General features: G+C 48.6%; 44 protein-coding genes, 1 pseudogene and 1 riboswitch (1 of these 46 running past the window's edge). Of the genes and pseudogenes, 29 read left to right on the top strand and 16 right to left on the bottom strand.

The window, feature by feature from the left end; all coding sequences use genetic code 11:
- From NST47_RS02785 to NST47_RS02820, 8 genes are all read left to right on the top strand, one after another.
- Nucleotides 1-1,136 carry the 3' portion of a galactokinase gene (locus NST47_RS02785; RefSeq protein WP_341153854.1) on the top strand. It extends 37 nt beyond the left edge of the window, so 1,136 of the gene's 1,173 nt are visible here — the last part of the coding sequence; its start codon lies beyond the left edge, outside the window; the stop codon is at nt 1,134-1,136.
- Between the two features lie 101 nt (nt 1,137-1,237).
- The gene (gene galE, locus NST47_RS02790; RefSeq protein WP_341153855.1) at nt 1,238-2,224 is read left to right on the top strand and encodes a UDP-glucose 4-epimerase GalE; all 987 of its coding nucleotides are present in this window, start codon (nt 1,238-1,240) and stop codon (nt 2,222-2,224) included.
- 32 nt (nt 2,225-2,256) lie between these two features.
- Nucleotides 2,257-3,855, top strand: a complete 1,599-nt coding sequence (locus NST47_RS02795; RefSeq protein ID WP_341153856.1) for a UDP-glucose--hexose-1-phosphate uridylyltransferase — start codon at nt 2,257-2,259, stop codon at nt 3,853-3,855.
- 236 nt (nt 3,856-4,091) lie between these two features.
- Nucleotides 4,092-6,302 (top strand): methyl-accepting chemotaxis protein, encoded by a 2,211-nt coding sequence (locus NST47_RS02800; protein ID WP_341153857.1) that lies wholly within the window; start codon nt 4,092-4,094, stop codon nt 6,300-6,302.
- A gap of 314 nt (nt 6,303-6,616) precedes the next feature.
- A complete protein-coding gene (locus NST47_RS02805; RefSeq protein WP_341153858.1) occupies nt 6,617-8,074 on the top strand; it encodes a circularly permuted type 2 ATP-grasp protein in 1,458 nt (485 codons plus the stop codon).
- 63 nt (nt 8,075-8,137) lie between these two features.
- Complete coding sequence (locus NST47_RS02810; protein ID WP_341153859.1) at nt 8,138-9,097, top strand: alpha-E domain-containing protein; 960 nt, start codon at nt 8,138-8,140, stop codon at nt 9,095-9,097.
- Nucleotides 9,094-9,957: a transglutaminase family protein gene (locus tag NST47_RS02815; RefSeq protein WP_341153860.1), complete on the top strand. Its 864-nt coding sequence runs from the start codon at nt 9,094-9,096 to the stop codon at nt 9,955-9,957. The genes NST47_RS02810 and NST47_RS02815 overlap by 4 nt, the downstream gene beginning before the upstream one ends.
- Before the next feature lie 232 nt (nt 9,958-10,189).
- On the top strand, nt 10,190-11,380 hold the full coding sequence (locus NST47_RS02820; protein ID WP_341153861.1) for an EAL domain-containing protein: 1,191 nt from the start codon (nt 10,190-10,192) through the stop codon (nt 11,378-11,380).
- 61 nt (nt 11,381-11,441) lie between these two features.
- Here the strand turns inward: NST47_RS02820 and NST47_RS02825 are convergent, their stop codons facing one another.
- Together NST47_RS02825 and NST47_RS02830 are read right to left on the bottom strand one after the other, a co-directional pair.
- Nucleotides 11,442-14,543: a DEAD/DEAH box helicase gene (locus NST47_RS02825; protein ID WP_341153862.1), complete on the bottom strand. Its 3,102-nt coding sequence runs from the start codon at nt 14,541-14,543 to the stop codon at nt 11,442-11,444.
- Nucleotides 14,540-16,165, bottom strand: coding sequence for an SWIM zinc finger family protein (locus tag NST47_RS02830; protein WP_341153863.1), 1,626 nt, complete (start codon nt 16,163-16,165; stop codon nt 14,540-14,542). Before NST47_RS02830 ends, NST47_RS02825 begins: the two co-directional genes overlap by 4 nt.
- 157 nt (nt 16,166-16,322) lie before the next feature.
- On the opposite strand from NST47_RS02830, the gene NST47_RS02835 reads away from it, so the two are divergent.
- Together NST47_RS02835 and NST47_RS02840 are read left to right on the top strand one after the other, a co-directional pair.
- Nucleotides 16,323-16,616, top strand: a complete 294-nt coding sequence (locus NST47_RS02835; RefSeq protein WP_262687993.1) for a hypothetical protein — start codon at nt 16,323-16,325, stop codon at nt 16,614-16,616.
- Between the two features lie 14 nt (nt 16,617-16,630).
- Nucleotides 16,631-16,942, top strand: a complete 312-nt coding sequence (locus tag NST47_RS02840; RefSeq protein WP_341153864.1) for a 4a-hydroxytetrahydrobiopterin dehydratase — start codon at nt 16,631-16,633, stop codon at nt 16,940-16,942.
- 46 nt (nt 16,943-16,988) lie between these two features.
- Here NST47_RS02840 and NST47_RS02845 read toward each other — a convergent pair whose 3' ends face one another.
- The gene (locus NST47_RS02845) at nt 16,989-17,486 is read right to left on the bottom strand and encodes a GNAT family N-acetyltransferase (RefSeq protein ID WP_341153865.1); all 498 of its coding nucleotides are present in this window, start codon (nt 17,484-17,486) and stop codon (nt 16,989-16,991) included.
- A 187-nt stretch (nt 17,487-17,673) separates the two neighbouring features.
- Between NST47_RS02845 and NST47_RS02850 the strand changes: the two genes are divergently transcribed.
- Entirely contained in the window at nt 17,674-18,510 is an 837-nt protein-coding gene (locus NST47_RS02850; RefSeq protein WP_341153866.1) for a sulfurtransferase, read from the top strand.
- A gap of 209 nt (nt 18,511-18,719) precedes the next feature.
- Nucleotides 18,720-21,821 (top strand): hybrid sensor histidine kinase/response regulator, encoded by a 3,102-nt coding sequence (locus NST47_RS02855; RefSeq protein ID WP_341153867.1) that lies wholly within the window; start codon nt 18,720-18,722, stop codon nt 21,819-21,821.
- A 10-nt stretch (nt 21,822-21,831) separates the two neighbouring features.
- Here NST47_RS02855 and NST47_RS02860 read toward each other — a convergent pair whose 3' ends face one another.
- The 5 genes from NST47_RS02860 to NST47_RS02880 form a co-directional block, all read right to left on the bottom strand.
- Nucleotides 21,832-22,974 carry a response regulator gene (locus NST47_RS02860; protein ID WP_341153868.1) on the bottom strand — a complete coding sequence of 381 codons (1,143 nt, stop codon included), beginning with the start codon at nt 22,972-22,974 and terminating at the stop codon, nt 21,832-21,834.
- Nucleotides 22,975-23,095: 121 nt separating this feature from the next.
- The gene (locus NST47_RS02865) at nt 23,096-24,475 is read right to left on the bottom strand and encodes a cryptochrome/photolyase family protein (RefSeq protein ID WP_341153869.1); all 1,380 of its coding nucleotides are present in this window, start codon (nt 24,473-24,475) and stop codon (nt 23,096-23,098) included.
- A 305-nt stretch (nt 24,476-24,780) separates the two neighbouring features.
- Nucleotides 24,781-25,251, bottom strand: a complete 471-nt coding sequence (locus tag NST47_RS02870) for a C40 family peptidase (RefSeq protein ID WP_076237190.1) — start codon at nt 25,249-25,251, stop codon at nt 24,781-24,783.
- 3 nt (nt 25,252-25,254) lie between these two features.
- Nucleotides 25,255-25,391, bottom strand: a riboswitch (cyclic di-AMP (ydaO/yuaA leader).
- Between the two features lie 386 nt (nt 25,392-25,777).
- Nucleotides 25,778-26,593, bottom strand: coding sequence for a hypothetical protein (locus NST47_RS02875; protein ID WP_341153870.1), 816 nt, complete (start codon nt 26,591-26,593; stop codon nt 25,778-25,780).
- Nucleotides 26,594-26,606: 13 nt separating this feature from the next.
- The gene (locus NST47_RS02880; protein ID WP_341153871.1) at nt 26,607-28,643 is read right to left on the bottom strand and encodes a M1 family metallopeptidase; all 2,037 of its coding nucleotides are present in this window, start codon (nt 28,641-28,643) and stop codon (nt 26,607-26,609) included.
- A 115-nt stretch (nt 28,644-28,758) separates the two neighbouring features.
- Between NST47_RS02880 and NST47_RS02885 the strand changes: the two genes are divergently transcribed.
- Nucleotides 28,759-29,295 carry a YwhD family protein gene (locus tag NST47_RS02885; RefSeq protein WP_341153872.1) on the top strand — a complete coding sequence of 179 codons (537 nt, stop codon included), beginning with the start codon at nt 28,759-28,761 and terminating at the stop codon, nt 29,293-29,295.
- 235 nt (nt 29,296-29,530) lie between these two features.
- On the opposite strand, the gene NST47_RS02890 is transcribed toward NST47_RS02885, so the two are convergent.
- Entirely contained in the window at nt 29,531-30,202 is a 672-nt protein-coding gene (locus tag NST47_RS02890) for a SanA/YdcF family protein (protein WP_341153873.1), read from the bottom strand.
- Between the two features lie 329 nt (nt 30,203-30,531).
- On the opposite strand from NST47_RS02890, the gene NST47_RS02895 reads away from it, so the two are divergent.
- Both NST47_RS02895 and odhB read left to right on the top strand, forming a co-directional pair.
- Complete coding sequence (locus NST47_RS02895; protein ID WP_341159592.1) at nt 30,532-33,438, top strand: 2-oxoglutarate dehydrogenase E1 component; 2,907 nt, start codon at nt 30,532-30,534, stop codon at nt 33,436-33,438.
- A 78-nt stretch (nt 33,439-33,516) separates the two neighbouring features.
- Nucleotides 33,517-34,836: a 2-oxoglutarate dehydrogenase complex dihydrolipoyllysine-residue succinyltransferase gene (gene odhB / locus NST47_RS02900; RefSeq protein WP_341153874.1), complete on the top strand. Its 1,320-nt coding sequence runs from the start codon at nt 33,517-33,519 to the stop codon at nt 34,834-34,836.
- 157 nt (nt 34,837-34,993) lie between these two features.
- Here odhB and NST47_RS02905 read toward each other — a convergent pair whose 3' ends face one another.
- Nucleotides 34,994-35,413: an organic hydroperoxide resistance protein gene (locus NST47_RS02905; protein WP_341153875.1), complete on the bottom strand. Its 420-nt coding sequence runs from the start codon at nt 35,411-35,413 to the stop codon at nt 34,994-34,996.
- 193 nt (nt 35,414-35,606) lie between these two features.
- Here NST47_RS02905 and NST47_RS02910 point away from each other — a divergent pair, with 193 nt between their 5' ends.
- From NST47_RS02910 to NST47_RS02920, 3 genes are all read left to right on the top strand, one after another.
- On the top strand, nt 35,607-36,434 hold the full coding sequence (locus NST47_RS02910; RefSeq protein ID WP_341153876.1) for a sugar phosphate isomerase/epimerase family protein: 828 nt from the start codon (nt 35,607-35,609) through the stop codon (nt 36,432-36,434).
- Between the two features lie 177 nt (nt 36,435-36,611).
- Complete coding sequence (locus NST47_RS02915; RefSeq protein WP_341153877.1) at nt 36,612-37,631, top strand: aldo/keto reductase; 1,020 nt, start codon at nt 36,612-36,614, stop codon at nt 37,629-37,631.
- 318 nt (nt 37,632-37,949) lie between these two features.
- Entirely contained in the window at nt 37,950-39,158 is a 1,209-nt protein-coding gene (locus NST47_RS02920; RefSeq protein WP_341153878.1) for an MFS transporter, read from the top strand.
- A gap of 3 nt (nt 39,159-39,161) precedes the next feature.
- On the opposite strand, the gene NST47_RS02925 is transcribed toward NST47_RS02920, so the two are convergent.
- A complete protein-coding gene (locus tag NST47_RS02925; RefSeq protein ID WP_341153879.1) occupies nt 39,162-39,677 on the bottom strand; it encodes a hypothetical protein in 516 nt (171 codons plus the stop codon).
- A gap of 137 nt (nt 39,678-39,814) precedes the next feature.
- Entirely contained in the window at nt 39,815-40,645 is an 831-nt protein-coding gene (locus tag NST47_RS02930; protein ID WP_341153880.1) for a dienelactone hydrolase family protein, read from the bottom strand.
- A gap of 213 nt (nt 40,646-40,858) precedes the next feature.
- Between NST47_RS02930 and NST47_RS02935 the strand changes: the two genes are divergently transcribed.
- Nucleotides 40,859-41,725: an alpha/beta fold hydrolase gene (locus NST47_RS02935; RefSeq protein ID WP_341153881.1), complete on the top strand. Its 867-nt coding sequence runs from the start codon at nt 40,859-40,861 to the stop codon at nt 41,723-41,725.
- Here NST47_RS02935 and NST47_RS02940 read toward each other — a convergent pair.
- Complete coding sequence (locus tag NST47_RS02940; protein ID WP_445667345.1) at nt 41,670-43,754, bottom strand: transglycosylase domain-containing protein; 2,085 nt, start codon at nt 43,752-43,754, stop codon at nt 41,670-41,672. The genes NST47_RS02935 and NST47_RS02940 overlap by 56 nt on opposite strands.
- 255 nt (nt 43,755-44,009) lie before the next feature.
- Here NST47_RS02940 and speE point away from each other — a divergent pair, with 255 nt between their 5' ends.
- Both speE and speB read left to right on the top strand, forming a co-directional pair.
- Nucleotides 44,010-44,837, top strand: coding sequence for a polyamine aminopropyltransferase (gene speE / locus NST47_RS02945; RefSeq protein ID WP_076237209.1), 828 nt, complete (start codon nt 44,010-44,012; stop codon nt 44,835-44,837).
- Nucleotides 44,838-44,982: 145 nt separating this feature from the next.
- On the top strand, nt 44,983-45,852 hold the full coding sequence (gene speB, locus NST47_RS02950; RefSeq protein WP_262688014.1) for an agmatinase: 870 nt from the start codon (nt 44,983-44,985) through the stop codon (nt 45,850-45,852).
- Between the two features lie 168 nt (nt 45,853-46,020).
- Here the strand turns inward: speB and NST47_RS02955 are convergent, their stop codons facing one another.
- On the bottom strand, nt 46,021-46,851 hold the full coding sequence (locus tag NST47_RS02955) for a metallophosphoesterase (RefSeq protein ID WP_341153882.1): 831 nt from the start codon (nt 46,849-46,851) through the stop codon (nt 46,021-46,023).
- 157 nt (nt 46,852-47,008) lie between these two features.
- On the bottom strand, nt 47,009-47,902 hold the full coding sequence (locus NST47_RS02960) for a helix-turn-helix transcriptional regulator (protein ID WP_341153883.1): 894 nt from the start codon (nt 47,900-47,902) through the stop codon (nt 47,009-47,011).
- Nucleotides 47,903-48,109: 207 nt separating this feature from the next.
- Between NST47_RS02960 and NST47_RS02965 the strand changes: the two genes are divergently transcribed.
- Together NST47_RS02965 and NST47_RS02970 are read left to right on the top strand one after the other, a co-directional pair.
- Nucleotides 48,110-48,253, top strand: coding sequence for a hypothetical protein (locus NST47_RS02965; protein ID WP_341153884.1), 144 nt, complete (start codon nt 48,110-48,112; stop codon nt 48,251-48,253).
- 249 nt (nt 48,254-48,502) lie between these two features.
- Complete coding sequence (locus NST47_RS02970) at nt 48,503-48,919, top strand: DUF1934 domain-containing protein (protein WP_341153885.1); 417 nt, start codon at nt 48,503-48,505, stop codon at nt 48,917-48,919.
- Nucleotides 48,920-48,923: 4 nt separating this feature from the next.
- Here NST47_RS02970 and NST47_RS02975 read toward each other — a convergent pair whose 3' ends face one another.
- On the bottom strand, nt 48,924-50,102 hold the full coding sequence (locus NST47_RS02975) for a S8 family peptidase (RefSeq protein WP_341153886.1): 1,179 nt from the start codon (nt 50,100-50,102) through the stop codon (nt 48,924-48,926).
- 366 nt (nt 50,103-50,468) lie between these two features.
- On the opposite strand from NST47_RS02975, the gene rpoE reads away from it, so the two are divergent.
- The 6 genes and pseudogenes from rpoE to rho form a co-directional block, all read left to right on the top strand.
- On the top strand, nt 50,469-51,056 hold the full coding sequence (rpoE, locus tag NST47_RS02980) for a DNA-directed RNA polymerase subunit delta (protein WP_076237217.1): 588 nt from the start codon (nt 50,469-50,471) through the stop codon (nt 51,054-51,056).
- A gap of 321 nt (nt 51,057-51,377) precedes the next feature.
- Nucleotides 51,378-52,982 carry a CTP synthase gene (locus NST47_RS02985; RefSeq protein WP_076237219.1) on the top strand — a complete coding sequence of 535 codons (1,605 nt, stop codon included), beginning with the start codon at nt 51,378-51,380 and terminating at the stop codon, nt 52,980-52,982.
- Nucleotides 52,983-53,234: 252 nt separating this feature from the next.
- A complete protein-coding gene (locus tag NST47_RS02990; RefSeq protein WP_076237221.1) occupies nt 53,235-53,624 on the top strand; it encodes a response regulator in 390 nt (129 codons plus the stop codon).
- Nucleotides 53,625-53,768: 144 nt separating this feature from the next.
- Nucleotides 53,769-54,623, top strand: coding sequence for a class II fructose-1,6-bisphosphate aldolase (gene fba / locus NST47_RS02995; RefSeq protein ID WP_076237223.1), 855 nt, complete (start codon nt 53,769-53,771; stop codon nt 54,621-54,623).
- A gap of 126 nt (nt 54,624-54,749) precedes the next feature.
- On the top strand, nt 54,750-56,003 hold the full coding sequence (locus NST47_RS03000) for a UDP-N-acetylglucosamine 1-carboxyvinyltransferase (protein ID WP_341153887.1): 1,254 nt from the start codon (nt 54,750-54,752) through the stop codon (nt 56,001-56,003).
- Nucleotides 56,004-56,085: 82 nt separating this feature from the next.
- Nucleotides 56,086-57,432: pseudogene (gene rho / locus NST47_RS03005) on the top strand (transcription termination factor Rho); the annotation flags it as partial.
- Between the last annotated feature and the right edge of the window lie 239 nt (nt 57,433-57,671).

Genomic DNA, 57,671 nt, shown 5'->3' on the forward strand with positions numbered 1-57,671 from the left:
AAAAATTCGGTGAAGACGATGAAGCTATCCGAGTATTTCATGCTCCTGGTAGAGTTAATCTCATAGGTGAGCATACGGATTATAACGGCGGTTACGTATTTCCCGCTGCACTTACTTTCGGCACGACGATGCTGGTTCGCAAAAGACAGGATGCACAGCTCGGGTTTGCGTCAACGAATTTCCCTGAACACAAACATATTTCCATTCAAGGTATCGTATTCGACAAGGCAGACGACTGGATCAACTATCCGAAGGGGATTATTGACCAATTGCAGCAGCAGGGAATTGAGCTTGGCGGCTATGATATTTTATATAGCGGTGCAATCCCGAATGGCTCTGGCCTATCCTCATCCGCCTCGATTGAGGTTGTTACAGCGTATGCATTGTTAACACTGGAAGGCCAACCGACGGATAAAGTGAAGATCGCGCTGCTGGCCCAGAGAGCTGAAAATCAATTTATGGGTGTGAACTGTGGTATTATGGATCAATTTGCCGTAGCTATGGGTAAACAGGATCACGCCATTCTGTTAATGTGCGATACGCTGGAGTACAAGCATGTACCGTTTGACAGTGGTGCCTATAAGCTGGTTATCGGAAACACGAACAAAAAACGTGGGCTTGTCGATTCAGCGTATAACGAAAGGCGCTCTCAATGCGAACAGGCGGTTGCGGATCTGCAAGGTCAGTTCCCACAGCTGACGCTGCTCGGTCAACTGACGCTGGAGCAATTCAATGAGTACCAGCACCTGATTACCGATGAAACCGTACGCAGACGTGCGCAGCATGTTGTTGAAGAAATTGATCGTGTTCTGGAATCGATGAAAGTGCTGGAGAAGGGTGATTTGGAAGCCTTTGGGCAGCTGATGATTGGCTCCCACAATTCGCTTCGCGATCTTTATGAAGTTACCGGTCTTGAACTGGATACGATGGTCGAGGAAGCTTTGAAGGTGCCAGGGGTGCTCGGTTCAAGAATGACCGGGGCGGGCTTCGGCGGTTGTACAGTTTCTCTTGTGCATGAGGATAGCGTGGATACCTTCATTGACCAGGTAGGCACGAATTATAAGGAAAAAACCGGATTGACCGCCGATTTCTACGTATGTACGATCGGCGATGGCGTTAAGGAAATTACGGAGTGATGAATCAACAGCGATCGTAGGAATACTTCGTCCGCACAGTGGATCGCATTCATCTGCCCTTAGAGGATAATTTTTTCACTTAATATTAAGGAGGAACTACAATGGCGATATTAGTAACAGGCGGAGCCGGATACATCGGGTCTCATGCCGTAGCCGAGCTGCTTGCCCGTAACGAAGACGTAGTCGTGGTCGACAATTTGCAGCAGGGACACCGGGAGGCGGTGCTGGGCGGCAAGCTGTATGAAGGAGATATTCGTGACGCAGCGTTTATGGATACTGTGTTCCAGGACAATCAGATCGAGGCCGTCATCCACTTCGCCGCTCATTCTTTAGTGGGTGAAAGCATGCAGAACCCGGCAAAATATTACCAAAACAATGTATTCGGTACATTATGTCTGCTTGAAAAAATGAACGAGTACGGCGTCAAAAAAATCGTCTTTTCCTCGACTGCGGCAACCTACGGAGAGCCGGAAAATGTACCTATCCTCGAAAGCGACCGTACCCTTCCTACGAATGCGTACGGTGAGACGAAGCTGGCTATGGAAAAAATGATGCGTTGGTTCGACACGGCGCATCAAATTAAATTTGTGTCACTGCGTTACTTTAACGCGGCTGGTGCTCATGCGAGTGGCCGAATTGGTGAGGACCATACGCCAGAGACGCATCTGATACCGATCATTTTGCAGGTAGCTCTAGGCCAACGTCCACATATTTCGATATTTGGCGATGATTACGCTACCTCCGATGGTACGTGTATCCGTGATTACATTCATGTAACCGACTTGGCTGACGCCCACATATTGGCGGTAGAAAAGCTGCGCAATGGCGGAGAGAGCAGCGTGTATAATCTTGGTAATGGTACAGGATTCTCGGTTAAGGAAGTCATCGATATTGCTCGTGAAGTGACCGGTCACCCGATTCCGGCTGTTGTCGAAGCGCGTCGTTCTGGTGATCCGGCTGCGCTTGTAGCCTCATCAGAGCGCGCACGGGCAGAGCTCGGTTGGAAGCCAAAGCACGACCAACTGAAGCAGATCATTGAAACAGCATGGACTTGGCATCAAAACCATCCTGGCGGCTACGCGAAATAAAGTCGGCATAGAGAAACAGGAGGAAACAGACTGTGGAAGAACAGATTCAAGTAAAACAAGGAACTAAACAAGATGTTCAAGCGGTGGCTTATGCAGTGGAGCAGCTGCTTGGATTTGGTGTCAAGCAGGGGCTATTGGAGCCGCTCGATTGCTATGATGCGCGTAATTCACTGCTGGAGCTGCTGCGTCTTGATGAGCCGTACAGCGGCGAAGTGGAGCCTACGACGACTACCAAAGTCGTTGAGCTGCTGGAGCCGCTCCTGGATTATGCAGCCGCTTTTGGAATTATAGCGGATAACAACACGACGCTGCGCGATCTGCTGGATGCCCGCATCATGGGTTTTCTGATGCCACGCCAATCGCAGGTGGCAAGTGCCTTCTGGAAGACAGCCAAGCTGAGTAGCGTCACGCAGGCAACAGACGCTTTTTACAAACAATGTATCGATTCCAACTATATTCGTGTGGACCGTATTGCCCGCAATCAATATTGGCTATCGCCAACCGATTATGGGGATCTGGAAATTACGATTAATTTGTCCAAACCGGAGAAGGACCCGAAGGAAATTGCGATGCTCAAAAATGTGCCGCAAAGTGATTATCCGAAGTGCCTGCTTTGTATCGATAATGTCGGTTATCCTGGAAGGCTGAATCATCCGGCCCGTCAAAATTTGCGTGTGATTCCGCTCAAGCTCGACGGAGACCCTTGGTACTTTCAGTACTCGCCCTATGTGTATTACAATGAGCACAGCATTATTTTCGATCAAGAGCACCGGCCTATGAAAATGTCGATGGCGACCTTTTACCGACTGTTTGACTTTATTGATCAATTTCCTCATTACTTTATTGGTTCCAATGCGGACTTACCGATTGTTGGAGGCTCTATTCTGAACCATGATCATTTTCAGGGAGGCAGACATCGGTTTGCGATGGAAAAAGCGCCGGTCGAGCACAGCTTCACCCATCCCGAATACCCTAACGTGCGGCTCGGAATCGTGAAATGGCCCATGTCAGTGATCCGCATATCCGGTCATAACAAGCTGCTGCTGCTTAAGCTGGCAGATACGATTCTGAACGAATGGAAGGCTTACAGCGATCCGAATCATGACATTATTGCCTTTACAGAAACCGAACAAGCAGATAACCCGATTCCCCATAATACGGTGACGCCCATCGCACGAAATAATGAGCGCAACGAATATGAGCTTGATCTGGTGCTCCGCAATAACAGAACCAGTGACGAGCATCCGGACGGAATCTTCCATCCCCACAAGGAGCTTCATCATGTCAAAAAAGAAAATATCGGGTTAATCGAAGTGATGGGACTCGCTGTACTGCCGGGACGTCTCCAGGATGAGCTCGCACTGTTGGAACAAGTATTGACTGGTGAGCTTGATTTTGATGAACAGATTACTGAAAATCCAGAGCATTTGCTGCATAAACATTGCGCTTGGATTCGTGAATTGCTGGAGGCTCATGGAACGGCGATGCAGGCAGATGCAGCCAGGCAGGTGCTGAAAGCGGCGGTCGGCGACAAGTTCGCAGCAGTGCTGAGGGATGCAGGGGTATATAAGTGTGACGAAGCTGGATTGAAGGGTTTCAAGGCCTTCCTTGCGACGTTAGGTTTTCAATGATAATAGCGCAGTGTACCCGACCTGAAGAGGTTGGGTGCTTTTTTTTGTACTTTTCCACATATTACACAGGTTTTGAGTTTTTTTGACCTCATTTACGGTATTTTACCTCACAAACTACACGAAAATACATATATAATTGGTTGAAAATAGGAAATAGGTCTCACATCTATTCAAGTGATGTGTTATAATTGTTAACACTTAAGTCGCGTAGATTTCAAAGGATGGGGGAGAGGCTTATGTTTGATTGGCTGGGATTTAAAAATGGTTTGCCGCTCTGGTGGTCCTATCGATTGAATCGGGAGTTAAAAGCGGATGTGGAGGATATATTTGAAGGCATAGCTCACACGCGTAAAGAGCTGTTAACAAGCTGGACAGTCGAATATTGGTCTCATATGGAACGGTTGCTGGAGCAAATGGAGCTTATAGATGAGGATCGGACCAAGTCTGTGGAGCGATGGGCTTTGTCGATGGACAAGCTGTTTGCGGCAGCTCGCAGCAGAGCGATGGATTTATCTGAAATCTTTTTGCTGGACGAGCAAGCAACTGTCGTATTTTCATCACACTCCGCACATACAGGTATCCGATATGGTACAAGCAGCGTGATTTCGGCAGGTCTTGAATATACGCATGCAGGCAGCAAATGTCTATATGGACCGTTTGCTGATCCGTTGACCTTGGAAATCGGTCCAAGTACCTCTGCTTTTCATGACAAAATGACACTCTTGTATATCGTCCCCATCATCAAGGGAGGGATTTGGAAGGGAGCGCTTTGTGGCAGAGTTCCCAATGATGTAATCGGCGACCTGATACAGCGGGAATCGGGACATGTCTACCCGGATTCAGGTGATAATTACATATTTATGGCTCGTCCAGGTCTGAATAAACGGATCGCACCGGGTACGGCGCTGTCTCGAAGCCGTTTTGAGGACCGGACGTTTACCCATGGGGAGAACTTGAAGGATGGCGTTACGACGAATTGGGGCACCGTGTCGGTTAAGGAGCATACGGAGCTGGAAATTATGTTCACGGATCCGGCCACAGGCAAGCTGCATCCCGGAGTGGCCAATACGATCGCCAATGGCAGCAATTTGTTCGTCGCTTTCCCTGGTTACTCTGACTATCGGCACATCCCTGTCATAGGAAAAGGAGTGACCTTTCAGCTCCCGCATTGTCCGGATGTGTGGGGGATGATGTGTGAAGGCGATTTGGAGGAAGTTTACCGAATTCGCAGTGTTCGCTGGAAAATGATCCGACTGCAGGTACCCCTGCTTATTGGATATGCAGCTCTGTCGACAGTACTGATAACCCTGTTATTTGGACAGCTGCCGACGCTGGCTGCTGCTGGTATTATGGCCGTGTTTAACTTATTGTACGGTTGTATCGTCATGGCTACGCTGCACAGGAAGGCGGCAAGTCCAGTCGTGGATAATTTGCAAAAAATCAGCCAATTTATTCGCATCAACGCAGAGGGTAAAGGTGATCTGACACAACGGCTCGACCATGGGCAATTTGCGCATGATGAGACCAAGGAGCTGGCGATGTGGATCAATAACATGATCGACTCATTGGAGGGGATCATGCTGCAGGTGAAACGAGCTGCCACGGAGGTGCTATCAAGTCAGCAGGTGCTGCATCAATCGACCGTCAGTACGGAAGGCTCGACCGAGCGGATGAGCGGGATTATTCATGACATGATACGAAGTATCCGCCGCCAGCTGAAAGATATCGATATTGCCAAGGATGTTGTCGGGGATATGCAGGGAACCTTACGGGCACTGGAGCTCAAAGCATCCGAGCAAATTACTGTTGCTCACACGGAAGTAGAGCGAATCGGCGAAAAGATGGGACAAATCTCCAATAAAGTAGCAGAAACGAACCGGACTATTGTGACGTTCATGGAAACGACGCAGCAAATTCGCAGCGTTTTGCAGGTCATTGAGGAAATTTCCAGCCAAACCAATCTGCTGTCGCTGAATGCTTCTATAGAAGCGGCTCGAGTAGGGGAGCACGGCAAGGGGTTCGCGGTTGTGGCCGGTGAAATTCGTAAGCTGGCGGATCGAACGCGCCAATCTACAGAAGAGATTAATGAAACGGTTCAGCTCATATACAAAAATGCGAAGGAAGCCTTTGCCTCGATGGAGGAAGGTACGCTGGTAGTACAAGAAGGTACGCAGCTTGTCGCGGCAGCTTCGCAAATATTGAGTGGAGCCAATGCTGAGGATGAGCAAAAAACACAGGTAGTCGATGAAGTGGTAGGTCTAATGGAGAAAATCGCCAACGTCAGCATGGAAAATCGCAAAATATCGACCGAAGTGGAAGGTAAGGTTCAGGAGCTGTTGATGGATATTGTCAACGTTCGCCATACCTCTAACTATGTGGAGGTCATTACCGATTTCCTGCAGCAGCTGGTTAATCAATTTCGACTTACAGAAACTCGACGTAAATAGGGTAATAATGGATAGATTTATAAGATACGCGGGCATGCCGCTTATTCCTGACAATCGGGATAAGCAGGCATGCTTTTTTTACGAGAAGGCAAATGTAAAGTAATACAAATCGAGATGAAAATTTTGTTAATTTAATGTTATGTATATTGACATAATTTAGCTCTAGGCGTATGATAATCTGTATAAACCTGTTAAACATTCGGATATAAGTGATTTATCTATCTTTATATGTTATTTATTCTATCATATATTAAGAATTTGAGAGGGGGAACTGATTTTGCAGTCCTTCAAGACTTGCAAAATCGGGACATCACATGACGCTAGCCAATCGGTCTCACCCTACTCCGTATCCGCTGGAGTCCTTTTACGATGAGATGTTTCAGCATGAATCTGCAGTGCGTTCCCACTACTCACAAGCGTTTAATTGCTTCTCGCGTATGAATGGGGATGAGCTCGCCGCCAGGCAGAAGGCGATGGATCGGCGCATGCTGGAGGAAGGAATCACATTTACGCTGTATCAGCCAGAGCAAACCCTTCCGCTTGAACGGACCATTCCATTTGATATGATTCCGCGGATTATCCCGAGCGATGAATGGGCTGTTCTGGAAAAAGGATTGCTGCAAAGGGTTAAGGCGCTGAATATGTTCCTTTATGATATGTATCATAAGCAGGAGATTATAGCAGACGGCATCATTCCTCGGAAAATGATTGTGACGAATCGATATTTTCGGCCGGAAATGATGAATGTGGATGTACCTGGAGGCGTATATATCACGACATCCGGGATTGACCTGATTCGTAATGCTGATGGCGGCTATTACGTACTGGAGGATAATTTACGTTCGCCCTCGGGCTTCTCTTATTTATACAAAAGCCGTTCCGTGATGAACCAGCTGTTCCCTGAACTGGCTTTCTCTTCATCGATCAGGGATGTGGAGCACAGCCTGAATCATTTTCTGTCTTCCTTACGCAGCTTGGCCCCATCCCACAAGGCAGACCCGGTTATTGCCTTATTAACGCCTGGTGAATTTAATTCCGCTTATTACGAGCACACCTTCCTTGCACAGCAGATGGGTATTCATCTTGTAGAGGGACGTGATCTGGTTTCGATTGATCACAAAATTTACATTCGCAGCATGAAGGGCTTGCAACAGGTGGATGTGCTCTACCGGCGTATTGACGACGATTATCTCGACCCGCTAGCTTTTCAGGCTGATTCTGTGCTTGGAGTCGCTGGTATTATGAATGCTTACCGTGCAGGTAATATTGCCATCGCGAATGCGCCTGGAACGGGCATAGCTGATGACAAGGCGATCTATATTTATGTGCCGGACATGATTCGCTACTATTTAAATGAAGAGCCGATTTTATCCAATGTACCTACGTATTTGCTGGATCGTCCCGACGAGAGGGCTTATGTGCTTGATCGGCTGCATGAGATGGTAGTGAAGGAGACATCGCTGTCCGGCGGTTATGGGATGCTGATCGGGCCTTCTGCCAGTGAGCAGGAGCTTGCCGCATTTACCGAACAAATCAAACGTGACCCCGGTCGTTATATTGCACAGCCGACGATGCAGCTCTCCCGTGCACCTGTCATGCTCGACGGCAGGATGGTACCGCGTCATATCGATTTACGTGCATTCGTGTTGGTGGGCAGCAACAGCACCCATATTATTCCTGGGGGACTGACGAGAGTTGCATTAAAGGAAGGCTCATTGGTTGTGAACTCGTCGCAAGGAGGAGGCTGCAAGGATACCTGGGTACTCTCTTAGTGTAAGATCAAAAGGGAACTTTTTGAACAGCCTCTCTTAACAAATAGACAAGGATGAAAGGTGATGTCTATGCTCAATCGTAATGCAGAAGCTTTATTTTGGGTAGGCCGTTATGTAGAAAGGGCGGAGAACCACGCTCGGTTGATCGACGTGCATTATCACATTCAACAAACTGCAGACTTTCAGGATGAGGAGCATAAGTGGGCAAGGCTCATTGATGCACTTGGTGCGCGTTATGCGTATGAGCAGCAATTTGAGGCCTTTACCGAAAAAGATGTGCTATCCTTTATCACCTTGGATCGAGGCTACCCGAATTCTTTATTTTCTTGTGTCGCCCAATCGAGAAATAATTTGCGCACTCTGCGGGAGAAGCTGCCGAGCGAGATGTGGGATGTGCTTAATGCATTTTACTTGTGGCTCGGCGAAAAGCAGGTGGACGATATTATGAAAGATTCACCCCATGTTTTTTATAGACAAATTAAAGAGCGCATGGCGATGTTCCAAGGTGTTGAGCATTCCGTCATGCAGCGGCAAAATGAATGGCATTTCATCGAAAGCGGACGATTGCTGGAACGAACGGAGAATACGGTTCGTATTCTGCAATCAGTGACAGGCACCCTATCGGTTGAGGCCGCTTCGCCATACCCCAGTATGCTGGCTGTGCTGAAATCAGTGAGCGGCTATCAAGCCTTTCGGCGATTTTACGCAGATGGCATGTCAGAGCGGCATATTATGGAATTTATGATTAACAGCGTCAGCTTTCCGCGATCGATTCAATTTTCTTTTACAGAGCTGGAGCAGCACTTGAAGGGCATCCAGCTGGAAGGTTACGGACAGCACCTTCCTCATGAGAAAGCGATCCGTCAGGTTGGCAAGCTGAAGGCAGAGTTGGCTTGTCTGGATGACGAGGATTTTGTGCCTGAGCGGGTATCCGCTATTTTGGACCATTTAACGAGCTCCTGTCTGGCACTGGGAGGGACGATGGCGGCTGCCTTTTTTCAATTGGAGGAGGTCGGCGCATGAAGATCGAAATCAACCATGTCACTCGGTATTCGTACCTGGAGTCGGTCATGGACAGTGTCAATGAGCTGCGGTTGACGCCGCGGACCAATTATCGTCAATCCTGTTATCACCATGAGGTCAGCACGGAGCCCAGCGCTTCCCTGTTTACGTATGAGGATTACTTCGGTAATCGGGTTCATTCGTTCTCGATCAACAAGCCCCATAAGGAAATGGTGATCAAGACGAAGGCGATTGTAGTGACACAGGACCAAAGCTCGATCGCCAAGTTCGGATTGCCATATAAGGGACAGCTGGAGCTGCTGCAAGGTGATCATTTGCAAAACCGCTATATTGAGTTTTTGCAGCCGACCTCCTATACGGAAATTAACGAGGATCTTCTTGCTTATGCGACCCAATATCCCGTTGATGAGGAAGGGTTCTACGCATGGGCGATGTCCCTCATGTCAGGCATTAACAGTGATTTTATTTATGATCCTGATGCCACCAATGTCAATACACAGATCAGTGATACGCTTCGGCTGCGTCGTGGGGTATGTCAGGATTACACACATCTGATGATTGCGGTATGCCGCAGTATGGGGATTCCGGCCCGCTATGTGAGCGGCTATCATTTTGTCGGCGACCTGCAGGGCGGCAGCACTGATTTTGAGCAGGCTTCCCATGCTTGGGTCGAGGTACATGTGCCGGGAACAGGATGGCTGGGCTTCGATCCGACCAATAATGCGGAAGTGGATTGGCGTTATGTAAAGCTTGGGCATGGCCGCGATTACAAGGATATTGTTCCTGTGAAGGGTGTGTACCGTGGTACAGCTAAACAAAAGCTGAATGTTACGGTTGATGTGCGTCTATTGGAAGGGTAGGATCTCACACAGTCCAACGGATCCGTGGTGCAGCAATCCAATCGCATAGAAACTTGATAAAAGCCGCCCAGACGAATTGGTCCCGGGCGGTTTATTGATAGCCTTGGGCCTATGCATCCCCAATATGAATAAAGAATTGCCACTTTGTCCAATCTGCCTTACAATAGCTTTATAATGATGTCAGGAATGGTATCATTTAACTAACGCATGAGGCAGCAGGAGGTGAATGGCGTTGCTGCAAACCGATTCCTTTTTATTAGAAGAACATGAACTGAGACCTTTTTTTCAGCCCATTCTTTCCCTGCAAACCAGAAAAATTATAGGCTACGAGGCGCTCGGGCGCAGAGTTCAAGCTGGCCAAGTACATAGCCTAGGCCCATTTTTTCAAAACCCGGATATCGATGAAGAAACCCATTTACGGGTAGATCGGATGCTGCGGGAAAAAGCGATATCGACATTAGCGCAATCGGAAGGGGAATCTTTGTTATTTATCAATTTGAAGCCATCCTGGATTTATAAAATATATAAGAAGTCAGGTATACTTCCTACGCTGCAGCTGGTCGAAAAGTACGGCCTGGATCCATCGCGTGTGGTGATCGAGGTAACGGAGGAAGAATTTCACGGAAAGCTCGATGAGTTATCGGAAATTATTGATGTGTACCGCAAGCAAGGCTGTCGGATTGCTATTGATGATATCGGTAGCGGTTACAGCAACTATGACAGGATAGCTTCCTTTAAACCGAACATATTGAAGATCGACTTGAAGCTGTTAAAAAAAAGCGGCCTTCATGTCGGATATAGAGCGTTATTAAATTCATTCTCCATTTTGTCTTCACAAATGGGTTCTTCGCTGCTCATCGAAGGTGTGGAAACGAAGCAGGATTTATACCATTCGTTAAAGGCTGGTGCCAGATACGTGCAAGGCTTTTTGTTTTCTGAAGCCCGTGCCGACTTTCAGCCTGTTGATGCTTACGAGACGCTGTTGAAGGAAGAAATACGAATCTACACGGAGCACGAAATCACGCGATATCGCGAGCTGTTTGCCGTACAGGAAAGTCTGAATGATCTGGTAAATTCGGATATGATGATTTCATCGGCAGCCGACGCGGATGCGATGATTGGGAGCTTGCTAACGAATGTGAATGACAATGTGATGCGCATTTATATATGTCGCGAGGATGGATCACAGGTGTCGTCCAATTATACAAGACATGCGGAGGATGGGTGGCAGCGGGACGCGCAATTCCAAGGCTCTAACTGGATTTGGCGCCCGTACTTTATTCCCAATATGATGCGGATGAACAGCCAGCGTCAAGGTATGCTATCCCAGGTATATACCGATCTGGATACAGCGAGACTGATGCAAACCTTTTCTTGTCCTGTTGGAGATACTCATTATATTTTTCTGGATCTCAATGTGTAAGGAGGCAGGTGCCGAGAAGTCCGGTGAAAAAGTTCTACTGCACTCGATCTTCAGTGGACTTTTAGCCCTCCAGCCACTCGCTGCGCAGGGAAAATAGCTCCTTTAGATCGGTAGTCGACATTTCTGTAATCCATTGCTCGCCACTGCCGACGATTTGCTGGCTTAGCTCCTGCTTTTTCTCAATCATTTCATCGATTCGTTCTTCGAGAGTGCCGAGGGTGACGAATTTATGCACCTGTACATGACGGGTTTGGCCGATTCGGAAAGCCCGATCCGTCGCCTGGTTCTCAACAGCCGGATTCCACCAGCGGTCAAAATGAAACACATGATTCGCAGCAGTCAAATTCAGTCCGGTACCGCCTGCCTTCAGTGATAACAAGAAAATGCCCGGCTGTGCCTTCACCTCTTGTACATCACCTTGAAATTCGGCAATCATCCGGTCTCTGCCTGCTTTGGGCGTACCGCCATGAAGGAAAATGACAGGCTCCCCAAGCTCCTGCTCCAGTATACGTTGAAGCAGATGTCCCGTTTCCACGAACTGTGTAAAGATGAGGCATTTATCTCCCTCTTGACGCAGCTCCTGCACCATTTCGAGCAGACGCTCTACCTTATTGGAGCGCTGCTGCCAAGGTGAATTGGCTGCCTCTTTCAGCATGAGCGAGGGATGGTTGCAAATTTGCTTCAGCTTTGTTAAAGCTGCCAAAATTAATCCTCTTCGTTCCATCGCTGTTAAGCGGTCCAGTCTTTCAAACATATCCTTAATATAGTTCTCGTACAATATGCCTTGCTCCGCGGTAAGGGCAACGAAGGTTTTGTATTCGTTCTTGTCTGGTAAATCGAGCTGAATCGCCGGATCCTTCTTCACTCTGCGCAGCAGGAAGGGACGAATTAGCCGCTGCACCTTCTCTACCAGCTCGGGATCATTCGATTTTTCAATCGTGTTGACGTACCGCTGCGTGAAATCCCGAAGCGAACCGAGATAACCTGGATTCAGGAAGTCGAATATCGACCAGAGCTCGGTTAAGCGATTTTCGATGGGTGTTCCCGTCATGGCGATCCGATGACGACCTTTGAGAGAGCGAATAGAAGTCGCTTGCTTGGTGTAGGCATTTTTAATATTTTGAGCTTCGTCCAGGCAGATCGAATTCCATTCGAACTGTGTCAGCTCGGACTCATCCAAGTGAGACAATGTGTAGGTGGTCAGCACAAGATGATGGCCTTCGCAGGCAGCTTTAAACGCCATCCCCTTGGCCCGATTGGGACCGTAATGGAGATGGATTTTCAGCTTGGGTGCGAACCGCTGCAGCTCCTTTTGCCAATTGCCCAACACAGATGTTGGACAGATGAGTAAGGATGGCGTACGCTCGGTTGCTGTTTCGTCAGGGTTAACCACTGCCGAAGTGTCATGATTAGGTTCTAACTCTTCCATGTTGAGTAAATAAGTAATCATCTGGATCGTCTTCCCAAGCCCCATATCGTCGGCCAGACAGCCGCCCAACCCGATTTGGCGTAGGAAAAGCAGCCAGGACATGCCTTCTAGCTGGTAAGGACGAAGAGTCCCTTGAAACGAGGCCGGAGGTTCAATCAACGGCGGTCGTTTCGTGTGGTTGAGAAGCTGAGCCATTTCCTCCAGCTGCTCGTTCAGCTCAACCTCCATTTGCAGAGATCGCTGCAGCCCTAAATCTTCTTCACCTGCGGAGGAGCCGAGCAAATGCAGCTCCAGCACATCGCGCAGCGTGAGACCTTGCTTCTTGTGCACCTGCTTCATCACCTGCTCCAGCTGAGCAAGATGCGCCGGGTCCAATTGAACCCATTGGCCGCGAATTTGCACCAGTCTGCGCTTCTCAGCCAGCAGCTCGCGGAATTCCTCCTCGGTTAGCTCGATGTCGCCAAGGGCAATTTTCCAGTCGAACTGCATTAGCTGCTGCAGCCCAAACATCGCTTGCGGTGCTGTACCGACGGAAGATTTGATTTTGGCTTTAAGTCGTGGTCGAAAACGACGAATACGTTCCCACCAAGCAGGCAGAAAGACAGAATAACCGGCCTCCATCAGCCGCAGACTCCCCTTGGTCATCAGCTCCCAGGCTTCATCGGATGAGAGCTCGGTGCGTATGGCGCTGACTGATTCGTCTTGCTGCTGAAGCACAGGGACGATGCGCTGCCACTTGGCCAGGTCTCTTGCGGCTCTTGCCAGATGAGGCTGCCAAGCCTCGGGCAGCAGATCAAGTGTCGGTGGGAGTGCAGGCTGAACGGAATCAGCGACATGATCAGGTACAAGGCCGTCAGACGTTGCGCCGTTGGCAGTATCTGTAGCAGAGCTTATAGTTGAGCTTGGCGTTAAACTTGCTGTTATGCTCTCGGAGCCATTCTCGCTCCCGGTCGTCTCTTTGTCTTTGGCACTATCCCGACTGCTTTGTTGGATGTCATCTAAATTAGCTAAAGCCGTAGCATCAATTTCGTGCAGCAGATCTTTATTGGAGCGATCCTGCAAAATTACATGAACAGGCCAGGCACCCTGACCATGGATGGGCTCGCTTAGCTGCAGACAAGTACGAAAAGGAGTGCCGTCCGTCTGCCAGCCGATCGAAAAAAGCCAGTCCTCCTCATCCATCCACATGTCGGAGGGCAGCTTGCCGCGCAGCATCAGCGGATAGTTCTGCTCCAGCTGTAGAATGCTTTGGCGCAGAGCGCCATCCTCCAATCCCCATTCGGGGATGAGCTGATCAATCCATGCAGAAGCAAGCGGTGTTAACGCGGCTGCAGCTATCGTGTCCGGAAGGTCCAGCTTCCAGCTCAGCTCTCCAGCTTTCCATTTGGTGAAATCCGGCATACAGCGGCCCTGGACCAGCGCCTCCTTCACATGAGGGGCCAGACGCATAAGCTCGCGCAGATCCCGGTTCCATTCCAGCTTCGTATGGGAGACGGCGCTTGGACTACAGAAGTAGTCGAGCGCCGTCAGAGCAGGCAGATGCAGCCCCTCCATGTTCATAAACTCGGTGATCTCGATAAATGTTCCATAAAAGGAGGGCTGATGCCAGGCGAAGAGCAGATGCTTCAAGTCGTAAGCGTCACAAATACCGCCATTGGGACGCGCACCATACAAGAAGAAACCGGCAGGCGTCATGGGGCGGATATGAATGGTGATCGCAGAAGGTTCTATCATGGAATCCACTTCCCTTTCCGAAGCTCTTCTTGCAATGCGCGTAGACGGGAGTATCGCGTAGAGAGCAGATATATATATTCATCCCAGACCTGGGGCTTGCTGAGCTTCGTATAGTACGCTTGAAGTTTTTTTAAATATTTCATCGCGAGCTTATAGGAATTCCGGTTTTTCTCAGCAATGCAGCGTTCTACTGCCTGATGGTACAGAGGCAGCAGCAGTGAGGGGTTCTTCGCTTCCACCAGCTTCAAGTCCGCAGAGTACAGGTCGATGGGAGAGACGCGATTGGAAATTTGCAGATCGACCCATGACCTGAAGCGCTCTGATTTCATTAAATAGGAGGTGTAAAAATAGTAGGTTCGCGGCAGCAGTGCAACCATAACCTCAACCCATTCATTGTCATCGGGCTGGCGACTGACGGCTTCCATCCAATACGTGCAAAATATGCGCAATTCCTCCTGCTGCGCCCGCTGGATCGTTGGCAGCAGCCAGCGAAGCCAATCGAGCATGCGCTCCCATTGCTGCTCCTCATAAAATCGGTGTAAATACAAGAAGAAATCGCGTGCCTCTTTTTTGGCCAGCGGTGACAGCAGAGCTCTGGCATCTTCATCCCGCTGCTCCATGACCTGGAAATGCGCCAAAGCCATCAATATGGAATCGCGATTGCTGGGTTCGCTTTTCCCGGTCTGGCTGGCAGCGGACGCTTTGGCAGCCAACTGCTCCAGCCTCTTGCGTTCCTTGGCCAGCCGCTTCGGCTGGCCTTCAAGCTTCCACCATAGGCTGCGGTATACGACAAGCCATTGCATGGGAGAAGGGCTGCCATTGAGCGCAAGCTCACCGAGCAGAGCCAGGGTTTCATCGAGTGCCTCCGGATAACTGCTTGCGATTTGCTTGCAGTCCATCTGTGGCAGCAGCAAATCGAGCTGCTCCTGACAAAGCTTGGCGATGATCTTGCTGCCGGAATCCATATAGGAGGCCAGATAGGAGGTCTTGGAATCGAATATAAATTGTTCGACCTTACGCATCACAAATAACAGGACGTGCAGCTCGAATAATTGCCGTATGGAAGTCTCCCACTTATTTGCAATGGGTCGCAAAGAGTCCTGGGCAGCATGATAAAACAATTCAATTGAATTTTGCTGAGATAACGAATATCCATAAAATTGCTGGTCAAAGAAACGCTGCCACTGAACGGGCAGCTGGTCCGCTTGCGGGGTCTCCAGCCGATCGGCCTTTTTCTCAGCCTTGGTGGAGCCTGTGGCTGCCCGAGTCTGCTGCTGACGGCTTTTAACCAGAATCGCCTGTTTTAGCTGCTGCAGCAGGATCTCAGGTCTGGCATACGGCGCATAAAGCGCAAAAATAACCGCTGCCTTATGCTGACAGTATTTCCCCTTGGGGCAGGTGCAGGAGCTTTTGGCAAATTGTTCAAGATCCAGAATGACTTCATATAGCTCGGCACCATGGGCTTGAGCATGAATCTCCATACCGTGACGCAGCTCAATGTCCTTCACTCGCCCTTTGTGTACATACTGCCATCCGCGCTCCAGAGCCGACAGTTCGAAGTCCTGCTGCATCCGTTCTATTAAATAATTCAGTCGGTTTTTTGGAATTTGCAGCTTCAACATAAGAAACGTCCCGCCTCCGAACTTTTTGTCTATCCTTACAGTGTAACAGATTTTGAAACGAAATGCTTAATTTGGATATTTGCATGAAGAGCTTTTTTCGGGTTAAAATGTTTAGTAAGTATTTCCATGTGGTTGTGAACCCGAAGGAGTGGTAGAGGTGGGCATTAAATTTGGCCGTGAATACCCGGATATCATTAGTGATTTTACAGAGGCGCTGCTTAGCATCGATGAGTGCTACAGTTTTTTGGAGATGACAGCAGGGGAATGGGAGGAGCTCGAGCCTGAAGAGCAGCGGGCATGTATTCAGACCTTGGCCGACGATTTGTTTTATGGTCTGGGTACCGATCCCAAAATTCCTGTGGGCAGATGTACGCTGAGTCACGATAAGGAGAAACATGTCATCGTTATCTATCACGAAGAAACGCTAATTAATGTCATTTACTTAGTGTGAGAGGGTGGAGACGAATGAGCAAGCTGTCGGAGGAAGCGGTAACAGAAAGACTGGAAAAGGCGGAGGGGTGGAGCCGTGAGGATGGTAAATGGATATCCAAAAAGTATCGTTTCTCCCGATTCCTCGACGGTATTGCGTTTGTTCAGGAAGTGGCGAATATGGCCGAAAAGGAATTGAATCATCACCCTATGATCGCCATTGATTATAAGCTGGTAACACTGCGTCTGACTTCATGGAACGCAGGTGGATTAACGGAGCTGGATTTTACGGCTGCAGCTAGATTCGATACTGCCTTCGAGATGGGGACTATGGGCCAGGCAACATAACAAGCATGATCTTGGTTCAAATCCTGTATAGCACGCTAATGTGCGATTATGTTTTTCTTGGCTTCCATACCATACAGTAAAATAATTCCTTGCCTGTAGGTGTCGTCTTCGTATACGTATCGGTCTGTTCATAACCTGCTTGCTGATACACCCGATAAGCACGAACATTCCAGGCGAGCACTTCCAGATCAATCTCGTTGGCTGGTGTTCTTCTTCTGGCTTCGGCCGTAATGGCTTGAACAAAAGCGACGCCGTGACCTTGTCCACATAATTCGGGACGCATGCCCAGTCCGATTCGGGTAACCCCTACTATAGGGAAAAATTGTACAAAGCCCCACATCAGGCCGTTTTTGTCTACGATGGCACGGTACTGTTCCTCTCGAAGCTGCTCATCCGCAAATTCATCCTGCTGAGCAAGCATGGTCTCCCAGGAAGGCCAGTTGTACGTATGGTAAGGCATGGGATAAGACCAGGTACATATATCATGGCAATGGGCTTCGGTTAAGGGAATGAACTGAAACATGGGTGCAATATGAGCGACCATAGAGAGCCTCCTTCGATGTACCTGAGCACATCATGTTTATCGTATAGGGTCACTCCATTTTAACCGCATTCCTGCGAGCTGTCGACTTAAGGCGTTGCGTAGTGGACCTGCTTGATTAATAGTATGGTAATATTTGACTATATAATGGTAAGATGAAGACAAAGACAAATAAAGGAAGTGTAAGAGGATGCAGCATATCGTTGCTCAGGATTGGTTGTTTGAGCATGGAACGGACGAACAGATCGTTATTGTAGATTGCCGGTTTACTCTCGGTCAACCCGAAGCGGGACGCCTTGCCTATGGCATCGATCATATTCCTGGAGCCGTCTATCTGGATCTGGAGCAGGATTTATCCGCTCCCAAGGGCGAGCATGGTGGCAGACACCCGCTGCCTAATTGGGAAGATTTTATGCACCGGCTTGGTGAGGTTGGTATTGATTCGGAATCGACAGTTATCGCTTATGATGATCAGGGCGGAGCAATGGCTTCCCGCTTATGGTGGATGCTGCAGGCTTTGGGACATTCGAAGGTATATGTATTGGAAGGAACCTTCTCGATGTGGAAGCAAGCGGGCTACCCGGTTACCGATGAACCTCCGGCGATGCATGCAACGATCTACGAAGGGAAGCTGCAAGAGGGATTTCTGCTTCAGATGGAGGATGTCAAAAATCGTATAGGTCGTCCGGGTACGGTGCTGGTTGATTCACGTGAGAAACCAAGATACCTTGGGCTCGAAGAAGCGATTGACCCTGTTGCCGGACATATCCCGGGAGCGAAGTCTTACTTCTGGAAGCAGGGCCTGAATGCTCAGGGCGGCTGGAAGGATGCTGCCGCTCAAAAAGAACGATTCGCCGATCTTGCGTCTGCAGATGAGATTATCGTGTACTGCGGATCGGGAGTGACAGCCTGCCCTAATGTTCTGGCGCTTAAGGAAGCAGGGTTCTCTAATGTGCTGCTGTATTCGGGCTCATGGAGTGACTGGATCAGCTATGAGGGGAACAAGGTAGCGACAGGAGAAGAGTAACAACCAAGGGGGCGCACGGAAGGTGGGCTTAGGGACTGTGACAGGCTGCGAATTAAGCGGTCTGCTGCAGTCCCTTCTGTGTTTTTTGCAGCAGGTTTGCCTATAAGAACTTCCGAACCGGATGCTGCCGGACATGGGAGGTTGTATGTCGTTCTCTGGCAATTCGTGATATGATTTAGCACATACATGTATAAAGCGAGGGCGGCTGGATGAAGAAGTACGGGTTTGCTTTGCTATTAGGGATTATATTCATTACCCTGCTGCCGCTGTATGGGGTTATTCGCAATATGGACAGTTTCCAGAACAATCCTCAAGCTAATAAGGGTTGGATGGATTTGAGCGAATGGAACTTTGCGACTGATGGACCAGTTCAATTGACCGGTGAATGGGAATTCTATCGCAATCAGCTGCTGACCCCCACGGATTTTAGCGAATCGGCAAGTGCAGCTAAGCAAAAGCCGGTTCATACCGAAATGGTATCTGTACCTGGGAAGTGGAATGATTATATGGAAAACGAGCAGGATGAATCGACTGCAGATGGTGCAGGTACCTATCGACTGCGCCTGGTGCTAACACACAAGGAGTCTGCCATATACGGTATTCGGACCGTCAACATCCGTATGGCCAATCGCTTGTTCGTTAATGGTCAACTGATCGGCGCAAGTGGTATCCCTGGATTGACCGCCGAGGAAAGCACTCCGAACAATGTGCCTTACGTCCGTTTTTTTGCCGTTAATGGAAATGAAATTGAGATCGTCGTACAGGTGTCCAATTTTAGCTATTCCTCGGGTGGAATGATTTATCCGCTCTTGTTTGGCGATCAGCCGTCCATATTGAAAAACCGTGAATATCATATCTTTGGGTATTTGCTTACGACAGCAGGGTTTTTAATGTTATCCGTATATTTTATGCTGTTATTCCGCTTGCGTAAAAGGGAGTCTTCCCTGCTGCACCTCGGTGCGTTCTGTTTTTGGGGTCTTATGTATGTATTGACCCATGGAGAGAAGCTGATTCTGGCGGAGCTGCCCTTTATTCCTTATGAGTTGGTCATGAAGCTTCAATTGATAGCCTCCACATTTGTCTACTATTGCTTGATTTTATATACAGTCAGTTTATTTCCGAGATTTCATCAACGTGCCATCATGCCTTGGTTAAAGGTGATTGTCTCCTTATTGACACTTGAGGCGATTTTTTTACCAAGCCGCCTGTTTTCAGAGGGGGAAATTGTTTATTATGTGTTCGGCTTTATTAGTGTGGGCTATATCCTTTATTTGATGCTAAAAGGCTTGAAGCTGGGTGAGGACAATTCACTTGCTATACTGGCAGGCTTGCAAAGCATCCTGATGATGCTGGCGATCAATTTGTTCAATATTTTTGGCTCATTAGAGGATTACATCTTCTTTCCTTACGAAATTCTCGTTTTTATTTTTGCGCAGGCCCTGCTGCTTGCCAAACGGTTCACAAACCTATTCAACAAGGTGGAACAGCTTTCACGCAAACTGCTTACCCTAGACGACATGAAGGATGAGTTTATGGCCAGTACGTCCCATGAGCTGAGAACTCCGTTGCATGGAATCGTCAATATGGCAGACTCGCTGCTTGGTGGGGTAGCGGGACCACTGAACACGGAGCAGGCCAGGCATTTATCGATGATTGTGGCTACGGGCCAACGATTGAAATTCCTGATTAATGATATTCTTGATTTCAACAAGCTGAAGAATGGGCAGCTGCAGATGCAGCGTCAAAGGGTAAATCTGCCTTCTGTCGTTCAATCGGTGCTGGAAGTGGTACATCATGTCAGGGACGGGAAAAACATTCGATTTGTGCAGCAGTGGCCGGATGGCCTGCCGATGTTGGATACGGATGAAGACAGACTGAGGCAAATCCTCTACAACCTGCTCGGAAACGCAGTCAAGTTTACCCAAGAGGGAGAGATCCGGATTTATGCCGAGGTGGAAGACAGGGAGGTGAAAATATACGTTTCTGATACCGGAAAAGGGATTGCCAAAAATCGGTTGGACGATATTTTCAATCCATACGTCGAGCTTGCGGATGGTGACAGTCAGGCGTATATGGGAACCGGCCTTGGTCTGCATATTACCAAAAAACTGATTGAGCTCGGTGGCGGTAAGCTTGCGGTAGAGTCAGAGCCTGGTGTGGGATCGCTGTTTTATTTCACACTTCCCGCAGCATTGGGTAAGCCAGAAGTAGTACAAAAAATGCAGCAGCAAATCGTGTTTACTGAAATATCTGCAGCAGCAGAGGTATTTGTTGAGGGAGTGCAGTCGAATGAATTTACCAACGGAACCGTATTGATCGTCGACGATGACCCTGTCAATCTGCAGGTGCTGATGAACTTGCTGACCCTGGAAAACTATCGTGTGCTTGCCGCCCATCATGGAGCTCAAGCTCTCGATATCATGAGCCGCAACCCGCAGATCGATCTGGTTATAACGGATTGGATGATGCCGGGGTTATCCGGACTTGAGTTGTGCCAAGTGATACGTGAGCGGTACATGCTCTCTGAGCTGCCTGTGCTTATGTTAACGGCGAGGAGCCGTCCTGAGGAAATTGTCGCAGGCTTCCGTGCTGGAATAAATGACTTTCTTACGAAGCCTGTGGATGCAGGTGAGCTAAGAGCACGTGTCCGCACCTTGCTGGAGCTGCGCAAGTCCGTACAGACCTTGATTAGTACGGAGATGGCCTTTTTACAAGCACAAATCAAACCGCATTTTCTATACAATGCCCTTAATACCATTATCGCCATTTGCCGTCTGGATTCGAATAAAACGATGCAGCTGCTCCTGGAACTGAGCCGTTATTTACGCAGCAGCTTTGATTTTCAGAACCGTGATCAGCTGGTTCCACTTCATAAGGAGCTTGAGCTGGTCCAGGCCTATCTCTATCTGGAACAAGCCAGGTTCGAGGAACGTCTGGAGGTACAATACGATATTGTCGAGCAAGGCTTCATCATGATTCCACCGCTCTGTATCCAGCCGATTGTTGAAAATGCGGTCAGACATGGCATTATGCAGCGCAGTGAAGGCGGTAAGGTTCAAATCACCATCCAAAGTCAGGAGACGGGAATCAAGGTGATTGTTGCGGATAATGGCGTCGGAATTTCAGCCGAGCAGCTGGCTGCTGTCTTATCCGACAATGGCTCCAGCGGAGTCGGACTGAAAAACATACATAAACGGCTGCTCATGCTCTACGGGAGAGGGTTGAAGATCGAGAGTGAGTGGAAGCAGGGAACAACCATTAGCTTTGAAGTACCGCTGCAGGGTCCTGACATCAAGGATATAGAGCTGTGAGCTTCGAGCTTCATTCAGCCTCTTTCATGAATTGATTATATCGCTCCCGCAGCTGTGGCTGGGGGGTGATGTCCAAATCATTGCGCAGCAGCATGACGAACGATTCGTACACGTTTTGCAGTGCCGTGTAATTTTTTAGCTTGGCTAGACCCATCATTAGCAGCTCCGTTATTTCCTCGGAATACGGTTCCTTCTCCTGTGCCTGTTCCAGCCTCCCGATTGCCTGACGCTCACGACCTGTGGCTAGTTCATACTCTGCGGTTCTAAGTGTCAGGTTCAGGTAGCGCTGCAGCAGCTGATTTCTTCTCGCTTTGGCCCAACGATAATCCTGCTCATCAAAATAATGGCCTGTATATAGCTTTAAGGCTTGGTCGGCTTGCCGCCATTGGTTCTCGTTCAGTGTATCCAGCCCTTCGATAGGCGCAATTTTGTTTTCAAAAAAGTCCACATCGATCGCTAGATTGTCGGTATTCAGACGGTAGCTTTCTAAGGAAAAATCCAGTGTCGTAGGCAGACCGGATTGCTTGATAATTTTTCGAATCTGATAGATGGAGGTATGTAGATGAATCATGGCTTTGTCAGGAGTAAAGTGGGGCCAGATCTCCTCAAGCAGCACATCCTTGGCGATCCGGTTGCCTTTATGATGAATCAGGAAGGCAAATAACTCCTTGGTTTTGGCTGTTCTCCATTTCACCTTGCCATTAGGGTCAATATGAGGAGATAAGACAAGATTGTTAAAACAAAATACGAGAGGTTCCGGGTCGGTTGGTATCTTTACAGTGCGCTCTTTAACCGGAGTGTAAGCCTGAATGCGATTCAGCGTCTTGGAAAATCGGACGGGATCGACCGGCTTCAGCAAATAATCAAGCGCATGAAGCTCGAAGGCTTCGAGTGCATATTGCGCATAGGCGGTTATATATACAATCTGGATATTATTGTCAATTTGTTGGATGTATTCCGCAGCCGTTAAGCCGTTCATTTCAGGCATTCCAATATCGAGAAATACAACATCAGTCTGTTCAGTAGCCAGATGCTCCAATCCCGCCTTTGCTGACAGGAATTTACCAGTGACTTGAATGCCGTTAACATCCTGAAGCAGCTGCTCCAGCTGCCGCAGCGCGGGCCGCTCGTCGTCGATAAGAATGGCTTTCATTCATACTCACTCCTCGTAACAAGATAAGTTGCCATGTTCCAATTATATCACGATCGGTGACAATGAACCTCACATAGTACTCGCTTTTCCTTCGATAAGCCTCTGCAGCGGGCATACCCTCTTAGTTACGCCCACTTTGCAGGATCCCCTTATAAACCTCGATAGCGCGGGCTCGTGAGGCTGTCAGCTCGACAAGAGCATGTGCCTGCGGCAGATGGATCTGTTTGTCGGATAAACCTGCAAGCTCCGGCAGCCAGCGCCGAATGTAATCTGCGCCAGGATCATGTGCAGCGGATTGAGTAGAGGGATTCATGATCCGAAAATATGGTGCAGCATCAAACCCAAGCGAAGCACACCACAGCCAGCCTCCACGGTTCAGCACATTGTCATAATCGCTCAGCTTGTAGCGAAAATATTGCTCTCCGTAGGTGAACGGACAGAGCAGGTTTTTGGTCAGAAACATCGCGGTTACCATACGCAGTCGATTTGGCATCCAGCCTGTTGTATTGAGCTCTGTCATGGCCGCATCGATAATCGGGATACCGGTACGCGCTTCGCTCCAGGCCTGGAAATAGCGATTGTCCAACGGTGACAGATCATATTTTTTCTCGTAATGAAAATAATCGCCATCAAGCCGTGACTGATAGATGTAGAAGTCGCGCCAGGCGAGCTGCCGCAACCAGACCTCGCGCTGCTCTGATTCCAGCAGCGCTTCGTAGACGGTGCGCACGGATATGGCGCCAACGCTAAGGTGCCGGCTCAAGCGGCTCGTCGCCTCGCGCGCGAAGCGATCGCGCCCATCGGCGTAGCCGCTTAGCCGCTCCGCGAGGAAGCTGCGCAGCACGCTGTGCGGGTCGGGCGCCCCAGGCGCCGACCCGCACCCGTCCGCGGCGTCCGCGGAGCCTGTGGCCAGCACTGCCTCCAGCTGCGGCGGCAGTGCATACGCGGCGGCTGCATCAGGAGCCAGCGGGGCCGTGGCAAGCTGGCTCACATGCACGCCTGCGGCCGGGCGATAGAAGCGGAGCCGATAATCGCTCCACTTCCGGTAAAAGGGCGTAAACACCTTGTACGGCTCGCTGCGTCCGCTCCATCGGTGAAAGTCTCGCAGGTCCAGAAGCGCCTGCTCGTCGAAGGAGGTAACGTTCACCCCTGCGGCCTCTGCAGTCGCGCGAAGCAGCCGATCTCTTTGCTTGGCATAAGGGGTGCTATCCTCGTGAAATACGAGTTCCTCCACGGGGTGTGCAGCCAGCAGTGTACTCAGTACCGCAGACGGCTCGCCATACACAATATGCAGCTGCTGGGCAGCGTCCAGATACAGCTGTCTGAGCCGTGCCGCATGCTGGAGAAAGTTGACGCCGCTGTGCTCCAGATATCGTTCATGCCCCAGCAGGAAGGGGTCCAGAATGAGCACATGCAGGCTTTGCTTGTGCATAGCGTGAATATAGTTGAAGGCGAGCATATCGTCCACCCGCAGATCCTTGCGATGTAAAAAAATAATCATGAATAGGCACCTCGTTTACAGCTTTGTACAACAGCAGTGAAGCTCGTTTGGTGCATGTTGGAAATGACACGCTGCAAGTAATGGTTATAATAAATGGAATATTCAGAATAATTGAACAGTTGTTTTTGATAGGCGATTCAACCGATATTTTGTAGGGTAATAGAGGGTAATATAATGAAGAGAGCCCTGCAGCCTTGTCCGACGCAAGAGGTGCGTAACGGAAGCAAGCACTGAGGGCTCCATACAAAATGGTTCGCTCAACTGTAGAAGTATGGTGTAAGAAAGTAGGTTTCTTTCACTTCATTCTATTGATTATCTGACATAAAAGCTTCGTACTGCTCGTCAGACAAAATACGTTTAGCGGTAACATAATACTTGGAGTAGTAATTTTCATTAAGCTTGTTGACAGTAACGCCTATATTGGTAGCTGAGTGGTAAAACTTACCGCCCCCAACATACACGCCAACATGAGAAATTCCTACACCGTCTGTCTTGAAAAACACAAGATCCCCAGGACGCAGATCGTCTTTTTCAACTGTTGTACCAACTTCTGCTTGCCCTTTGGATTGGTGCGGCAGTTTGATATCCAATTTGGCAAAAACGAAAGCTGTGTAACCAGAGCAATCAAATCCGTTCTTCGTCGTACCAGCGTACTTGTAAGGAGCACCCACGCCATCGTTAACAGCTTGGCTCAAAGGGGTTTCGGCAAAAACACTGCCTACTTGCACACTGCAAAACAGTGCTAGACCTAATGCAATACCAAAAAACTTCTTCAAAAAATTTTCCCCTTCCGGTGCCTACGAGGTTAGCTGAGGGTTCGGTTGAAGGTTCCCTATGATCACTCTGAAACGAGATCAATTCACCCAGATTGGATCCCCCGTTTTCCAATATGTCGGAAATTCGGCAAATGCATAGTTTTTTTGTTACACTTAATACGAATTCGGCGTTTACCTTAAAATTCCTCCTTTAGTCACAAAATGTACACATTTAATGGTCGAAACATGAAACTTTCTTCAAATCCATTATAAACCTTATACAGCAAGGGTTTGAATGGGTTTGACTCTATACAGCGCTGAAATTGAAAACGCATTCCAACAATAAAATTCGATATTTTTTATTTATTTTGTAAAATTTATGTCGAATTTGATTAATAAAAAAGCGTCTTTTTGACGAAATCAGGACTATAGTCATACTATTTATTTACAAAGAAAAAACCTCGGCCACGTTCTATAAACGCGGCAGCGAGGCTTATTTAGGTTCGTTTGATACAATACGGAAAGTTTCTAACTCAAGAAGGCTGATTTATTCGTGATTGGCGTTCCACAAGGCGTGCTGTGAGGTGATCGTCCACATCTTGCAAAACATATGAAGCAGCCGATAAGCCTGAACCAGCACGAGAGCGGCAAAGCCCGCCCATACGAGAGCTGAGGTCATCACAAGAGCGGATAGGGCGAAGGTGATTGTCACCGTGACGATAGCCAGCAGCAGGATGGTAAGCACATTGCGGACGAGCAGCCGACAAGAAATGAGAACCGATTTGCCGCTGGCAAGCCCAAACTGCATATACATAAATAAGGTTTGTATCAGGATCAGATAAGCCATATAGATGCCAAGCCATGGCAGCAGATGCCAGCCGATAGCCGTCAAGGAGGCATGGGAGTGATAGCCCTCGATGACTTTCGTTCCCAATAGGTACAAGGGGGCGACTGTCAGCACGATTTGCAGCAGATACAAGCCAAGAAAGGGCAAACCGAGCTTGCGGATTCCGCGTACAAAGCGATATCCAGCGTTTAATTCCGTATGCTCCAGCGAATAGTAAATGCCAGCGCTCAGGAGCGGGCTCAGGACCATGCGAATCAGCAGCAGTACGAGTGCCCACCATAGATATGGCACGATCAGATCGGTTTTTGTAATTTGGAATTGCCCCTCCAGCCAAAATAATTGAACCGCCTCACGGGACAGCTCAGGGCTGGGGTAGCGGTGCAGCAGCGGAACGACAATCGAGCGAACTGCAGTATACAGGATCAGGCCCCACAACAAATTATAAGTAAACATTGCACAGACGGCAAAAGGCTGATTCCAAGCTTTCATTAAACCGGATTTTAGCAGCTTCCACATCCTTTGTGCCTCCTCACCAAGCGACCCCGTCCAGCAAGGTCTCGATTAATTTGACGATACCTGTCTGCAGGCGCATCACAAGCTTTGAGTCCACGTCGGTTTTCATAAAGCTGTTCATACGTTTGTTTTCCAATACAAGGGTATGCTGAGGGTCAATAACTGCCCATTGCAGCTGTGTCGGATGCTGCAGTTTGAACGTAACGTCACCATCGATGCCATCCCAGAGTCGATCGATCTGTGAGCCATCTGCAAAATGGAACCGGATCGGTACCTGATGATAAGTTCCGCCATACTTTTGAATCCTGACCGTATTTTCATAGAGCGGTTGTCCGTCAGCGATGATTTGTTTCGTATGAATCCCTGTTATGGCGTAATCGACCATTTGTCCACCATAGACGAATTCGTCAAAAAACTGAGCCCAGCTCTTTTTGGTTGTATCCTCAAGTGTTTTTTGAAAATCGGATGTGGTCGGATGTTTGAACTTCCAGCTTTGAAAATAAGATTTTAAAGTCCGCTGCATCATCTCGCTGCCGATTTGGGCTTCGATTGCACGAAGCACGAGCTTGGCGCGCGTGTATACATTTTCTGCGTAGGCCTCATGTTTCCCATAGCTCCAGGAGTCAAGCTTCAGTGACTTGGGATTGGTAATATAGCTGGCTTCCAGTGTCAGATTAGGCTTGACTCCGTATTCCTGCTCCATCAGCTTATCCTCGGCATAGGAGGTAAAGCCTTCATCAAGCCAGGCTTCCTCGAACTCGTTGCTGGCTACCATCCCGTACCAGAACTGATGGCCGATCTCATGCACGATAACGCGCTCCAGATCAAGGTCCGGCTGATCCTCGGAAGCTCCCCAGCCTGTAACCAGTGTCGGATATTCCATGCCACCTGCACCATTGGCGTTCTCGGGTGGTACGACGATGGAGAGCGTCGAGTAAGGATAGCTGCCATACCACTGTGAATAGCGGGCCAGCGCTTTCTTGGCTGCGGTCATATAGCGTCCTTTTAGCTCCTCGTGCTTGGGGTCCAGATACAGCTTGATGCGTACCCCAGGAATCTGAGATGTAGCGTACGGCTCCTCGTAATAAATAAAATGTGGTGAAGCCGACCAGGCAAAATCATGCACATCATCTGCGTAGAACGCATAAGTTTTGGTTTTGCCATCGTCCACAGGCGGCTTGAGCGGAAAACCGGTTGCAGCTACCGTATAGCTGGAGGGCACCTGAATGCGAACGTCATAAATACCGAAATCAGCGTAAAACTCCGAATTGCCATGGTATTGATGGAGATTCCAGCCTTCTGCTGTGCGGCCTCGCCGTCCCTCCGGCTCGTAAACCGCTACTTTGGGAAACCATTGCCCTGCCATCACGAAGTCATCCGCATAACCCATACGTGCAAATACGGCCGGTAGCTTGACGGAAAATACGCCTTCGAGTGTTATCTTTTGTCCAGGTTTGATTGCTTTAGGCAGTGTGATCTTCATGAGTGAGCGGTCTTCTTTGTTGCCATCATCGGGCTGGACGTACTGTAGGCTTCCAATGAGCTCTTCGCCATCGAGTGTCTTGATGGAACTGATTTCCATGCCGCCATAGCTGCCTTCCTTGCTTGTATCGTCACGCAGCTTGCCTCCTGATTCTTTCATGAAGGTCGATTTTTTAGAGCTGAATGCGTTGGGATACATATGGAAATACAGCTCCTGTACCGGCTGCGAGCCGGGGTTTTTCCAGGTTAACGATTGTGTTCCTGAGAGCAGCTTGCTCTGGGCGTCCAGCTGAACATTCATGTGATACTCCACGATGCGGTTACTGAGCGGTCTTGGGGCTGGTGTTTCCACAGGCTTGGCCGGCAGACTTGGCGGCGCAGGGGTTGACTGGGGTGGTGCGGTCGGTTCTTCGGCCATCGCTGAGAGCAGGGCCGAGGCAGATAGGGCCTTCGGCTGATTTTGTACGTTGGGGCTGTTGTTTTGCAGAGCATAGCTGCCCCATGTGAGTCCACAAGCTAGTACAATAAGTAAGCACCATTGCGCAGCGCGGCTGCCAAATTGTTTCTTCATCTCATTTTCACCCCGTTGACAAGCATCTACAGCATGTATATGTTTGCAAAACGAGGATTATTAGCTAAAATAAACAAGTAAGACAAACTTTATTTGTAATAGGATGGTGCCTTTCATGGATATAAATAAAGATCAACCTCAGGAGCAGGCTGCAGCACAGCCTGCGGATAAGCCGAAGAAGCTGGCACTGAATATCGTCAGCGGCAAGGTAGAGCATCGCGGCTTTGGAGCAGGAGCGATTAATTTAAGCCAGATGTCGAGCGTTATCATTGAAGAAGGCGAAGCGTATCTCGATATGGGGGCGCTGCATGCCAAGAGCAAGGTGGAGAAGGGCATCAAATTCTCTGTTAACAAGGAGGATGTGCCAAATGGTGTCTCCAGCTGGATTGTGTGGGTGGCCGCAGACCGCAAGGAAGAGGGTATGTATTACGCTGGTGTGACCTCGTGTGAAATGCTGGTAGACAGGGAAGCGCGGCGCGGCTGGAAAATCCTTGCCGATCACGTTAACCGGATGGACTATGCGCTGAAACGCCGCATCATGCTTGACAATTTGGGTGATCAGGAGAAAGCGGCTTTGAAGAAGCTGCTGATGGAATATAACCCCGAAATGTGGGCAAATTCGAACGAGGATCTGAAGTCTGCTTTAGCTTGATTTCAGGGTTGAGTTCAATAGTATGATGATCAACTAACGGTTACCTGCAAGATCAAAGCGTATTTATGGCGATTATGTGAAGCGCATTGTGCAAGCAGGCGGGTTGGTTGTATACTGAACGCTAGTATATAACATATACTAGGACAGCAATAAGGCAGATCCCCTGGATCTGCCTTATTGTGTTGCTTATTTGCCGACAAATAAGCCGTTGTTCTTGTGGTGTTTATGGTAATAATTAAAGTCCGTTTGCGGTCAATCGTCCATCACTTGTAATAGGAATTGGATTACCGAGATAGGTTGGTTTGGGATGGAGCAGATTCACATAGGCAAAATCCTTGTTTCTCGCCAGCACCTCACGCAAGCGATTACGCGTCATATTCGGGTATTCCTGCTTGTCCGAAGCAACACCGTAAGCGTCCAAGCCCATTTGTCGGGCAGTATAGACAGCGCGCATCAGATGATATTGCTGAGTAACGATCAGCACCTTGTGTGCCTGGAAAATATCACGCGCACGATACATACTCTCATAAGTGCTGAAGCCGGCATGGTCCATAAAAATATTTTGAGGCTGCACATCCCGTTCCTCCAAAAAACTGCGCATGGCATTAACCTCGTCATAATCGATTTGCCCGTGATCACCGCTTACAAGGAACCGATCCGATTTACCGGCATTTTTAAGCTCTAGCGCAGCTTGCAGACGGTCAGCGAGAATCGTCGAAACCGAACCGTTAGGATATACTCTTGCTCCAAGCACAACGATCACATCTGCCGATGGGGCATCCTGGGTCTGGTAAATGTAGGGCGAGGCTTTGCTTTTGACATACGCATCCACGCCGACAATCCAACAGACGGGTGCAAGGACAATCAGGAGCAGCGGCATCAGCTTGAATTTAAATACATGCTTCACAGAACCGCTCCTCTATTTTATATTTCTAAATTGTATAGGCATGTATATGGCTTCATCGATTAGACGCTTAATTCTGTAGGAAGTTGCAGTAACGGATTGTTTGTTAATAAATGGGAATGAAATCCAGTAATAATTGATATCAAGATTAGATTGGTGTAATATAAATTAAGCAATTTACGATATGGAAATAACGCTTATAATTTAATATATGTGCACAATGCTTTGTTCAAGTTATTAACTTCCCTCATATGGGGTTAATATAGGGTATTGAGTCTTTTAAGTAAGCAGCTTTTTGTTTCTAATAAACATTGGAGTGGAGAGATATGTCAATGACACCTGGCGAAACGAAGCGCGGGCCGTGGGAGGCCTACTTTGGTCCCAACCTGGGTTACCTGTATGAACAATATGATCAATACGTAATCGATCCTGATTCCGTGGAGGCTACCTTCCGGGAACTGTTCGATCTTTTTGGAGCGCCACCATCTGAGTCTGCAATTCATGCTGAACATGATTCAGCAAGCGTTCCTTCAAGAGCACCCGTGCAATCGGGCACCTCTCAGGAAGATCAATTGGCGTTAATGAGAAAAGTGGTTGCCGCTGACAGATTGGTTTGGAATATTCGTACCTATGGGCATTTGGCTGCAGATACAGATCCGTTAGGCTTGCGTGCACCGTCGGATACAAGAATTTTGGAATCGGCTACTTATGATTTGAGCGAAGCGGATTTAAAAGAAATTTCGGCATCCCTGATTTGGGAAAACGCGCAGGGTGCTGTCGTAAGCGGCTTGGATGCGATCCAGCGTCTGCGTGAAATATATACGAAAACGATCGCCTATGAATTCAGTCACGTCCATGAGCAAGAGGAGCGGGAATGGCTCAACAAGCAGGTGGAGTCGAATACATGGCCCGCGCCGCTCGCCGTGGAAGAACGCAAGTCGCTTTTGAAGCGATTAATTCAAGTTGAGCAGTTTGAGCATTTCCTGCAAAGGACCTTTGTTGGACAAAAACGTTTTTCCATAGAGGGTCTGGATGTTCTCGTACCGGTTGTTGATGAGATTGTCAACCGCTTTACAAAGGATGGAGCCAGCCATATTCTGATGGGAATGGCACATCGCGGCAGATTGAATGTACTTACACATGTGCTTGGCAAGCCTTATAGCAAGATTTTTTCAGAGTTCCATCATTCACCGAACAAAGATTTGATTCCTTCCGAGGGCTCCATGGGAATCAATTTTGGCTGGACAGGTGATGTTAAATATCATTTAGGTGCTTATCGTTCGGTAACGGACGGCGAGAAGGGCGAGACCCGCTTGACGCTGGCGAACAATCCAAGTCATCTGGAATATGTCAATCCGGTTGTTGAGGGCTTTACACGTGCCGCTCAGGATGATCGCAGCTTACCGGGATTCCCTGAACAGGATGTTAGCAAAGCGGTTACGGTCTTAATCCATGGCGATGCAGCTTTCCCGGGTGAAGGCGTTGTTGCTGAAACCTTGAACTTCAATAATTTGTCGGGCTACAGCAATGGAGGCACGATTCATATTATTGCGAACAACCGGTTGGGCTTTACGACCGAGAGCTCCGATTCACGCTCAACTCATTATGCCAGTGATTTGGCCAAAGGTTTTGAAATGCCGATTGTCCATGTTAATGCCGATGATCCAGAGGCTTGCGTAGCGGCCATTCGATTGGCTAGCGAATACCGTATCCGTTTCAAAAAGGATTTTCTGATCGATCTGGTTGGGTATCGCCGTTATGGACATAACGAAACCGATGATCCGGAAGCGACACAGCCGATTATGTACAATAAAGTGCATAAACATCCGACTGTAAGTGAAATTTATGCGAATAAGCTAAAAAATGAAGGTGTTGTCGCACAGGATCAGCCGACCCAGATGAAGCAGGATGCGTTGAAGGTCATGCAGGATGCTTATGATCAAGTGAAGAACAACGAAGGTAATGGCAAGGAAAACAATTTCAGTGAGCATTTTGGAGATCTGATCGATCCAACGACACTTCCGACAGCTGTTCCACTCGAACAACTGCAGGCCATTAACAAGGAGCTATTGAACTTTCCTGCGGACTTCCAGGTGTATCCAAAGCTGCAGCGGATATTGGAGCGCCGCGCCAATGCGTTGGAGGCTAATGGAAAGGTTGACTGGGCGCTGGCAGAGACACTGGCTTTTGCCACTATTTTGGCCGAAGGCAAGCCGATTCGTCTAAGCGGTCAGGATTCTCAACGCGGTACATTTGCCCATCGGCATTTGATGCTGCACAATCCTATAACAGGGCGCACCTATTCACCGCTGCATCAGATTCCACAAGCCAAGGCTTCGTTTGCGATTCATAACAGTCCGTTATCCGAAGCATCGGTACTTGGTTTTGAGTATGGCTACAACGTGTTTTCACCACAAACACTGGTAATCTGGGAAGCGCAGTATGGTGATTTTGCTAACGCGGGTCAAGTTATATTTGACCAATTCATCTCTGCTGGACGGATGAAATGGGCGCAGAAATCGAGCTTGGTTGTAATGCTTCCACACGGCTCGGAAGGTCAAGGACCGGAGCATTCCAGCGCTAGACTGGAACGGTTTTTACAAGCTGCTGCTGAAGACAACTGGACAGTAGCCAATCTGACCAGCGCAGCTCAATATTTCCATCTGCTAAGACGTCAAGCGGCGATTACCGAAAGCGAATATGCCCGCCCATTGATTTTGATGGCTCCCAAAAGCCTGATTCGTAATCAACGGGTAGCATCCCCAGGCACTGCTTTCAGTGAAGGCTCCTTCCAAAGCGTACTGGAGCAAACCGGACTTGGAGAAAAGCCGGATCAGGTGAAACGTCTGATTCTGTGCAGCGGTAAAGTAGCGATTGATCTGGAGGATGCTATTGCCGAACAGAAAGATCTGGAATGGCTGCATGTGGCTCGTGTCGAACAGCTGTATCCATTTCCAAAAGCCGAGTTGTCCGCGATTATCGAGCGCTTTTCCAATCTCGAGGAAATTATCTGGCTTCAGGAAGAAAACAAAAACATGGGCGCATGGACTTATATGGAGCCGCGTATTCGTGAGCTGTTGCCAGAAAGAGCTAGCTTGCGTCATGTAGGCAGACCGGAACGGGCAAGTACGGCCAGCGGATATCAGAACGTTCACAGCTTCGAACAGCAGCGTATCCTTGCTGAAGCGTTGAAGCCGATGGAAGTTAATAAAGAAATGATCGCGGTATTAGGCGAATAAATAAGCGGAGTAGCCGCGGGATTCAGCATGATAGATGAATCAGAATAGGTACAACAAATACGGGAGGCGCTAGCTGCAATGGATATTAAAATACCGGAACTGGGAGAATCCATCACGGAAGGAACAATCTCTTCCTGGATGAAAAAAGAAGGGGATTCCGTTAAATTCGGCGATTTGCTGCTTGAATTGGAAACCGATAAAGTAAATTTGGAGATCAATGCTGAGTCTGATGGCGTTTTGTCAAAAATTAACAGACAAGCTGGTGAAACAGTGCAGGTTGGCGAGAGCGTTGGTGTTATCAGCGCAGGCCAGGCAGCAGACGCACAGCCACCTTCAGCACAACAGCCAGCGGTGGCTTCGCCATCCCAGTCAGCACCGATTGAGGCTGCCCAAGCCTCTACAGGCGCAGGTGCAGTGAATAAGGAAGCTGCTGGCTCCAATGGTACTTCCATCGAAGAGGAAGGTCCTTACACGGCTTCTCCATCCGTGCGTAAGCTGGCGAGAGAACGGGGAATCGATCTGAACCAGATGCGCTCTGCTGGTGGAATTGACGCCAACCGGGTTTCACGCAGTGATATCGAAGCTTACTCCTCTACGGGATCAGCCGCAGGCAGTGTATCGCCGGCTGCTGCACAGCGAGCACCAATACAGGCTGAGAAGCGTGCTGTTGTTGAAAACGCAGCTGTGGATGCCTCGAAACCGACTGAACGGAAGAAAATGTCCAGACGTCGGGTGACAATTGCCAATCGATTAGTGGAAGCACAGCGTACTGCTGCCATGTTGACCACGTTTAACGAAGTCGATATGACGGCCATCATGGATGTACGTAAGCGCCGCAAGCAATCATTTCAGGAGAAGAATAACGTAGGTCTCGGTTTTATGTCGTTCTTCACCAAAGCGGTTGTGGGTGCGTTAAAAGCTTTCCCTCTATTGAATGCAGAGATCGAAGGGGAAGAGATTCTCGTTAAAAAATATTATGATATCGGAATCGCGGTAGGAGCTAAGGAAGGTTTGGTCGTTCCGGTAGTACGTGACGCGGACCGACTGAGCTTTGCCGAGATTGAACGCAACATCGGTGAGCTGGCTGTTAAAGCACGCGATAACAAGCTATCGCTGGCTGACTTGCAGGGTGGTACGTTCACAATTACAAACGGAGGCGTGTTCGGTTCGCTTCTGTCGACACCGATTTTGAATACACCACAGGTCGGTATTCTGGGTATGCATACGATCCAACGGCGTCCTGTAGCAGTTGGCGTAGATGGAATCGAGAACCGTCCGATGATGTATTTGGCGCTTTCTTACGATCACCGGATCGTTGACGGCAGTGAAGCAGTACGTTTTCTGGTGACGATCAAGCAGCTGCTTGAGGATCCGGAAGCACTACTGCTGGAGGGCTAAGCCAAAGACGGAGCTTCGGCTTCAGGCAAGTCATTCATAATATGAACAAAAACCGTTTAGAGGCGCAGCGCTCTGAACGGTTTTTGTGGTTTGAGGGTTTTCATGGACAAGCTCATAGGCATAATTACATACCATGACATATCCGTTATTTCTTTGTTTATTTTTGTACCATAGCCCGCACCTTTAAGGTAACTTCAATGTTGTCACGGGTCGCTTTGGAGTAAGGGCACACCTTGTGAGCAGCCTCGGCAAGCTCCATGACCTGGGCATCTTCAAGCCTCGGTACAGTAACCTCCATCTCCACAGATAAATGGTATTGTGTACCCTCGCTGTGCAGCGTGACGTGTGCGGTAACCTGTGAGTTGGAACTGTCGATGCTTTTGCTTTTGGCGATGCTCTTAAGAGCGCTGTGAAAACATGCGGCATAAGCCGCTCCAAATAGCTGCTCAGGGTTTGTTCCTGCCGCCTCGCCCTCATTAGGTGTGCCGACCTTTAGATCGAATTGACCGTCTGACGTACGAACAAAGCCGTTTCTTCCGCCATGTGATGTGACATGAGCCGTATACGGTGATCCCATCATGATCTCTCCTTTCATCGTTTCGAACAATCCTTAGTAGCGTGTCCAAATCATTTTACCTTGCATGGTATACATACCCTTTGGTCCAAGGAATGAACCGCGGCTGAAGATACAGTGCTGGCAGGTGTCGCACCGTTTACACGGTTATGTTATGATGAAAGCGTTTGAATGACTTGAGGGAGGAAATCGTTGAATGTCATACTTATCCGTAAGTACATGGAGTTTGCACCGTCTGCTGGGCCCGCTTCGTTGGACCGTTTGGGATGCTGAAAAAGGTACACATCAGATCAAGGAACAGGAGCAGCCGCAAGTTTTGAGTTTGCTTGAATTACCTGCAGAAGCCGCACAACGGGGATATCAAGCCCTGGAAGTATGTCATTTTCATTTTCCTTCGACGGAGCCCGATTATTTGGCAGCCTTGCGTCAAGCTTTTATTACGGCTGGGATATCGTTTGATACCTTGTTGTTGGATTACGGGGATTTAACTGCACAGGATGCAACACGACGTGAAGCTGATTTTAATTTGATACGCAATTGGATCGATATCGCAGCGGGTGCCGGGGCGAAGCAAATCCGTGTAATTGCCGGTGAAGCTATGCCTACAGATGAAGAAGCGATTCGGCAGTCAGCGACCTCGCTTCTGGAGTTGGCAGAGTACGCAGCAGGCCAAGGGGTACGTGTCGTTACCGAAAATTTTCGTTCGCTGACCTCGACGGCTGCCAGCTGCGAACAGCTTCTTGATTACACCGGTGATCAGGTCGGGATGATTACGGATTTCGGAAATTTCAAGCCGCCGACCAAATATGATGAGTTTGGCATGATCCTGCCGTATAGCGTTTCGGTCCATGCCAAAGCCCAATATGATGAACAAGGCATGCCGGATGAGGCAGAGTTTCACAGCTGTCTGGAAACGGTACGTGCAGCAGGCTGCAACTGTGCCATCGTGCTAATCTATGACGGTCCTGGCGACATGTGGGAAGGACTGGAGCGAATTCGACGTATTGTAGAGCCATACCTGTAACCCTTAACGGGGGCATACTTACCCAGACATTACTAGGTTAATCCATTGTAAGCCCTTTCGCAAATCATAAAAACTTTCTATAATGGACATAACGTCGCTTATGAAAATCGTTTGCTGCATACTCGAAAATTGCCATGCTCAGTTTTGATAAGGCAACACTCTAAGGAGGAATTGTGAATGAATGTGCGTTCATTGGGTAAAACCGGTTTACGGGTTAGTGAATTATGCTTGGGCTCGATGACCTTTGGAGCTGCAGCGAGTCAGGAAGAAAGTTTTCGAATGATGGACCGTTTTGCTGAGGTAGGCGGTAATTTTATCGATACAGCTAATGTGTACTCGCAGGGTGCTTCGGAGGAGATTGTCGGTAACTGGCTGCGCAGCCAAAAACGCGATGATTATGTAATTGCGACCAAGGTTCGTTTTCCAATGGGAGAGGGTCACAACGAGAACGGGCTTAGCCGTAAGCATATATTAGCCTCTGTTGAGGATAGCCTAAGACGTCTGGGTACGGACTACATCGATTTATACCAGATTCATGCCTGGGATTTGTTAACTCCACTTGAGGAAACCTTGAGTACGCTGAATGATTTGGTTCGCAAAGGAGTGGTTCGCTATATCGGGGCCAGTAACCTAAGGGCGTGGCAGCTGCAAAAGGCAATCTATACGAGCCGCCAGAACGGCTGGGAAACGTTTGTCAGCCTTCAGCCACAGTACAATCTGCTTTGCCGTGCAACGGAGTATGAGCTGCTGCCGCTATGTGCGAACGAGGGTATTGGTGTGATCCCTTGGAGCCCGCTTCGTGGGGGTTGGCTCAGCGGCAAGTTTCGTCGTGGACAACAGCCTCAGGAAAATACCCGTGTAGGAACCAACAAGGAAGTATGGGATCGTTATAATAACGAATTTACATGGAATATTATCGACACCTTGCATGCAATTGCTGAGGAAGCAGATAAATCTCCGGCTCAGGTTGCGCTGAACTGGATGCTTAGTCGTAATGTTATTACAGCACCAATTATTGGTGCGCGGAATGTGGAGCAGCTGAATGATAATCTGGGCGGCAGCGGCTGGTATTTAACGGAAGAGCAGATCACTCGTTTGGATGATGTCAGTGAATTACCTGTCAGCTATCCATACGATTTGGCCGCCGAGAACCAACAAAGAAGAGGCCGTGCGCCAATAGTTACCCGATTAAGCTAATAGAGGATACTTAATGGATATGGTAATTTGGTAACGGTATCCTCTGCCTATGGATGGATAACTCCGCTCCAATAGTTCTTGATATCGATAGGCAAATGAATGACAAGCTTTCCTGAGCTTCGGCAGAAGGAAAGCTTGTTTGCTTTCTTGATCTATGGGATAGGGTTACTGAACCTAACCTCATGATTGCGATACACAAAGGTTTACACACCCGGATAAGAGTGCTACCATTTACTTTGTTAATTATTAATGAAGCGTTTCATTGTATCCTTCGATGGGCTAGACTTCATAAGATCGGGCATTAAGGAGTGAATGCAAGTGGAAATGTGGAAACGGAATTTATGGCTTCTGTGGGTCGGGTGCTTTATTACATCGGCCAGCTTTTCGATGGTGATTCCTTTCTTGCCTCTGTTCCTGCTTCATATTGGTGTTCAGGATCATATTGAAATGTGGTCAGGGCTCATATTCAGCTCTGCTTTTTTGGCAGGTGCGATTGCTTCACCCTTCTGGGGGGCGATGGGTGACAAGTATGGACGTAAGCCGATGATTGTACGTGCCGGTATTGTGCTTTGTGTAATTTATTTGCTGACTTCGTTGGTAACGAACCCCTATGAATTACTGGGACTTCGTATTTTGCAGGGACTGCTCAGCGGGTTTATTCCGGGTGCGATTGCTCTGATCGGGACGAACACGCCGGAAGATAAGGTAGGCTATGCGATGGCCACGATATCCACCTCTACGGCCACAGGAGGTATTATTGGACCTCTGCTGGGAGGTGTGATTGCGAATTTGTTTGATAGCCGCGTAGCCTTTGCAAGTGCTGGAGTACTGGTGCTGATGAGTGCCTTGCTGGTGTTGCTTTGGGTAAAGGAAGAAAAGGTGGTGCGGAGCAAGGAGCGCAGCTCGATAAGCGGGTCCATGCGCATGGCTGTGCAGAACCGACCGTTTTTGACCTTGCTTGGCATTACGCTGATCACCCAGTTTTCGATAATGACGATTGAGCCTGTGCTGCCTTTGTACATCGTACAGATCGGCGGGTCTGTGAAAAATGCATCATTAATGGCGGGAATTGTTTTCTCGCTGGTAGGTATTGCGGGTATCCTGTTTGCTTCGCGATGGGGCAAGCTGGCAGACAAAGTAGGTTTCCATAAAGTGCTGATTATTGGTCTGATCGCTGGTGGATTAGGCAATCTGGCGCAAGTTTTGTTTCATGGAATTTGGGGCTTCTCGATTATTCGCTTTGTGTATGGAGCCTTTTTCTGTGCGGTGTTCCCGGCATTGAATGGACTGGTCATCCGTACAACACCAGCTGACTTTCGTGGGCGGGCGTTTGGGCTTAATCAGACGGCGAGTATGCTGGGAGGTATGCTGGGGCCGCTCGTTGGGGGATATATAAGCGGCATCTTCTCGATACACAGTGTATTTTGGGTGACGGGTCTGCTGCTGCTTTGTTCAGCTGGTGCTGCGGTATGGTCGCAAAATAAATCAACAGCCGCACACTCCCAGGGAGCTTCAGGGAGCATGTAATAGTTAAAGCAAGGATTGCAGGCGGCTGCGGAGAGTGGACGGTAGCAGTTCATCCAGCAGGCTGTGCACGATTTTGCGATTCGCACCGTGTTCAGTTATATAGCTGAATAGCAGCTCGGCTTTAGAATCGCGTTTCATCAAGGTATAGGCTGCTGCCCAGATTTCGGGACTTCCCATGCTGAGGCTTTGCCAGGTGCTTGCTACCCAAGTCGGCAGCTGACATATTCCTGATTCACTGTGAATGGCATAGCGGCCTATGATATCGACAGGCAGATCGTTATCCTCTACAGACAACCTGTAGCTGCTGGCAAACGGATAATCACCGCTTGGCAAGCTAATAAAGTCGATGTCCTGCAAGGCTTGGGCGACAGCTTCATAGGGAGCCTCCGTCGTTAAGTCCCAGTCTCTGACTCGTTCTGTAAGTCCCAAAGCGTATAACAAACCGCTTCCGCCTGTTGCATAGGTAATTCCAGCTGCATCAAGCTGCTGTGTGATTTGCTGAACAGATGCTAGATTCATGGTTCAATTGACTCCTGTCTCTTATCTCATATTTGTATGTTCGAAGTCTATAGATTCTATGATACCTTGATAATCATAACAGCCAAGCAGCCTCAAAGCCACTCAGGTGGTAGGGAGACGCTTGGCTGTTATTCATTTTATTCAAGAGTGGTGAGATGCTCCCGCATAAAGGTCAATGTCTTGGCAAACGAGTCCTGAGCCGGCTCGGCTCGGTAAGAAGCGCGTGTATCATTGGCAAATGCATGCGGAGCACCTTCATAGATCCGATAGTCAAATGCTTTGCCCTGCTGTTTCATTGCTTCAGCAAAGACCGGAACCTGGTCGGTGATACGAGTATCCAATTCACCGAAGAAACCAAGCACAGGGCAGTTCAGCTGTGCAACCTGCTCCGCCTGCGGCAGGTTGCCGTAGAACACGACCGCGCCGCGCAGCTCGGCGTCGCGCGTGGCCAGCTGGGCGGATAACATCCCGCCCAGGCAATAGCCGACGGCGGCGACCGGCCGCCGCCGCGACCCGCTCTCGTACTCGCGCAGAAAGCCTGCGCTGGCCTCGAGCACAGCCACATACGCGGCCGCCTTCGTACCGGCCGCGAAGATCAGCTCCAGCGTCTCGCCGATGGCTTGACCCTGCGCCTCGGGCAGAGCGTGAAGCGCCGCATCTCGCGCTTGTGGGTCACGCCATGCTGCCGGGGGCAGGGTATCGAGAAAACGCTTCGCATCCTCGATACGCTGCTCCTGCAGCTGGGGCGGTTTGCCGCCGGCCTGGTGAAACAGGTCTGGCGCAAATGCGATAAAGCCGGCCTGCGCGAACCGGCTCGTTAAATCCTGGATATGGGGGTCGACACCCCATATTTCCTGAATAACCAGGACCGCAGGCTTCGCAAGCGGTGCCGGACCTTCGGGAAGCACCAGATAACCCGAATATTGCTGATGATCACCATACTGTACCCATTCACCCTGCAGACCCATACGCGTACACACTCCTCTTTTGAGTTGGTAATGGACGGCGTTGCGGCCGCCTTTACCTTCAGAATAAGCGAGTAGGGCTGGGAATACAAGCCATCGATTGTTAAACAATTTTGATGCATCGTTTGAAAGGGGAAGCCATTAGGGTAAGCAATAGTAGCAGGTATGCCGCATATCAGCATACCGTGCCAATCCTAATGACCGGAGGTACAGAGAATGGGACAATATATTCAGGTTGATGACAAGGTTAAGATATATGTAGAGGATATCGGTGAAGGGACCCCTGTGTTGTTTATTCACGGCTGGCCTTTAGATCACACCATGTTTGAATATCAATTTATGCAGCTGCCACGTCAGGGCTATCGTTGTATCGGGATCGATCTGCGCGGCTTCGGCCGATCTGACAGCCCGTGGGAAGGCTATTCCTATAATCAGCTGGCTGATGATATCCGCGTCGTTATCGATGAGCTCAAGCTGGACAACGTGGTTCTGGCCGGATTTTCATTGGGTGGTGCGGTTGCGATACGATACATGTCCCGCCATGAGGGCCATGGTATTGCCAAGCTGCTGCTGATGGGCGCCGCGGCACCCTCGTTTATCCAACGCAGCAACTTCCCGTTTGGAGCTCCTGAAGAGCAGATCGAAAAGCTGATGCTCGCTACACTTGCAGACCGTCCGCAGATGGTAACGGATTTCAGTAAAATATTTACTGAAAAAGGTGGCAGTGCAAGCTTTGAGGATTGGCTCCACCAGCATGCTGTAGGTGCTTCGGCACAAGGTACCCTGCGGGCGCTGGAATCGCTGCGGGACGAAGATTTGCGCGGCGATCTGGCAAGCATCAGGGTACCTACCGCTATCTTTCACGGAGAGAAGGATCAGATTTGTTCCTTCGAGCTGGCCAAGCTGACGAATCGCGGTATTGCCAATTCCAGACTGATCGTTTTCGAAGAAAGTGGACACGCCATGCTGTTCGATGAGCCGGACAAATTCAGTGAAGAGCTGACCGGATTTTTGGCAGATCATTCGGCTAATCGTTCCACCAGCGCTTCAGATCTTCCCACCATGATCTACCCTTCGGTTTAACAGGGGCATTGCCGTCCTTTTTCGCAGGCTGCTCTGTGCAATACGTAGTAGGTTCTGTACCCTGGACAAAAGCCTCAGGTCGCGACTTGGGGCAGTCCTCGTTGGCAAGCTTGCCGCTCACGGGATCAATATTGACGGTCACCACACCATCCGGGACTGGAAACAGCTTCGGCGGAACCGATTCTAATGACCGCTCGGTGAATTCAGCAAAAATCGGCGCCGCGACATGAGACTCCAACGTGCTGATATTACGATCCTTGTCATAACCGACCCAGACGGCCGTAGAGAGCTCAGGTGTATACCCGACCAGCCAGGCATCGGTATTGGTTGTGCCGGTTTTACCAGCTACAGGCCGTTTGATCACGGTTGATACCCGGTTGCCAGTACCTCCTTGCTCGAACACACTTTCCATCAATTGGGTCATGACATACGTATATGGAGGCTCGATAACCTGCTCGCGTTTGGGCTGGGCCTCATAGAGCACCCGTCCGCTGCGGTTCTCAATCTTAAGTATCGCTGTCGGTTCAACACGTACACCGCCATTGGCGAAGATGGCAAAAGCCGAAGCCATCTCGAACGGACTGACGGGGAAGGTTCCGAGTGCTAATGAAGGCAGCGGCTTCATCGGACTGGTGATGCCCATTTTGCGTGCCGTCGCGATTACATTTTCTGCTCCTGTTTCGATAATCGAATGTACGGCAAATATATTATCTGATTTGGCAATTGCCTGCCGCAGATCAATCCAGTTGTAATAAACGCTGCCAAAATTATTGGGCGTATAGCTCTGTCTGCCATTATCGTAGGTGAAGGTAGTCGGCTCGCTTTTGAAGCGAGTAAGCGGTGTGAATTGCTTTTGCTGCATAGCGGTCACATACACGATCGGCTTGAATGCTGAGCCGGGCTGACGTGTAGTAGCGAACACGCGGTTATACTGGTTGTCCGCATAACTTCGCCCTCCAACCATCGCGCGTACGTAGCCATTACGTGGATCGATAGCGATCAGCGCTGCCTGCATGTCCCCATACGGCTCCATTTGAGCGGCGACGACCTCCTCGGCGATCTGTTGAGCCGAACTGTCCAGCGTGGTGTACACCCGAAGTCCGCCTTCATCAAATTGCTCCTCTGTAATGCCATACTGCTCAGTAGCCAGACTTCGCACATAATCGCGGAAATAACCGGCAATCGCTGGTTTACGCGGCTCAAGCGTTAGTATATTCAGCTTGACCTTGCCGGCATCATCGGCCTCCTGCTGCGTGATCATGCCTGCTGTTGCCATGGTCTGGAGTACCGTTTGCTGCCGTTCCATCGCGCTCTTCAGATCATAATATGGTGAAAAATAACGTGGACCTTTGGGAATACCCGCCAGCATGGCGCTTTCCGCTAATGTTAAATTAGCCGCATCCTTACCAAAAAACAGCTTGGCTGCAGCCTGAATGCCATAGGTGGAGTGTCCATAATAGATTTGATTCAAATACTCGTCCAAAATTTCATCCTTGCTCATCTGCAGCTCCATCTGCACGGCATAATACGTTTCCTTCAGCTTCCGCGTCCATGTGCGTTCGTGCGACAAGTACAGATTACGCGCCAACTGCTGTGTAATCGTACCAGCGCCCTGCACCTTGGACATGTGCTGTATATTAACGACCGCAGCCCGTGCAATCCCTTTCAAATCAAAGCCAACATGATGATAAAAGTTCCGGTCCTCAATAGCCAGTGTCGCCTGGATCAGATAGGGGGATATTTCCTGAAGGGACACGCTTTGGCTGTTCTTACCACCATTCAACGTATCCAGGACTTGCCCGTGAATATCATAGATTTCGGTCGCAGGTGTCATTTTCGATACCGGAAGCGCTTGGGAACGCATGTATAAGAGTGCTACAAAGAGTACAGCTGCACAGATCAAGATAGTCGAGAATGTTAACGAGCAGACCATTTTGAAGCGCCGAAAGCCGTGGAGACCTGTTTTACTGTTGGAGCTTTGCTGCTCGGCACGGGAGGGGCGGTTACTGGGCTCTTGAGACACGGTCATCCATCCTTTCGGTTATTTGCGATTCGGAGTGCCTATAACACCAGTATGGAAAAAATCGCAAACTGCTAATCATCGGAAACCATTATAATGTTAATTTATTTTGAACACGGCGCCTTTGGGCCGTTTAAGGTTGCATTTTCGAGTAGATACACTATAATACAACTTGACGCATAGCTATTGGCTGACGAAGCCAATCGACCCGGATTTTGGGGCTATATCGGCTTGAGATTCGTAAACAAGAAAGGTGAGATGAACATGGAATTATGGTACACAGAGAAACAAACGGAGCAGTATGGGATTACCGCGAAAATTCGCGAGACGCTTGTAACGGAGAAAACCGATTTTCAAGATCTTGCTATCATTGATACAGTAGAATTTGGTCGTATGCTCGTATTGGATGGTATGGTCATGACGACCGTTAGAGACGAGTTTGTTTATCATGAAATGGTGGCACATCCTGCACTATACACGCATCCGAATCCAAAGCAGGTGCTGATTGTAGGCGGCGGCGACGGTGGTGTTGTTCGTGAAGTGATGAAGCACCCGGGCGTGGAAAAAGCGGTTCTTGTCGATATCGATGGCAAGGTTATCGAATATTCCAAGCAGTATTTGCCGGAAATTGCCGGTGAGCTGGACAACCCTCGCGTAGAAGTCATTGTTAACGATGGCTACATGCATATCCACGATCACAAAAATACATACGACGTGATCATGGTCGATTCGACCGAACCGGTAGGACCCGCGGTTGAACTGTTCAGCAAAGGCTTTTATCAAGGAATTTACGAATCTTTGAAGGAAGACGGAATCTTTGTTGCACAAACAGATAACCCTTGGTTTAAAGCCGATCTGATTCAGAGCGTAAATCGCGACGTCAAGGAGATTTTCCCGATTGTCCGCGTTTATTGTGCAAACATTCCTACTTACCCAAGCGGTTTGTGGACTTTCACAATGGGCAGCAAAAAGTATGATCCCCTGCAGGTTGATGAAACGCAAATTCCTGATATCGATACTAAATATTACAGCCCTCGACTGCACAAAGCGGCTTTTGCACTGCCGAAATTTGTTGAAGATCTGTGTAAGTAAGACATTTGAACTGAAATATTGGTTTTGAATCTGTCGGCATATGCCCAGGCGGGTATATGCAAGCCTACTTAGCCGATTGCTGCTGGAGCAACCTGCTTCCTCGCAATCGGCGAAACTGCTTATTTTAATGAAGGAAGTGTGAAGCATGCGTTTGGATCAAGCCTATTCCGGCAATGTATTTATATTAAGCTCCGATAACTATGAATCTTCCCGTGCTGTTATTTATGGTATGCCAATGGACTATACCGTCAGTTTCCGACCTGGTTCCCGTTTTGGGCCGACACGGATTCGCGAAGTTTCGATAGGATTGGAAGAATATAGTCCTTATTTGGACAAAAGTCTTGATGAAATGACGTATTTCGATGCGGGCGATTTGCTGCTTCCCTTTGGTAATGCAGCGCGCAGCTTGGAAATTATTGGAGATTACGTGCGAGGCTTGCTGAAGGACAATAAATTCCCGCTAGGCCTGGGCGGTGAGCATTTGGTATCATGGCCGGTGTTCCGTGAAATGTATGCCAAGTATCCCGATCTGGCGATCGTTCATTTTGATGCCCATGCTGACCTGCGTGAGCAGTATGAGGGGGAGCCATTATCCCATTCCACGCCGCTTCGTAAAGCAGCAGGCTTGATCGGGGGGCGCAACATTTATCAGTTCGGTATTCGTTCCGGCTCACGTGAGGAATTCCAATATGCGCGTGAACATATTAATTTTCACCCGTTTGAAGTGCTTGAGCCATTGAAAAAGGTGCTTCCGGAGCTGGCTGGTCGTCCGATTTATTTAACTATCGATATTGATGTGCTTGACCCTTCCTGCGCACCAGGCACAGGTACAGCCGAAGCTGGTGGCATCACCTCCAAGGAACTGCTGGCTGCGATTCATGCCATGGCTGCTGCCAACCTGAATGTAGTTGGTGCTGATGTTGTTGAGGTAGCTCCCGCTTATGATCCGACAGAGCAAACCCAAATTGTGGCTGCCAAGCTGATCCGTGAAATTTTGCTTGGGCTTGTGAAGTAGCTTTACTTGATTCAAACATGTCCAGACGGTTAGTTTGGAAGCATACAGCAAACAGCCTGCTTCGCCTTAGTGCGTAACAGGCTGTTTGCTGTATGGGGTGGGATTCGAGACCTCAGAGGGAATTTATGTATTCGGCAATAGACACGGTGTACACGGTATAAATTGTATTTATCCGCTTCGGAGTGTAAATACGCTGAGCTCTGGTCGGCAGAAGAAACGGATCGGCAGCACGGATACGCCAATACCTCGGTTCGTGTACACCTGAAGCTTGCCATCATCAAGTGAGTAATAGCCATCTGGATATTTGGAGCCATAAGCAGGGGTAAACAAGTGTCCGTAGAAAGGCAGACGAACCTGCCCGCCGTGACTGTGACCGGATAGCTGTAAATCGATCGAATGCTTCAGTGCTATATCTGCAAAATCAGGACAGTGCGAAAGCAGCAGTGTAAAAGCATCGCTCGGTACATCGTGAAGTGCTTTTGGGAGATCGGGCTTACCATCCCACATATCATCGACACCGCTTAACCAGATCGTTGACTTTTCGCGTTTTAGGGGAACTGACTGATTTATCAGCAGAGCGAAGCCGCTGTCCAGCAGTATGCGCTTTATCTTTTCGGTCTCCTTGCCGTAGTAATCATGGTTGCCAAGCACTGCGCCTTTACCAAGAGGTGCCTTCAAACGAGAGAGTACTTGTACAGCAGGAGCAGCATCGCTGCCAACCGTATAATCAAACAAATCACCTGTAAAGCAGATCAGGTCCGGCTGGAGCGACTGGATATGGTCTACCAGTTTATTCAACTGCTCAACCGTGTAGTGAAAGCCAAGGTGGACATCGCTGAATTGGATCACACGCATGCCATCAAAAGCAGAGGGCAGCCTCTTCAACTGTATAGTTATCTCCTTTGTATAGAGCCAGCGGGGCTCTGCAAATCGGGCATACGTATATCCTGCAGATGGTGTTAGAATGAGACCTGCCAGCGTAAATAGGCATTTTTTCATAAAAGCTCTCCGGTTCATATCAGCATTCATCCGTTCATTTTAGAAGTGCGTTATTCCTAAGCTTTCTGTTTGGCTGGGGTGGCTTATAAGTACTGCGACTTCTCTCAGTGGGACGCTTGATTGCTCGTGTTTTCAAAACGGATGATATCGTCTGTATCTATAGCAGCCGATGAATGCTGCGGAAGGCGCTCGGCGTGATCCCTTCTTGGCGCTTGAACAGCTTAATAAAGTAACTGCAGTCCTCGTAGCCGACTTGGCGGGCAACCTCGCGAACCTCCAGCTCCAGCGGCTGCAGCAGTAGTTCCTTGGCTTTACTCAGTCGATAACGAGTAAGATAAGCAATCGGTCTTATGCCCATCGTTTGTTGAAATAACAGACACGTATGCTGGGGAGTGACTCCAAGCTTATCGGCTATTTGCTGCATGGTAATGGGCTGATCAAAGCTTTCTTCTATGAGAGCAAACACAGGTGCCAACTGCTCCATGTGCTGCTGCTTGGAGCGCACCTCTGAAGATGAGGCATGCAGGAACAAATCGAGCAGCAATTCATAAGCGAGAGCAGAGCATTCTGCGCTGCGCAGCGGATTCTGTGATTGCAAGATGGATAGAATTGAATGCATGACAGCAAGCGTTACATCGGGATTGGGTAAATAAAGCACTGTGGAAGCCTGTACTCGCATGGAGTCCAACAGACTGGTCATGCAGGCTCCATTAAAGGTAACCCAGCGCACTGTCCATGGTGGTGTGATGGGTTCATATTCATGCATGACGCCAGGGAATAAGAGCATTCCTTGTCCTCTGTGCACCGTGTGAATTTTCCCGTCGACCTTTAATTGCCCGGTACCGTTCAAGGTTTGAATCCATTGGTAGTCCGGGAAACCTTGCTCCCGCTTCATCATATTTTGATTGTGCCAGCCGCCTGCTCCCGTTACATACACAGGCAGCCGCATCTCCATCTCGGTCATAACGCCAAATATATTCATCGTCATCTGCCGTGCCCTCAATTCCTTAAGCCTATTCTTATGGTAACAATAAAATAACAGTATTGCCACCCACCCAAACCCTCCCTATAGGGAGGGCCCCAAAGGGCGCTGCCCTCTGGACTCCCATGGCCGTGCGCAGAGTTTAGTGGTGCTTGGCTCGCTTTCGTCCCTGTGGGACACGCTTAACTGTTGGTGTGAGGGAGGATGGAGTGAGTGTGGAGGGTTGGACTCGCTTTCGTCCCATACGGGACACGCTTTACTGGAGGTGTGAGGCGGATGGAGAGACTGTGGTGGAATGGGAGTCGCATCGTCCCTGAGGGACTCGCTAGTTTTAATGGGATCGTGTACTACTTATTAAGTATTCAAGAACTCAACAGCTACTGGAGAGCTACTTTCTCGGAGGTGTTAAATGATTGGTGAATAAAGAGCGAAGCGGCCAAATGTCCTGGAGAAGCGTCAGTGTTCGCCTTTGTTTCCATGCTTTTACCACTAAATGTTTTATAAAATCATAAAAATAGGGAAACAACAGCGATCGGAAGGATATTTGGCCGCGCAGCGTATCTTAATTCACCGGATTTTCCGAACTTAAGTTTGAATAATTTGATTTTGTTCGCTAGACTGGGATGTACAAACATGCAGTTGGCTGCGGTTATGATTTAGGAGGACATGATGAGTCAATCCATACAAGTGAACATACAGATAGAAAGTCGCATAGATGATGATCCTGTCACCCGCCATAACGTAGAGGGCGATCTGTATCCAAAGGGGAACCATTACTATCTGCGATATAAGGAAGCAGATCCCGAGATGGCGGGGACGTCGACATTAATCAAGCTGGAAACAGGGCTTGTCCGAATTATTCGGCAGGGCAATGTGCGCTCAGAGCAAACCTTTGTTGCCGGGCAGCGGCTCAAGGGTTATTACGACGCGCCGCACGGCAAGCTGGAATTGGAAGCAGATACCCAACAATTAAACGTACAATTGGTACATGGACTTGGTACTGTGGATTGGAGCTATGAACTATTTGTTATGGGAGAAAGAGCCGGGGCCTATCGGCTGCGGCTGATTGTAAGTGCCAAGGCATAGAGTGTTATTTCACAGCCGTTTTTGGTTTCATCACGGCGTTAACAGCTCTGAGCGCATGGACTTCCCGAATACTCATGCCGGGCTTTATCAATAGGCGGGCATGTCTTTTTACTATCGACTTGATCTGAGTAGGATTCAATCCTGGTTTTCGGGAAAGCATGAGCGCAACGACACCGGACACATGGGAGGTTGCCATCGAGGTGCCGCTGAGCTCGTGATATTTGCCTTTTAACCAGGTGGAGTATATTTTTTCGCCGGGTGCGTAAATGTCGATGGTTTTGCTGACGTTGCTAAAAGGTGCAATTTTGCCTCGGCGGGTCGAGGCTCCGACTGCAATCACCTGCCGCAGGCGGGCTGGATAATCGATAATCTTTTGCTTGCCCTCATTGCCCGAGGAAGCGACCACGATAACACCGGATCGGAAAGCGTGCAGAACGGCGAGCTCCAAGGCCTTGCTGTAGGTTTTCATTCCAAAGCTCATATTAATAATATGAATTTGATTTCTTACACACCAATCGATGCCGCCAATGATGTCAGATACAAAGGCGCTTCCTTGGTGATCAAAAGCTTTGACCGGATGAATAATAGCTTGCGGCGCTACACCAACGATGCCTTGCTGGCGGCTTGAAGCGGCGGCGATCGTACCGGCGATATGGGTGCCGTGTCCGTTATCGTCATTTGGCAGTAAATGCCGATTGACCAGATTGACTCCATACGATAGGCAATGGCGTAAATCAGGATGCGAATAATCGGCCCCGGTATCAATGACACCTACCCGAATACGATCTCCCTTTGACTTGCTCCATGTTTGAGGCGCGCGAATATGTTTAACTCCCCAAGGGACGCTTGGCGCATGGCTGTGCGCTGTACCGCTCGATGGCTGCACCGCATTGACAACTTTAATGGCATGAACACTCATAATCCTATCGGTTTCGATGGATTTTATATATGGGATGGACGGCGGTTTGGTTGTTGTGTTCAATGTACAGGAAATGGCATTAATGATAGCAAGCGGTTGTATATCAGGTAAGGGAACGGAGTTTTTGGTGGCAGCGTTGAGCTGTTGGATGCACTTATAATAATCACGGCGGCTTGAGAATCGGATGATATGCTTACAGTCGACGTTTTCGGTGTCCTGCATGGCTGCTGCTTCCAGCCAATTGATAAAAGTGGATGATTTCAATAGTCATCGGCCCTCCTGCACATCGTAAATGCCCTACCTAATCTTATGAAAAAAAATACGATATGGCATGTGCGTATAGCCTTGTAGAAATAAATGGGTCATCACCCGTGTCAGAAAGCAACGGGCATCATACGATACATAGAGAGAATCCAAAGGTTCTCTTCCCTTTCTCCATAAGGGCAGTAGGGCGGACGCTGTTCAAGTCCCCACGGATACAGTCAGGGCGAAGGGTTTTCCCTTCGCTTTTAAAATTTACAAGGGACACCCCCGAAGCAGTTGCTTTTTTACATAAAATAAGGTTTACTATTAGGAGTATAAGGGAACATGCAGTTAGGTTTGTGAAAATGTTCGAGGGGATGTGCTTGAATGAGTGCGCAGTACACTCTAAAGGTCGGTATGGATAAGGCGAAAGAAATGCCAATGGTCGACCTAGCATTTGAAGTATTGAGAGCAGCGAATACACCTTTTTATTATCGTGACCTGATGGCGGAAATTTCAAAAATTAAAGGTCTGTCTGAAGAGGCAGTGATGCAGGTAATCGCTCAATTATATACGGAAATCAATATCGATGGCCGATTTGCTTGTGTAGGATCGAACCTGTGGGGCTTGAAGCGCTGGTACCCGATCGAGAAATCGGAGGATACAGTGGGTAGTGGCAAACGTCCGCGTATCATTAACGATGAAGACGATGATATGGACGACGATGACATGTTTGCCGAAGAAGAAGATGTATTTGTTGAGGAAGAGGATTTCGATTCCTTCGATAAACCGGCTGAAGAAGATTTTGAAGCTGAGGAAGAAATCGAAGAAGAAGGCGAGTTCTTGCCTGAAGAAGAAATCGACGAAGATGATGATAGTGATGATGAGGATCTGGATGAAGACGGCGATATTGAGACCGATCTGGACACGCTTATTGAGGAAGAGCTCGAGGATGACGAAGACGAGGAGAAATAATTCGAATCGGGACCATCTACTTGACAGCAACCCTTCGATGAGAGTAAACTATCTTCTGGGCTTTTGAAAAAGCTATTCAATTATGACTATAAAGTGCCCCGCTTTTGCCGGGGGACTTTTTATTTTTTTTGAACGAAATTTTGTCAAATATTTGTTGTAGATTGCCGTACCACCGAAAGTAAAGCGTGTCCCGAAGGGACGGTAGCGAGCACAATACACTGCAGTCTGGATTCAAGTTGGGAGTCCAGAGGGCACAGCCCTTTGGGGCCCTCCCTATAGGGAGGGTTTGGGAGGGTAAATCATAAGGGAGGTATTACATACATGACGAAGTATATATTCGTTACAGGGGGCGTGGTTTCCTCACTGGGAAAGGGCATTACAGCGGCATCGCTCGGAAGGCTGCTCAAGAACCGCGGATTAAAAGTAACGATCCAGAAATTCGATCCTTACATTAATGTTGACCCGGGAACGATGAGTCCCTATCAGCATGGTGAGGTGTTTGTAACCGACGATGGCGCAGAAACGGATTTGGATTTGGGTCATTATGAGCGTTTTATCGATATTAATTTATCCAAGAGCAGTAACGTCACGACCGGTAAAGTGTACTCTTCCGTTATTACCAAAGAGCGCAGAGGCGAATATTTGGGCGGTACGGTGCAGGTTATCCCACATATTACCAATGAAATCAAGGACCGTGTTTTCCGTGCAGGCCGTGAAGCGCAATCCGATGTCGTTATTACCGAGATTGGCGGGACAGTTGGCGATATCGAGAGCTTGCCGTTTATTGAAGCCATTCGTCAAATTAAAAGCGATATTGGCCGGGACAATGTGATGTATATTCATGTTACACTCATTCCTTATCTAAAAGCAGCCGGCGAAGCCAAAACGAAGCCGACACAGCACAGCGTGAAGGAGCTGCGTGGTCTGGGCATCCAGCCGCATATTATTGTATGCCGCACTGAGCATTCACTGGGAGAAGACATGAAGCGTAAGCTTGCGCTTTTCTGTGATATCGACACCAATGCGGTTATTGAATGTCATGATGTGGATACGCTGTATGAAGTGCCGATGATGCTGCGCGAGCAGGGCATGGACGATATCGTAGTTAAGCATCTCGGATTAACTAGCAATCCACCGGATATGACCGAATGGGAAAATCTTGTTCATCGCGTCAAATCTTTAGAGCATACGACTGAAATCGCAATCGTAGGAAAATATGTGGCTTTGCATGATGCTTATTTAAGCATTGTTGAAGCTTTGGGTCACGCTGGCATCGATTGTAACACGGAAGTGAAGATCCGATGGATTAACGCGGAGGATGTTTATGATCATAATGTAGCGGAGCTGTTCCAAGGGGTCCAAGGTATTCTCGTACCCGGAGGCTTCGGGGATCGTGGGATTGAAGGTAAAGTATCGGCTATCCGCTATGCGCGGGAAAATAATGTACCATTTTTTGGAATTTGTTTGGGCATGCAGGTTGCTGTCATTGAATATGCACGCAGCGTGCTGAATCTGGAGGGCGCTAACAGCTCCGAGATTAATCCGGCAACACCTTATCCGGTTATCGATTTGCTGCCGGAGCAAAAAGATATTGAGAACTTGGGCGGTACTATGCGTCTTGGTCTATACCCATGCAAACTGGTGGAAGGATCTCTTGCCATGCAGTGCTACGATGATGAGCTTGTGTACGAAAGACACCGTCACCGGTATGAGTTTAACAATGAATATCGTGAAGTAATGGAAAAGGCAGGCTTCCGGATCAGCGGCACATCGCCGGACGGACGTTTGGTTGAGATCATCGAATGCCCGACGCATCCTTGGTTTTTGGCTGTTCAATTCCATCCGGAATTTGCATCCAGACCGAATCGTCCGCAGCGTTTGTTCAAGCATTTTGTCGAAGCCGCTTTTTCATTATCGCGAGTTTAATATATAATTATGGTCAGATGGTAAGCATAGAACATCCTTCGACAGCATATATCCAACTATAGCAAGTAACAGCGAAACTTCAGCATACCGACTGTACATGGTGTTCAGAAAATGCATGAAATGTAAAACATTTCAACTTTTTCGAAAAAAGCAGCAGGAATCTCGATATTTATATCGAATTTATCTTGATATGCTCGATGGGACAGGCCGGAATTCCGACAATCACGATCGTGGACTTGGGAGGCTGTATGGATGAAGAAGTTACTCATTGTAGATGATCAGAATGGTATCAGGATTTTATTGACGGAGGTATTCAGTACCGAAGGATACCAAACTTATCAAGCGTCGAATGGCAAGCTCGCACTGGAAATTGTCAGAACTACTTCTCCTGATTTGGTTTTACTGGATATGAAAATTCCAGGTATGGACGGATTGGACATTCTCAAGCACATTAAAAGTATCGATGCTTCGATCAAAGTCATTATGATGACAGCTTATGGCGAATTAGATATGATCAAAGAGGCAACGGATCTGGGTGCGATCATGCACTTTACGAAGCCATTTGATATCGATGAGCTGCGGCAGGCGGTTAATATCCATTTGGGGAAGCCGAGAAATAGCTCGTATGCAGTGGGATCCTGATTACAGGGTCCTTTTTTTTCTTATGACTATGAAAACGAAGCAGCTTGGTTATCATTTGAATTAAACTATGATATAATAACGCAGTATGACAGAAGAGCGGTCTTTGATACTTGACTCGGTCAATAACTACTAGGAGGAAGAAACATGCCATTAGTTTCAATGAATGAATTATTGCCAAAAGCAAAAGCTAACAAGTACGCAGTAGGGCAGTTCAATATGAATAACTTGGAATTTGCTCAAGCGATTGTAGATGCGGCTGAAGAATTAAAGTCTCCTTTTATTTACGGTGTAAGTGAAGGGGCTTTGAAGTATATGGGTATCGAGTTTACTGTAGCCCTTGCGGAAGCAGCAGCAAAAAAATCGGGCTTGCCAATCGCACTTCATTTGGATCACGGCAGCAGCTTTGAAGTAGCAATGAAATGTATCCGTGCAGGCTTCAGCTCGGTTATGTTCGATGGCTCCCATCATTCTTTCGAAGAAAACATTCGTTTGACGAAGGAAGTTGTTAAAGCAGCGCGTGCAATGGGCGTATCCGTAGAGGGTGAGCTTGGTACGATCGGCGGCGTGGAAGATGACATCAGCGTAGACGAGGAAAATGCAAGCTTGGCTAAACCTGAAGAAGCGATTCGTTTCTACGAAGAGACTGGCGTAGATTGCCTGGCTATCGCGGTAGGTACTGCTCACGGTATGTACGCTGGCGAGCCTAACATTCGTTTCGACATTATTCAAAAGGTGGCAAGTGCCATTCCTGTTCCTGTTGTACTTCATGGCGGATCTGGCGTACCTGATGAGATGATTCGTCAAGCAATCGCTGCTGGCGTAGGTAAAATCAATGTTAACACCGAGAATCAAGTAGCGTGTACGGATGCCATTCGTGAAGCTCTCAATAAAGACGCGAAAATCTACGATCCTCGTAAATACCTCACTCCTGCCCGCAAAGCTATGGTTGAAGTCGTTAAATCCAAAATTCAATTGTTCGGAAGTTCTAACCAAGCTTAATGTCTCCAATAGGAAATGCATCGTCATGGTGCGTTTCCTTTCTATATGCATAGTACCCACCTGGAATTACCGCCCTAACTCAGTATGTAAAGCTTGACAGCAGTCATTTGGAGGGAAGATAAACGAATGGAGAAATTGATGGTCACCGGAGGTCGTCCCTTGCGGGGAACGGTCCAAATCAGCGGTGCCAAGAACAGCGCGATAGCGTTGATACCAGCTGCAATTTTATCGGAAACAACCGTTACCTTAGATAATTTGCCGGTATTAAGTGATGTTGCCATTTATTCGGAATTGTTGGAAGAATTGAATGCACCCGTGATTTGGCAAGGGGATCAGATGATTATCGATCCGAGCGCCTTGCGATCCAAACCTATGCCTAATGGAAATGTTAAGAAATTGAGAGCTTCGTATTATTTAATGGGAGCGCTGCTTGGTCGTTTTGGAGAAGCAACAATTGGTTTACCTGGAGGATGCAATTTTGAACCGCGTCCGATTGATCAGCATATCAAAGGTTTTGAAGCATTAGGAGCACGTGTGAGCACCGAGAATGGGTCTTTGCACATTCAAGCCAAAGAGCTCCGCGGAGCGAAAATTTATCTCGATGTGGTTAGTGTTGGAGCTACAATTAATATTATGCTGGCTGCTTCTCGGGCCAAAGGCGTCACTTTGATTGAAAATGCGGCAAAAGAGCCTGAAATTATAGATGTTGCTACGCTATTAAATTCCATGGGTGCGAGAATCAAAGGAGCGGGAACCGAAACCATTCGTATTGAGGGTGTGGATTCCATGCATGGCTGTCGTCACTCGATTATTCCCGATCGGATTCAAGCTGGAACCTATATGATCCTTGCGGCTGCAACGCGTGGGGATGTTGTCGTGGACAATGTCATTCCGAAGCATTTGGAAGCTATCACGGCCAAGTTGCAGGAGATGGGTGTTGAGATTCAGGAAATGGACGAATCCATACGTGTCATCGGTAAGCCAGAGTATGAGAGTGTGGATGTTACAGCACTTGTATATCCAGGATTTGCAACTGATTTGCAATCACCGATGACAAGCCTCCTGACACAAACGAAGGGTACCAGCATTCTGAGTGATTATGTATACAGTAATCGCTTCAAGCATGTTCCCGAGCTAACCCGGATGGGTGCCAAAATTAAGGTTGAAGGGCGTTCCGCTATTATTGAAGGCGGTCAGCTTAGCGCAGCCAAGGTGAAGGCTACTGATCTGCGTGCGGGAGCAGCACTTGTGATTGCAGCACTGACAGTTCCTGATGGAGTCACCGAAATAACAGGCGTCGAATATATCGATCGTGGTTATGATCATTTGGTCAGCAATCTATCAAGCTTGGGCGCAGAGGTTTGGCGTGAGCAGGATTAGCATCGTATAGCCTCTACTTTTTTGGGTAATGCTAGAATGAGTTTCACAAAAGTACAAATATAATAGTTTGGTGGCTGAGATTATGGATATACCACTAGCGCAATTAGAAGCGCAGAAACTGACTGAGTTGTATCAGTTAGCTAAAAAACATCAAATTCCTTCCTACGGCACTTTGAAAAAGAAAGAACTCATATTTGCTATTTTACGGGCCCAGGCAGAGAAAAGCGGTCTGATGTTCATGCAGGGTGTACTCGAAATTTTATCCGACGGCTTCGGGTTTTTACGTCCTATCAACTATCTGCCCAGTACAGAGGATATTTATATTTCTGCTTCGCAGATTCGTAAATTTGATTTAAGAAGCGGTGACCTCGTATCTGGAAAATGCAGGCCTCCTAAGGAAAACGAACGTTATTTCGGATTGCTCCAGGTAGAAGCCGTCAATGGCGAAGATCCGGTAACAGCTGCTGAGCGTCTTCATTTCCCGGCGCTAACTCCGTTATACCCGGAAAAGAAAATTTTGCTGGAAACTTCTCCAACGCATCTATCGACTCGCCTTATGGATTTGCTGGCACCTGTAGGACTGGGGCAGCGCGGATTGATCGTAGCACCACCCAAAGCTGGTAAAACGTTGCTGCTGAAGGAAATTGCCAACAGCATTTCGACCAATCATCCAGAGATCGAGCTGTTCGTGCTTCTTATTGACGAGCGCCCGGAAGAAGTAACAGATATGCAGCGTTCGGTTAAGGGCGAAGTTATTGCCTCAACCTTTGACGAGCTTCCCGAGAATCACATCAAGGTCGCTGAGCTTGTGCTTGAACGGGCCATGCGTTTAGTTGAACACAAAAAAGATGTCGTCATTTTGATGGATAGTATTACACGGTTGGCTCGTGCCTACAATTTGGTAGTTCCACCATCTGGCCGTACATTGTCTGGCGGTATTGATCCGGGTGCTTTTCATCGTCCCAAACGTTTCTTCGGTGCTGCGCGTAACATCGAAGAGGGTGGCAGCCTGACGATTCTGGCAACGGCACTCATTGAGACCGGTTCCCGTATGGATGATGTCATTTATGAAGAATTTAAAGGTACAGGTAACTTAGAGCTGCATCTGGACCGCAAATTGGCCGAGCGTCGTATTTTCCCATCAATCGATATGCGTCGTTCAGGAACACGTCGTGAAGAAATGCTCTTAAGCAAAGATGTGCTGGATAAAGTATGGGCAATTCGCAAGAGCATGAATGAATCGCATGAATATGTAGAAGCTTTTATCAAGAAGCTGGTTGATACCAAAACGAATCAGGAGTTCCTGGATACACTGGAAAAACTGGGGAATGGTTCTAGCAAACCACCGGTTAGCAGCAATTCCTCGTCGTCCGTGAATAAGCCGTTGGCTAACGGTTCTGCCTCTTCCGCGGTAAGTAAGCCATCATCCAATGGAAGTATGAATACTTCTTCTGCAGTAAGTAAGCCGCCGTCCACGAGCAGCGCTTCATCCGCAGCAAGCAAGCCGACAACCTCCAGCAGAACCTCATCAGCAATAAGCAAGCCATCATCTGGCAGAAGCAGTGCTGCTTCGTCAGCAAGCAAATCATCCGTCAGCACCAGCAGTTCTACCGCAGGTTCGGCTCCGTTGTCTTCCAGCAATGAGGACACCTTGTCCCCTACGCCGAA

Source organism: Paenibacillus sp. FSL H8-0034 (assembly GCF_038000305.1).
Classification (GTDB): Bacteria; Bacillota; Bacilli; order Paenibacillales; family NBRC-103111; genus Paenibacillus_S.

What these genes read in the sequence shown, in the direction of transcription:
- galE (WP_341153855.1), top strand. Translation starts at nt 1,238, where the DNA reads ATGGCGATATTAGTAACAGGCGGAGCCGGATACATCGGGTCTCATGCC.
- NST47_RS02800 (WP_341153857.1), top strand. Translation starts at nt 4,092, where the DNA reads ATGTTTGATTGGCTGGGATTTAAAAATGGTTTGCCGCTCTGGTGGTCC.
- NST47_RS02805 (WP_341153858.1), top strand. Translation starts at nt 6,617, where the DNA reads ATGACGCTAGCCAATCGGTCTCACCCTACTCCGTATCCGCTGGAGTCC.
- NST47_RS02810 (WP_341153859.1), top strand. Translation starts at nt 8,138, where the DNA reads ATGTCTATGCTCAATCGTAATGCAGAAGCTTTATTTTGGGTAGGCCGT.
- NST47_RS02815 (WP_341153860.1), top strand. Translation starts at nt 9,094, where the DNA reads ATGAAGATCGAAATCAACCATGTCACTCGGTATTCGTACCTGGAGTCG.
- NST47_RS02825 (WP_341153862.1), bottom strand. Translation starts at nt 14,543, where the DNA reads ATGATAGAACCTTCTGCGATCACCATTCATATCCGCCCCATGACGCCT.
- NST47_RS02830 (WP_341153863.1), bottom strand. Translation starts at nt 16,165, where the DNA reads ATGTTGAAGCTGCAAATTCCAAAAAACCGACTGAATTATTTAATAGAA.
- NST47_RS02840 (WP_341153864.1), top strand. Translation starts at nt 16,631, where the DNA reads ATGAGCAAGCTGTCGGAGGAAGCGGTAACAGAAAGACTGGAAAAGGCG.
- NST47_RS02845 (WP_341153865.1), bottom strand. Translation starts at nt 17,486, where the DNA reads ATGGTCGCTCATATTGCACCCATGTTTCAGTTCATTCCCTTAACCGAA.
- NST47_RS02850 (WP_341153866.1), top strand. Translation starts at nt 17,674, where the DNA reads ATGCAGCATATCGTTGCTCAGGATTGGTTGTTTGAGCATGGAACGGAC.
- NST47_RS02855 (WP_341153867.1), top strand. Translation starts at nt 18,720, where the DNA reads ATGAAGAAGTACGGGTTTGCTTTGCTATTAGGGATTATATTCATTACC.
- NST47_RS02860 (WP_341153868.1), bottom strand. Translation starts at nt 22,974, where the DNA reads ATGAAAGCCATTCTTATCGACGACGAGCGGCCCGCGCTGCGGCAGCTG.
- NST47_RS02865 (WP_341153869.1), bottom strand. Translation starts at nt 24,475, where the DNA reads ATGATTATTTTTTTACATCGCAAGGATCTGCGGGTGGACGATATGCTC.
- NST47_RS02875 (WP_341153870.1), bottom strand. Translation starts at nt 26,593, where the DNA reads ATGTGGAAGCTGCTAAAATCCGGTTTAATGAAAGCTTGGAATCAGCCT.
- NST47_RS02880 (WP_341153871.1), bottom strand. Translation starts at nt 28,643, where the DNA reads ATGAAGAAACAATTTGGCAGCCGCGCTGCGCAATGGTGCTTACTTATT.
- NST47_RS02885 (WP_341153872.1), top strand. Translation starts at nt 28,759, where the DNA reads ATGGATATAAATAAAGATCAACCTCAGGAGCAGGCTGCAGCACAGCCT.
- NST47_RS02895 (WP_341159592.1), top strand. Translation starts at nt 30,532, where the DNA reads ATGACACCTGGCGAAACGAAGCGCGGGCCGTGGGAGGCCTACTTTGGT.
- odhB (WP_341153874.1), top strand. Translation starts at nt 33,517, where the DNA reads ATGGATATTAAAATACCGGAACTGGGAGAATCCATCACGGAAGGAACA.
- NST47_RS02905 (WP_341153875.1), bottom strand. Translation starts at nt 35,413, where the DNA reads ATGGGATCACCGTATACGGCTCATGTCACATCACATGGCGGAAGAAAC.
- NST47_RS02910 (WP_341153876.1), top strand. Translation starts at nt 35,607, where the DNA reads ATGTCATACTTATCCGTAAGTACATGGAGTTTGCACCGTCTGCTGGGC.
- NST47_RS02915 (WP_341153877.1), top strand. Translation starts at nt 36,612, where the DNA reads ATGAATGTGCGTTCATTGGGTAAAACCGGTTTACGGGTTAGTGAATTA.
- NST47_RS02925 (WP_341153879.1), bottom strand. Translation starts at nt 39,677, where the DNA reads ATGAATCTAGCATCTGTTCAGCAAATCACACAGCAGCTTGATGCAGCT.
- NST47_RS02930 (WP_341153880.1), bottom strand. Translation starts at nt 40,645, where the DNA reads ATGGGTCTGCAGGGTGAATGGGTACAGTATGGTGATCATCAGCAATAT.
- NST47_RS02935 (WP_341153881.1), top strand. Translation starts at nt 40,859, where the DNA reads ATGGGACAATATATTCAGGTTGATGACAAGGTTAAGATATATGTAGAG.
- NST47_RS02940 (WP_445667345.1), bottom strand. Translation starts at nt 43,754, where the DNA reads ATGACCGTGTCTCAAGAGCCCAGTAACCGCCCCTCCCGTGCCGAGCAG.
- speE (WP_076237209.1), top strand. Translation starts at nt 44,010, where the DNA reads ATGGAATTATGGTACACAGAGAAACAAACGGAGCAGTATGGGATTACC.
- speB (WP_262688014.1), top strand. Translation starts at nt 44,983, where the DNA reads ATGCGTTTGGATCAAGCCTATTCCGGCAATGTATTTATATTAAGCTCC.
- NST47_RS02955 (WP_341153882.1), bottom strand. Translation starts at nt 46,851, where the DNA reads ATGAAAAAATGCCTATTTACGCTGGCAGGTCTCATTCTAACACCATCT.
- NST47_RS02965 (WP_341153884.1), top strand. Translation starts at nt 48,110, where the DNA reads ATGGAGAGACTGTGGTGGAATGGGAGTCGCATCGTCCCTGAGGGACTC.
- NST47_RS02970 (WP_341153885.1), top strand. Translation starts at nt 48,503, where the DNA reads ATGAGTCAATCCATACAAGTGAACATACAGATAGAAAGTCGCATAGAT.
- rpoE (WP_076237217.1), top strand. Translation starts at nt 50,469, where the DNA reads ATGAGTGCGCAGTACACTCTAAAGGTCGGTATGGATAAGGCGAAAGAA.
- NST47_RS02985 (WP_076237219.1), top strand. Translation starts at nt 51,378, where the DNA reads ATGACGAAGTATATATTCGTTACAGGGGGCGTGGTTTCCTCACTGGGA.
- NST47_RS02990 (WP_076237221.1), top strand. Translation starts at nt 53,235, where the DNA reads ATGAAGAAGTTACTCATTGTAGATGATCAGAATGGTATCAGGATTTTA.
- fba (WP_076237223.1), top strand. Translation starts at nt 53,769, where the DNA reads ATGCCATTAGTTTCAATGAATGAATTATTGCCAAAAGCAAAAGCTAAC.
- NST47_RS03000 (WP_341153887.1), top strand. Translation starts at nt 54,750, where the DNA reads ATGGAGAAATTGATGGTCACCGGAGGTCGTCCCTTGCGGGGAACGGTC.